The sequence below is a fragment of the Pantoea sp. SGAir0175 genome (assembly GCF_043547855.1).
Genome location: NZ_CP028081.1, coordinates 3,032,479 through 3,087,569, shown reverse-complemented (window position 1 = coordinate 3,087,569; position 55,091 = coordinate 3,032,479). Strand labels below are relative to the sequence as shown.

Genomic DNA, 55,091 nt, shown 5'->3' with positions numbered 1-55,091 from the left:
AGCCAGTTAAGTTGGTATTTTTTGCGCGAGTGGCGGCGCTATCTGGGCGCCATCAGCTTGCTGATTATCATTGCGCTGCTGCAGCTGCTGCCTCCGCATCTGGTCGGCGTGATTGTCGACGGCGTGACCCAGCACAGCCTGACGCGCGGCGAAATTTTTCTGTGGATCGGCGTGATGCTGGTGACCGCAGTGATTGTCTATTTGCTGCGCTACGTCTGGCGCGTGCTGTTGTTCGGCGCCTCTTACCAGCTGGCGGTGGAGCTGCGCGAAGACTTTTACCGCCAGCTTAGCCGCCAGCATCCGGCGTTTTACCTGCGCCACCGTACCGGCGATCTGATCGCGCGCGCGACTAACGATGTCGATCGCGTGGTGTTTGCCGCGGGTGAAGGGGTGCTGACGCTGGTGGATTCGCTGGTGATGGGGCTGGTCGTGCTGGCGGTAATGAGCGTGCAGATCAGCTGGGAGCTGACGCTGCTGGCGCTGATTCCTATGCCGATTATGGCGCTGGTGATCCAGAAAGACGGCGCGCGCCTGCATCAGCGCTTCAAAGTGGCGCAGGCGGCGTTCTCCAGCCTGAACGATCAAACGCAGGAGAGTCTGACCAGCATCCGCATGATCAAAGCCTTTGGCCTGGAAGATCATCAGTCGAGCCAGTTTGCGGATATCGCCAGCGACACCGGCCGCAAAAATCTGCACGTGGCGCGCGTCGATGCGCGCTTCGATCCCATCATTTATATCGCCGTGGGCTTTTCGAATCTGCTGGCGATTGGCGGTGGCGGCTGGATGGTGTGGCACGGTTCACTGACGCTCGGGCAGCTCACCAGCTTCGTCATGTACTTAGGGCTGATGATTTGGCCGATGCTGGCGCTGGCGTGGATGATTAACATCGTCGAGCGCGGCAGCGCGGCGTGGAGCCGTATTGGTGCGCTGCTGGCGGAAGCGCCTGCGGTTGAGGATGGTCAGCAGCCACTGCCGGCGGAAGCGGGCGTGCTGCAGGTGGCGATCCGCGCCTTCCACTATCCGGCGAGCAGCGCGCCGGTGCTGAGCGACGTGCATTTCCAGTTACAGCCCGGGCAGATGCTTGGGCTGTGCGGGCCTACCGGCTGCGGCAAAAGCACGCTGCTGAGCCTGATTCAGCGCCATTTTGATATCGATCAGGGCGAGATTTGCTATCACGCCATTCCGCTACCGCAACTGCGGCTGGACAGCTGGCGCAGCCGGCTGGCGGTGGTCAGTCAGACGCCGTTCCTGTTTTCCGATACCGTTGCGAATAACCTGGCGCTAGGCCGCCCGGAGGCAACGCAGGAAGAGATCGAGCGCGTGGCGCAGATGGCCTGCGTGCACGATGACATACTGCGTCTGCCGCAGGGGTACGCTACCGAAGTGGGCGAGCGCGGCGTCATGCTCTCTGGCGGGCAGAAACAGCGCATCGCCATTGCGCGTGCGCTGTTGCTCAACGCGGAGATTCTGATCCTCGACGATGCGCTGTCGGCGGTTGATGGCCGTACCGAACATGAAATCCTGCATAACCTGCGCCTTTGGGGCAAAGGGCGCACGCTGATCATCAGCGCGCATCGGCTGTCAGCGCTGACCGAAGCCAGCGAGATTCTGGTATTGCAGCAGGGCGCAGTGGCACAGCGCGGCGATCACGATACGCTGGCGGCGCAGCCGGGCTGGTATCGTGATATGTATCGCTATCAGCAGCTGGAAGCCGCGCTGGATGAGGACGAGGCAGAACAGGGAGCCGACCATGGCTAAATCGCAACGCTTATGGCCAACGCTGAAACGCCTGCTGGCCTACGGTAAACCGTGGCGCAAATCGCTGTGGCTGGCCGTCGGCATGCTGTGGATCGCTGCCGCTGCCGAAGTCACCGGTCCGGTGCTGGTCAGCTATTTTATCGATAACCTGGTGGCAAAACACCAGATGCCGTGGGGCATCGTGGCCGCGCTGCTGGTGGGCTTTGTGCTGCTGCAGCTGCTGGCAGCGGGTCTGCACTATTTCCAGGCGCTGCTGTTTAACCGCGCGGCGATTGGTGTCGTGCAGCAACTGCGCGTCGACGTGATGAATGCGGCGCTGCGTCAGCCGCTCAGTGCCTTCGATACCCAGCCGGTGGGGCAGATTATCTCGCGCGTCACCAACGACACCGAAGTGATCAAAGATCTTTACGTCACGGTAGTAGCCACTGTGCTGCGCAGCGCTGCGCTGATTGGCGCGATGCTGGTGGCGATGTTTGCACTCGACTGGCGTATGGCGCTGGTGGCGCTGGTGATTTTCCCGCTGGTGTTAACGGTGATGCTGATCTATCAGCGCTACAGCACGCCGATTGCGCGCCGCGTACGTAGCTATCTGGCCGAAATCAATAATGGCTTCAACGAAGTGATTAACGGCATGAGTGTGATCCAGCAGTTTCGCCAGCAGGCGCGCTTTGGCGAGCGCATGGGCGAAGCCAGCCGATCGCACTATCTGGCGCGGATGGAGACGCTGCGGCTGGACGGCTTTCTGCTGCGTCCGCTGCTCAGCCTGTTTTCTGCACTGATTTTGTGCGGTCTGCTAATGCTGTTCAGCTTTGCCACGCCGGGCGTGTTTGAGGTTGGCGTGCTCTACGCCTTTATCACTTATCTTGGCCGCCTTAACGAGCCACTGATCGAGCTCACCACGCAGCAGTCAATGCTGCAGCAGGCGGTGGTGTCGGGCGAGCGTATTTTTGAACTGATGGATGCGGCGCAGCAGGACTACGGCAGTGACGCTCAGCCGCTGACTTCCGGGCGTATCACCCTGCGCGATGTCAGCTTTGCCTACCGCGACAACCGCGACGTGCTCAGCCATATCAACCTCGAAGTGCCGGCGCGCGGCTTCGTGGCACTGGTCGGCCATACCGGCAGCGGCAAAAGCACCTTAGCCAATCTGCTGATGGGCTACTATCCGGTGACGCGCGGTGGCATTGAGCTGGATGGCCGCCCGCTGCGCCAGCTGACGCACGATGCGCTGCGCGGCAGCGTGGCGATGGTGCAACAGGATCCGGTAGTACTGGCCGATACGCTATTGGCCAACGTGCGCCTGGGACGCGATATCAGCGAAGAGGACGTGTGGCGCGCGCTGGAGAAGGTGCAGCTGGCACCGCTGGCCCGCGCGATGCGCGACGGCATTCATACCCGGCTCGGTGAGCAGGGGAACACGCTGTCGGTCGGGCAGAAGCAGCTGCTGGCGCTGGCGCGCGTGCTGGTGTCGCTGCCGCAGATTCTGATCCTCGATGAGGCCACTGCCAATATCGACTCAGGCACCGAGCAGGCGATTCAGCAGGCGCTGCGCACGCTGCGCCAGCACAGCACGCTGGTGGTGATTGCTCACCGTCTTTCCACCATCACCGAAGCGGATCAGATTCTGGTGCTGCACCGTGGTCAGGTGGTCGAACGCGGTACGCACACCGAACTGCTGGCGCAGCAGGGCCGTTACTGGCAGATGTACCAGCTGCAGCAGGCCGGCGATGAACTCGCGGCGGGCATACCCGCAACGGCAGAGGGGTGATTTGCACCTTTTTTGCGCAGATTTATCGGAATGTTCTGTATTGATGCACTCCTTTGAGGCCGCAAGCACCAAAGGAGTGCAGTAAAGTCCCACCTTTCTGTTTTTCCGCATGAAAACCTTGCCCGTTACGCCATACCGGAGCGCGATACTCTGCGCCCGGCAGCCTTAGCGCCCACTTTTGCCATTTGTGGCACAGCCTTTGCTTAACTCTCTGCGTGTCCGCGAAGACTCACCTATTTTTATATCCGGAGGGGAACGTATGAAGCTGGTTACCGTGGTAATCAAACCATTTAAGCTGGAGGACGTGCGTGAAGCCTTATCCTCCATTGGCATTCAGGGCCTGACCGTGACCGAAGTGAAAGGCTTCGGTCGTCAGAAAGGCCATGCAGAACTGTACCGCGGTGCCGAGTACAGCGTTAACTTCCTGCCAAAAGTAAAAATCGATATTGCGATTGCGGACGATCAGCTGGATGAAGTGGTGGATGTGATCAGCAAAGCCGCGTACACCGGCAAAATTGGCGACGGCAAAATTTTCGTCGCGGAACTGCAGCGCGTGATTCGTATTCGTACCGGCGAGACCGACGAAGCAGCACTGTAACTGGGGCTCTGAATTGTGATGGGATGGAAAGAAATGAATAAAGTAATGACTAAGTTGGGCCTCACCAGCCTGGCGCTGTTACCGTCTCTTGCGATGGCAGCTGCGCCTGCCGTAGCGGATAAAGCCGATAACGCGTTTATGATGATTTGTACCGCGCTGGTACTGTTCATGACAATTCCCGGCATTGCCCTGTTTTACGGCGGCCTGATTCGCGGCAAAAACGTGCTGTCGATGCTGACGCAGGTCGCGGTGACGTTCGCGTTAGTGTGCGTACTGTGGATCGTCTACGGCTACTCGCTGGCGTTCAGCGAAGGCAACGCCTTCTTCGGTAACTTCCAGTGGGCAATGCTGAAAAATATCGAGCTGAAAGCGGTGATGGGCAGCTTCTATCAGTACATTCACGTGGCGTTCCAGGCTTCCTTCGCCTGTATCACCGTGGGGCTGATTGTTGGTTCGCTGGCTGAACGTATTCGCTTCTCGGCGGTACTGATTTTCGTACTGGTGTGGCTGACGCTGGCCTATCTGCCTATCGCACATATGGTGTGGGCTGGCGGCTTCCTGGCACAGGATGGCGCGCTGGACTTCGCTGGCGGTACCGTGGTGCACATCAACGCCGCCGTTGCGGGTCTGGTTGGTGCTTACCTGGTAGGCAAGCGTGCTGGCTTCGGTAAAGAAGCGTTCAAACCGCATAACCTGCCGATGGTGTTTACCGGTACCGCGATTCTGTACGTTGGCTGGTTCGGCTTCAACGCCGGCTCTGCGTCTTCCGCTAACGAAATCGCGGCGCTGGCCTTCCTGAATACCGTAGTGGCCACTGCGGGTGCCGTGCTGTCGTGGGTGTTCGGTGAGTGGGCGCTGCGCGGTAAGCCTTCACTGCTGGGTGCGTCTTCTGGCTTCATCGCCGGTCTGGTTGCCATCACGCCAGCCTGTGGTTATGTCGGCGTCGGCGGCGCACTGATTATCGGTCTGGCCGGTGGCCTGGCAGGTATCTGGGGTGTGACCACGCTGAAGAAATGGCTGCGCGTGGATGACCCGTGCGATGTATTTGGTGTGCACGGCGTGTGCGGCATCCTCGGTTGTGTCCTGACCGGCGTGTTTGCCTCCTCGTCACTGGGCGGCGTGGGCTACGCAGAAGGCGTGACTATGGGCCATCAGGTTTGGGTTCAGCTGTTCAGCTGTGGCCTGACCATCGTCTGGTCTGGCGTGGTTGCCTTCATCGGCTTCAAGCTGGCAGATATGATTGTTGGCCTGCGCGTACCGGAAGAACAGGAACGTGAAGGTCTGGATGTGAACAGCCACGGCGAGAACGCTTACAACCAGTAAGTGCCGGCTGGCAGAAGAGCAGTGCGCTATAACTATAATGATGAGGAAGGGGCGAGATAATCGCCCCTTTTTTTATGCTTCGCGCTGACGCATCACCCCTTCCTGCACCGTCGTCGCCACCAGCGTGCCGTCCTGGCTGAAGAACTCACCGCGCACGAAGCCGCGCGCGCCGGACGCTGAGGTGCTTACCACGCTGTACAGGAGCCACTCCGAGAGATCGAATGGACGGTGGAACCACATGGAGTGGTCAATCGTCGCCACCTGCATATCCGGCTCAAGGAAGCCTTTGCCATGCGGCTGCAGCGCGACCGGCAGAAAGTTGAGATCGGAAGCGTAGCCCAGCAGATATTGATGAATGCGGCGATCGTCCGGCAACTGGCCATTGGCACGCACCCAGACCTGGCGCAGCGGCTCATCAACGTGGCCTTTCAGCGGATTGTGGATCTGCACCGGACGGATATCCAGCGGGCGCTCGGCGAGGAATTTTTCTTTCAGCTTGAGCGGCAGGTGCGCAGCCAGTCGGTGGGCGAGATCCTGCTCGGAGGGCAGGTTATCGGGTCCCGGCACCTGCGGCATGCTGTTCTGATGCTCGAAGCCATTTTCCGGTGCCTGAAAGGAGGCGGTCATGTAGAAGATCGGCTGACCGTTTTGTACGGCGCTGACGCGGCGGGCGCTGAAGCTTTTGCCGTCGCGCAGGGTTTCCACATCGTAAATAATGGCTTTCTGGCTGTCGCCCGGGCGCAGAAAGTAGCTGTGGAAGGAGTGAATGATACGGGCTTCCGGCACGGTTTGTTTTGCCGCATACAGCGCCTGTCCCACCACCTGGCCGCCAAACACCTGGCGCAGGCCGAGATCTTCACTCTGGCCGCGAAACAGGCCCTCTTCCAGTTTTTCCAGATTCAATAAATTAAGCAGGTTGTGCAGTGCCTGGCTCATAACGGATTCCTCAGTGATGCCAATGGCGTCAGTGTGAAAGATCCGACCAGTTTGCGCAACGCTTTTACCCGGTTTTCAGCAGCATGGCGGGGCTTCAGGCGCAAAGGGGATTTTTGTGCCAGAATTAACAGCAATCGGCGGTGGAAAACCCAGCCAATAAATTTACCGCCGACAATCATAGTGTTCATAAGGAGACGACATCGATGAAACTCTGGCATGTAATTAGCGGTATGACACTGGCGGTGGCAATCACAGGCTGTGCCGATCACAGTAAACCCGTGCCGACACCAACTTTAGGCGCCAGCGTGGCCGGGCAGCCGTCGGCGATTGCCCAGCCGAACGTAAGCGGTTCCGTCTATATTCGCCAGCGTATTGCGCTGCCGCCGGATGCGGTGCTGACCGTGACGCTGGCCGATGCGTCACTGGCGGACGCGCCGTCCAAAGTGCTGTCACAGCGTGTGGTTCGCACCGAGGGCAAACAGGCACCGTTCCAGTTTGTGCTGCCCTTTAACCCGGCCGATATCCAGCCGAATGCACGCATTTTGCTGAGCGCAGCGATCACCATCGACGGCAAGCTGGCGTTTATTACCGATACGGTGAAACCGGTGATTAATCAGGGTGGAACGAAAGCGGAACTGCTGCTGGTACCGGTGACCAATATGGCGATGCCAACCCAGCCGGGCGCTGCTACCACCGTGCCTTCGACGTCGCCAACCCAGGTTACGCCGTCAGCCTCCGTGCCGGCACCAACCAGTCTGTAACACACCCATCGCGGCAGACAGGCTCACGGGCCCGCTGCCGTGAAGTAAAGCGTCACACGCCAGGGATGGCGTGTGCCGAGCGATCAGGGACGAGACAGCGGCTTTACGTAACGGCTGCGGGCTCGGGGGCCACATTTTGCACCGCTTGCATTAATACTCCCAGCGATACTTCGCCAGTTCAATTTCTCCTGCATCACTCACTTCAATACCTTCGGCTTCCAGTGCATCGCGCTGACGAAAAAGATCATCGCCCTGCAGCGAAATACGACCATGACGATTAATCACGCGGAACCACGGCAGTTTGCTGCCTGGCGGCAGGCGCCGCAGCACGCCGCCCACCTGACGTGCGGCACGCGGTGAACCAGCCAGCAGCGCGACATCGCCGTAGGTCGTCACTTTACCGGCAGGAATAGCGGCAACAATTTGCCAGACGCGCTCGGAAAAATTGCTCTGTTCACTCACTGACGCACCTCGTCTGCGGGAAAAGCGCCACTTTAGCATGCGATTGCGGCTATCAGCAGGGTTTTGCCGCCGGCCTGTTCAAGAAACCAACGGTTGCCCGGCCTGCGCTTGCAATTGCCAGGGGCTTCCCCGATAATGCCAGCGCTCTCAACATGAGAGCTCGTCAATGGGGGCCCTGTTGGTTCTCCCGCAACGCTAACTTGTGAACTCGGTCAGGTCCGGAAGGAAGCAGCCGCAGCAGGCGACGCGTGTGCCGGGATGTAGCTGGCAGGGCCTCCACCATTTCTGCCCATGCAAAATCCCTGCGCGCAATGCGGCACAGCACCGTATCGGCACTCCTTTGCCTGCCTGTCATCCGTGGAAATAAAGGTGAGTAACGAAACGACCTGCGGGGAGAAAACTTAGCGGACGTACTTCCAGACAGATCCGGGCACTTTGTCATAGAGCTTGTTCATGGTCAGCTCGGCCAGACGGTGATCGGCTGCGGAGTAGAATACCGCTAACTCATCATCGGGTAATTCATACTTGTTCTTTTCAATCACCCGTTCAAGGGTGTCAATTGAGCGACAACGACGCAGTCGCATCAAATAGTCTGTTTTGGTTAAGGCTGGGTTGCTCATAAATAAACCGATCTCACTCTGATGCTAAAAGGAATGGCTGGGTTGCTGGAGATAAGCGCACTCTTCGGCAAACAGATTAAATAAGCGTTTTGCTGAACGTTGCCACCGTTGAAGATCCTGCGTATTGATTCCATAGCTGCTAAACAGCATAAAGGTATCATCAAGATATTCATCGATTTGCGTAATCAGCGCTTCATCTTCAACATGCTTAATTTTGTAATTCATCGTGAAAGAGGCGATATGCTCAATCAAATCGTTGAGCTGTAAATTGCCTGGCGAAGTGGGATCATTAACCCAGCCGTGATGGCTGTCGGTTAGCGTCGCCATACTTTCGTCAAACAGGTTCTCACACAGAAATTTAAGCTGGGCAATATCATGCCGTTTCGGTGAGTATTCGTCCATCTTTTTCCCCTCCATAGCGAGCACAGTTACCGCGACGCGGCGAGATTTGGAAAAGCTACCAGGGAGCGATCACGAATAAAAAGAATTCAGCGACCTTTTAAATATAATCCACAATCATTAGTTTTGCTCACCCAATTACTAAATATTACAATTCGTCGCACGGTGACGGGCGGGTATTGTCTATCACCTCAAACACCAGCGCACCGGGCGTTGTCTGGAACATAACTTCTTCACGTTGGGTAAAGGTTTCATTTAAATCAAGGCAGGGATTAAATAAATCCCACGTGAAATCGTAAAGCATTTTAAATCGTTTGTGGCCGACGGGCTGAATGGAAATAATGGTAAAACTGTCCGGAACTAATTGCGCGTTTTGAGAATACCACTGTAAATCGCCGGCAAGGTCCTGGGCTATTTTGAGAATATTCCCCTGGATAATCTGGCGTAACTTGCCGCAATCATCCTCATTCACGTCAATATCACTATGAATAATAGACTGCATTCTGCATCCCGTAAAAAGCAAGGAGTGTTCTATCATTGGCTTTCAGCTCTGACATTGCAAGCTATTGGTAAACAGAAAGGGCGATTGCTGCGATGGGCGCTGGCTTGATGGCACAAATCGCCCAGGCATTTCGCCGCTGATCAATTTTTGAAACACTTTCGTCCGCGCGTCGCGATGATGCAATCAGGTAGTATATTGTTATGTTATAACATTTTGGTTGCCTGTCATGAATCACAGTGGATTACTTCTCTCGCTCGGCGGGCGCCTGCTGGTAGCGCTACTGCTGAGTAGCCTGCTGGCTCTAGCCATCGTCTGGGGCCTGCACCAATGATGCGTTTTCATCGTCTGCAGGGCGGCTATCAGGGCAGGGCGGTGACGCCGGTGGTGAATGGCGAACTGGCGGCCGGCAGTATGACGGCACTGGTCGGGGCCAACGGAACGGGCAAATCAACCTTGCTCAAAACTATCGCCGGACTGCTGCCGCCGGTGGCGGGACGCTGTGAACTGCAGCTGCCGCGAAAAGCGCTGGGCTGGTTGCCGCAGCGCAGCGAGCTGGACACCCGCTTCCCGCTCACCGTCTATGAGCTGGTGGCAATGGGCTGCTGGCCGCGCTGCGGCTGGTTCGGTGGCATCACGCGTGCGCTGCGCCGGGAGATTGATGCCGCGCTGGAGGCGGTGCAGATGCGCGACTTCGCCACTGCGCAGCCCGCGATGCTCTCCGGCGGGCAGTTGCAGCGCGTGCTGTTTGCGCGCCTGATGCTCCAGCGCAGCCAGCTCTGGCTGCTGGACGAACCCTTTAACGGCATTGATACGCCGACAATAACCTTACTGATGTCGATTCTCGAACAGCAGCAGCGGGCGGGCACCACGCTGCTGGTGGTGCTGCACGACAAGCTGCTGGTGGCGCGCCATTTTCGTGACGTGCTGTCGCTGGATGAGCGCGACAGTGCGCAGCAACCGCGGCTGTGTCGGGTGGCGTCATGACGTTACTCCAGCCGTTTATTGAGTTTGGTTTTATGCGTCGGGCGCTGGTGGCCTGCATGGCGCTGGCGATCAGTGCAACGCCGCTCGGCGTCTTTCTCTCGCTGCGCCGTATGAGCCTGGTGGGCGATGCGCTGTCCCATGCGGTACTGCCGGGCGCGGCCATCGGCTATCTGGTGTCCGGCCTGTCGCTGGTGGCGATGGGCATTGGCGGCCTGATTGCCGGGCTGGCGGTGGCGCTGCTGTCCGGTGCGGTCAGCCGTTACACCCATCTGAAGGAGGATGCCAGCTTTTCCGGCTTCTATCTGGGTTCGCTGGCGCTCGGTGTCACGCTGGTATCACTGCGCGGGTCCAGTGTCGATCTGCTGCACGTGTTGTTCGGCTCGCTGCTGGCGGTGGACAACGGCGCGATTGTGCTGGTTGGCAGCATCGCCGCGTTCACCCTGCTGATGCTGGCCGTGATCTTCCGGCCGCTGGTCATTGATGCCTTTGATCCTGATTTTCTGCGTGCGCAGGGGAAATGGAGCGCACCGCTGGTGCACGGTATTTTCCTCACGCTGGTGGTGCTGAATCTGGTGGCGGGTTTTCAGGTGCTCGGCACGCTGATGTCTGTTGGGCTGATGATGCTGCCCGCCACCAGCGCGCGCTTCTGGAGCCGTCACCTTACGCGCATGCTGGCGATTGCCATGCTGCTGGCGCTGATCGCCGCCTTTATCGGCCTGTTGCTCTCCTGGCACTATGCCCTGCCTGCCGGACCGGCGGTGGTACTGAGTGCGGCCGTACTGTTTTTGCTGTCTGTGTTGACAGGACCATGTGGCGGCCTGCTGCGCCGTCGATAATAAGATGACAAGGGGATAGGTATGAAGAAGTTACCGTTGAGTCTGGCGATTGGCGCGATGCTGATTAGCCCGCTGACGCTGGCAAAAACCGTTGATGCCGTAGCCAGTTTTACCGTGCTGGCAGACATCGTTAAACAGGTCGGCGGCGATCACGTTAAGGTGAAATCGCTGGTGGGTCCGGATGGCGATCCGCACACCTTTGAGCCCACGCCGCAGGATAGCCAGGCGCTGGCGCAGGCCGATGTGGTGTTCGTCAGCGGACTGGGCATGGAAGGCTGGATGGACCGGCTGATTAGCGCGTCCGGCTACAAGGGCACGGTGGTGGTCGCCTCGAACGGCGTCAATACGCGCAAAATGGAGGAGGATGGCAAAACCATCACCGATCCACACGCGTGGAACAGCATGCACAACGGCGTGATCTACGCCACTAACGTGATGAACGCGCTGATCAAAGCCGATCCGGATGATGCTGCCGACATCCGTCACAGCGGTGAACGTTATATTCAGCAGTTGCAGAAGCTGGATAGTTGGGCCAAAAGTGAATTTTCCGGCGTGGCGCAAAGTAAACGCAAGGTGCTCACCAGCCATGATGCCTTTGGCTACTTCGGCCAGCGCTACGGCGTGACATTCCTCGCGCCGGTGGGCTTCTCAACCGAAGCGGAAGCCAGCGCCAGCGATGTCGTCGCTATCATCAAACAGCTCCGGGCCGAGCACATCACCACCTACTTTATGGAGAATCAGACCGATCCGCGTCTGGTGAAACAGATCGCCAGTGAAACCGGTGCGCAACCCGGTGGCGAGCTCTATCCGGAAGCGCTGTCAGCGGCCAGCGGGCCGGCGCCCACCTATGAGGCGGCGTTTAAGCACAACGTGGAAACTCTGCTGCACAGCATGAAGTAAAAAAAAGGCCGGGGAGCATCCCGGCCAATTATCACGACACTTTCCTAACGTTTTTTCTTTCTTCCCTGCACCGCCTTAAAGCGCGGGTTGGTTTTGCAAATCACATAAATACGACCTTTACGCCGCACGACTTTGCAATCTTTGTGACGGGTCTTGGCAGACCGCAATGAACTGACAACTTGCATGTGGCTGAACTCCGGTTATTTGCTGCGCGTCAGGAAGCTGCCAAAACGCTTGTTGAAGCGTGCGGCGCTGCCCTCTTTGGCAAACTCTTTCTGTTTACCGGTGTAGTAAACGTGCGACTTCGACGACACATCGAGCGTGACGTACGGCAGCTCTTCGCCCTCAAACTGGATGGTACGATCGGTCTGAATCGTTGAGCCGACTTTGAAGTATTCGTCGACGGTGGTGTCGTGGAACACCACAGGACGGTAGTGCGGATGAATGTTTGGTTTCATAATAGCGTTCTCGTGTAATGTTATAATATAACAATATTATGAACCTCGCGCCGCAGGATTGCAACCACGCTTCCGGTACGGATTTGTCATGGGACGAGCGGGCAGGGGAGTGCGCAATAAAAAAGGCCGCTTGCGCGGCCATTTAGCAGAGAGAAACTATCAGTGAGGGTGATCCACCGGATGGCCCTGTTCCAGCTCAGACTTGTTCTTGCTGAAACGGCGGCGCACCACTACGAAGAACACCGGCACGAAGAAGATCGCCAGCGCGGTGGCCGTCACCATCCCGCCCATCACGCCGGTACCGACGGCGTTCTGTGCGCCGGAGCCGGCACCGCTGCTGATCGCCAGCGGCAGTACGCCGAGGATGAACGCCAGCGACGTCATCAGAATCGGACGCAGACGCATACGTGAGGCTTCCAGCGTCGACTCGACCAGCCCTTTGCCTTCCTTCTCCATCAAATCCTTGGCGAATTCGACGATCAGGATGGCGTTCTTCGCCGAGAGACCAATAGTGGTCAACAGACCCACCACAAAGTACACGTCGTTACTCAGACCGCGCAGCGTGGTGAAGAGCAGGGCGCCAATCACACCCAGCGGCACCACCAGCATGACCGCGAACGGAATCGACCAGCTCTCATACAGCGCGGCCAGACACAGGAACACCACAATCAGCGAAATGGCGTACAGTGCAGGCGCCTGGTTGCCGGACAGGCGTTCCTGATAGGACATGCCGGTCCAGTCGTAGCCGATACCTGCAGGCAGCTTCGAGGCGAGGCTCTCCATCAGGTTCATGGCATCACCCGAGCTCTTGCCCGGTGCCGCCTGACCCAGGATCTCCATTGATGGCAGACCGTTGTAGCGCTCCAGACGCGGTGAACCATACTGCCACTTCGCCGAAGAGAAGGCAGAGAACGGCACCATGGTCCCGGCGCTGTTGCGCACGTACCATTTGCTGATGTCATCCGGCAGCATACGCGAGTCGGCCTGACCCATCACGTACACTTTCTTCACGCGACCACGGTCGATGAAGTCGTTGACATAAGAACCGCCCCAGGCCGCACCCAGCGTGGTGTTGATGTCGGACAGCGACACACCAAGCGCCTGCGCTTTTTCCTGATCGATAATCAGTTTGTACTGCGGCGTATCTTCCAGCCCGTTTGGACGCACGCCCACCAGCGTATCCGGATGCTGGGCAATCATGCCAAACAGCTGGTTACGCGCGGCGGTCAGCTTCTCATGGCCGAGGTTACCCTGATCGATCAGCTGGAAGTCGAAACCGGTGGCGTTACCCAGTTCGATAATGGCCGGCAGGTTGAACGGGAACACCATGGCATCTTTGATCTGACCCAGCGCCTGCATCGCACGTCCGGCAATCGCCGGCACTTTCAGGCTGGCATCACCACGCTCATCCCATGGCTTCAGGCTGACGAAGGCGATACCGGTGTTCTGTCCACGGCCGGCGAAGCCAAAGCCGTTAACGGTAAACACCGAATTCACGCTGTCTTTCTCTTTGGTCAGGAAGTAATCCGTAACCTGATCCAGCACCTTCTGCGTACGCTCCTGGGTCGCACCGGCAGGCAGCTGCGCCTGTGCCAGTAACAGCCCCTGATCCTCTTCCGGCAGGAACGAGGTAGGCAGTTTCAGGAACAGGTAAGCCATGCCGACCACAATCAACAGATAAATCAGCAGATAGCGGCCGGTACTGCGCACAATGTGGCCGACGCTGTCGACGTAATGGTTGGTGCTCTTATCAAACAGGCGGTTAAACCAGCCGAAGAAACCGGTGGTTTTGCCGTGTTCGCCTTTTTTGATGGGCTTCAGCATGGTGGCACACAGCGCTGGCGTCAGAATCAACGCCACCAGCACCGACAGTGCCATCGCCGAAACGATGGTGATCGAGAACTGACGATAAATCACCCCGGTTGAGCCGCCGAAGAACGCCATCGGGATAAATACCGCTGACAGCACCAGCGCGATGCCAACCAGCGCGCCCTGAATCTGTTCCATCGAGCGTTTGGTGGCTTCTTTCGGCGGTAATCCCTCTTCCGCCATGACGCGCTCAACGTTTTCCACCACCACGATGGCGTCATCCACCAGCAGGCCGATGGCGAGCACCATGCCGAACATCGTCAGGGTGTTTATCGAGTAGCCAAAGGCACTGATGATGGCAAAGGTGCCCAGCAGTACTACCGGCACGGCGATGGTAGGAATCAGCGTCGCGCGGAAGTTCTGCAGGAACAGATACATTACCAGGAACACCAGCACGATGGCTTCGAACAGCGTTTTCACCACTTCAAAAATGGAGATCTTAACGAATGGTGTGGTGTCGTACGGGTAAACGGTTTTCATGCCGGCCGGGAAGAACGGTTCCAGCTTGGCCAGTTCCGCTTTCACCGCGTCGGCGGTATCCAGCGCGTTGGCGCCGGTCGCCAGTTTGACACCGATACCGGACGCTGGTTTGCCGTTGTAGCGGGCAATGATCTCGTAGTTTTCACCGCCGAGTTCAATCTTCGCGACATCGCGCAGGCGCACCTGTGAGCCGTCCTGATTGACCTTCAGCATGATGTTACCGAACTCTTCGGTCGAGGTCAGACGCGTCTGGGCAATGATCGAGGCGTTAAGCTGCTGACCTGGCACCGGTGGGGTACCGCCCAGCTGACCGGCAGCCACCTGGGTGTTCTGGGTTTGCAGCGCGCTGATCACATCCACCGGCGTCAGCTGGTAGTTGTTAAGCTTGTGCGGATCTAGCCAGATACGCATCGCATACTGCGCACCAAACACCTGAGTATCACCGACGCCAGGCGTACGGCTGATCGGATCTTTGATGTTCGACGCTACGTAGTCTGAGATGTCGTTCTGCGTCATGCTGCCATCTTCGCTGACGAAACCGGCGACCATCAGGAAGCTGCTGGAGGATTTTTTCACCTGAATCCCCTGCTGCTGTACTTCCTGCGGCAGCAGTGGCATTGCCAGCTGCAGTTTGTTCTGCACCTGCACCTGAGCAATGTCGGCGTCAGTACCAGACTGGAAGGTCAGCGTCAGCGTCAGCGTACCAGAAGAGTCACTGCTCGAGGACATATACATCAGCCCGTCGATGCCGTTCATATTCTGTTCGATAACCTGCGTTACCGAATCCTGTAGCGTTTTCGCATCTGCACCCGGATAAGATGCCTGGATTTCAACTGCCGGCGGCGCAACGTTAGGATATTGCTCGATCGGCAGTTTGATAATCGATAGCGCACCCGCCAGCATAATAATGATGGCAAGCACCCAGGCAAAAATGGGGCGATCGATAAAGAACTTAGCCATGTATCAACGGCTCCTGTTTATGACGATGATTTAGCAGACTGAGATTCCGGTGCGGCTTTGGCATCATCTTTGACTTCCTGCGGCGTCACCTGAGCACCCGGTTTAGCACGCTGAATACCGACGGTAATCACGCGATCGCCCTCTTTCAGGCCATCGGTCACCAGCCATTTGTCGCCAAACGCCTGGTTCGCGGTAATCTTACGCACTTCGACTTTATTATCCGCGCCCACGACCATCGCGGTGGCTTCACCGGTTGGCGTGCGGGTTACGCCGGTCTGCGGTACCAGCAGCGCCGTCGGGTTAGTGCCCTCATCCAGACGTGCACGCACGAACATGCCCGGCAGCAAACGATGATCCGGATTCGGGAAAATCGCGCGCAGGGTAATCGAGCCAGTGGTTTCATCCACGGTAACATCAGAAAATTCCAGTGTGCCCGGCTGGCTGTATGCGCTACCGTTCTGCATAAGCAGGGTAACGTTAGCTTTGCCGTCGTTCTGCTTCAGCTGACCAGACTCCAGCTCGCCGCGCAGGCGCAGGAAATCATCGCTGGATTGGGTCACATCGACGTACATCGGGTCGAGTTGCTGCACGGTCGCCAGCGCGGTGGTCTGGCCGTTCGACACCAGTGCACCTTCCGTTACCGAGGATTTACCAATGCGACCGCTGATTGGCGAGGTCACTTTGGTGTACGCCAGGTTAATGCGGGCGGTTTCCACATTGGCCTGCGCCGCCTGTACGGCTGCGGCGGTCTGCGCGGCGGTGGCCGCGGCGTTATCGTAGTCCTGCTGGCTGATATATTTGGTACCCAGCAGCGGCTTGTAACGATTCACCGTCAGCTGGGCAACGCGCGCGTTGGCCTGAGCCTGGGCTAAATCGCCTTTTGCGCTGTCGTACGCGGCCTGATAGGTGGCGGGATCGATCTGGTACAGCGAATCGCCGGCTTTAACATCACTGCCTTCAACAAAATTACGCTTGAGAATGATACCTGACACCTGCGGACGCACTTCAGCCACGCGGAACGCCGAAGTACGGCCTGGCAGTTCGGTGGTGATTTTCAGGGGCTCGTTTTTTAACGTGACAACCCCCACTTCCGGGGGCTGCTGCTGGGCGGCTTGCTGGGATTTATTATCATCACATCCTGTTAACAAAAAGCTGCCTGTAAGCATCACGGCGGCCGCCAGAGGCGCTAATCCTCTGTTTTTATTCATAAATAAACCTCTAGTGTCCGATATCAAATGATCAATGGATCACAAACCGTTAAACCCATTGCTGCGTTAAAACACGGGTCGTGCTATGGTACATACATTCACAAATGTATGTAAACTTGCCAGTTTGTAAAAACAGTCCTCTATGGCACGAAAAACCAAAGCGCAAGCACTTGAAACGCGACATCAAATTCTGGATGCCGCTTTAGCTCACTTTTCTGAACACGGTGTGGCCGCCACCTCACTGGCGGATATCGCCGCGGCCGCTGGCGTCACGCGCGGCGCTATCTACTGGCATTTTAAAAATAAAGCCGATCTGTTACAGGAGATCTGGCTGCGCTGTGACGCCGGGCTCGACGATGTGGAACTTGAGTATCAGACAAAATACCCTGGCGATCCACTTTCTGTAATGCGTTCGATGCTGATCTATATCCTTGAAGCCACAGCAAAGGATCCACAAAGACGCGCATTAATGGAGATTATCTTCCATAAATGTGAGTTCGTTGGCGAAATGTCGACGTTAATGGCGATGCAGCAGGGGCTGCTGCAGGCGTGTTATGACCGCATCGAAGAGGTGCTGCGCAGCTGTATCGAGGCCGGGCAACTCCCGGCCAGCCTCAACACCCGTCAGGCGGCGCTGCTGATGCGCGGCTACATCAGCGGCATGATGGAGAGCTGGTTGTTCAATCCGCAAAGTTTTGATCTGGTGAGTGAAGCGCCGCAGGTGGTCGAGGCCTTTATAGATATGCTGCGCCTGAGCCCGACGCTCGCCGGCACGCGCTAAGCGCTGCGTTCGGCCGCCAGCTTCTGCTCGTAATCGCGCTGGACAATCGCCAGCGCAGCCAGCACCGTGGCCGTGGGTACCTGGTTTTCCTCCAGCAGCTGAATTAAATCGACCGCCAGCTTGATGTCGTCCGGCGCGGTATCCAGCGTCATAGTGTCTCCTAAATACGTAGTTTAGCGGCGACCAGCAGCATCAGCAGGGCACCGGCCAGCGCCACGGCAAAGCCCATCGGATGCAGCGTACCGAGGTCGCCCGTGGTGAAATACGTGGCGATGTAGCCGCCAATCAGCGCGCCGATCACCGCCAGCACCAGTGTCGGCACCAGTCCGCCGGGACGGCCGGGAAACACCCTCCGCTTCAGCCAGCCGGCAGCCAGGCCAATAATAATCCAGATGATAAGGGTCATGCTTCTCCTCCCGTCAGCGCTGTTTCCAGTATAGAGGAAAGCGAACGGCTTACGGCTGCGCCGCGATCTCCAGTTTATGCAGCGCGGCGCGGCAGCGCGCCAGCCGCTCCTGCAGAATCTCCACCTCGCGCATCAGCTGCTGCTGCACGCTCAGCGTTTCAGCTTGCGCCAGGTGCTGTTCGCGCTGCTGCAGCATGGCCAGCAATCGCGTTTCGTAGCCGCGGTACTCATCACGCTTCGGCTGCAGCGGATCGCGACGCGGCCGTTCACGCACCACGCGCAGTTGCTGGCTACTGCACTCGCGCTGCAGCGCGGCAATCTGGTCCAGCACCTTCTGCGCCAGCCACTGGCGGCGCGACGCATCACTGTCGGACGCCGCGAGCTGCGCCGCATTGTGCTGCAGCTCTTGCAGATAGTCAGCCAGCCGCGTGCCTTTACAGCGAAACAGCTGCGCGTCAAAGCGCGGCTGACGGCAGCTACCGTCCGGCTGCTGCGCAATCTGCTGGCGCAGCGTGTCAATCATAGCGTGCAGACGCTGTTGGGCGGGCAGTTGAGGCATCACTTCGATTCCGTCTGTGTTAACGTAGCGCTGTTGTGACATTTTTCAGGCATCTGGCATGCAGCGCATTTTACTGTTAAGCCTTGGCTGGCTGGCGATTGTGCTGGGCACGCTGGGCATTGTATTACCTTTACTACCGACCACGCCATTCGTGTTGCTGGCCGCCTGGTGTTTTGCCCGCTCGTCGCCACGCTTTCACCACTGGCTGCTGTGGCGCTCGCCGTTTGGCCGCTATCTGCGCCACTGGCAGCAGCATCGCGCCATGCCGCCCGGTGCCAAAAGCCGTGCCATGTTGCTGATTGTCATCACCTTTGCGGTTTCAATCTGGCTGGTGAAGCTGCTGTGGCTGCGCATCCTGCTCGGTGTGATGCTGGCGCTGCTGCTGCTCATGCTGTGGCGCATCCCGGTTGTAGCAGAAAGTGCGAACCCGCACGAACCGTAGCATCAGGGTTGCATTTAGCCGGCTGTTTGCTTAGATTTGGGCATCTTCGTGCGTGGCTTCCCTTTGAGAAACGACTTCGCTTAACCCGGTTTCCGGGTATTGGCGCTGTGGAAGCTGCGCGTTTTAGATATTTTTCCAGGCGTAACCTTTATGACCGCAACTGCGCAGCAGCTTGAACTGATCAAAAACAGCATCAAAAGCATCCCTGACTATCCGAAGCCGGGCATCCTGTTCCGTGACGTCACCAGTCTGATGGAAGATCCGCAGGCGTATGCCGCAGCGATCGCCATTCTGGTAGAGCGTTATCGTAATAAAGGCATCACCAAAGTGGTGGGCACTGAAGCGCGTGGCTTCCTGTTCGGGGCGCCGGTTGCGCTGGGTCTGGGCGTGGGATTTGTGCCGGTGCGCAAGCCGGGCAAACTGCCGCGTGAAACTTTCAGCGAAAGCTATGAACTGGAGTACGGTTCAGACGCGCTGGAACTGCACAAAGACGCCATCAAACCCGGCGATGTGGTGCTGGTGGTGGACGATCTGCTGGCTACCGGCGGCACCCTTGAAGCCACGGTGAAACTGATTCGTCGTGCGGGCGGTGAAGTTAAAGATGCCGCGTTTGTGATCAACCTGTTTGATTTAAGCGGCGAAGCGCGCCTGAACGCGCTGGGTATCGACTGCTACAGCCTGGTCAACTTCCCCGGCCACTAAGGCCATCGCGCCGCCAGCCTTGATGCCCGGCGGCGCCTCTCTTCGCACTCCCTGACAGGCGTATTCCGCCCTGAAGCGCAGCGCGCAACGTATCACGGGTATAGGCATATCCGGCTGTGGCTGTTACACTCCTGTCAAAATAAACAGGGTTTGCGTCACCGCATTTTTCCCCTAAGTCCCACGGCAGAATCGGCGCAACTGAGCGTGCTGCTGTGCCAGGTTAAACAACTCCAGTGATTGAATCCACATGAGCTATCAGGTACTTGCGCGAAAATGGCGTCCCCAGGCTTTCGCCGACGTAGTCGGTCAGGAACATGTGCTGACGGCGCTGGCCAACGGGTTGTCACTGGGACGCATCCATCATGCCTATCTGTTTTCCGGCACGCGCGGCGTGGGGAAAACCTCGATTGCGCGTCTGCTGGCCAAAGGCCTCAACTGCGAAACCGGTATTACGGCCACGCCCTGCGGACAGTGCGATAATTGTCGCGAGATTGAACAGGGGCGCTTTGTCGATCTGATTGAAATCGATGCTGCCTCGCGCACCAAAGTGGAAGACACGCGCGACCTGCTGGATAACGTGCAGTATGCACCCGCGCGCGGGCGCTTTAAGGTCTATCTGATCGATGAAGTGCACATGCTGTCGCGCCACAGCTTTAATGCGCTGCTGAAAACGCTGGAAGAGCCGCCGTCGCATGTGAAATTCCTGCTGGCGACCACCGATCCGCAGAAGCTGCCGGTAACCATTCTGTCGCGCTGCCTGCAGTTCCACCTGAAAGCCCTCGACGTCGAACAGATTCAGCAGCAGCTGGCGCACGTGCTGCAGCAGGAGCAGATTGACGCCGAGCCGCGCGCGCTGCATCTGCTGGCGCGCGCCGCCGACGGCAGTATGCGCGATGCGCTCAGCCTCACCGATCAGGCGATTGCCATGGGGCAGGGCAGCGTCACGCGCGACAGCGTGGCGCAAATGCTGGGCACGCTGGATGATGAACAGCCGCTGGCGCTGATTGAAGCGCTGGTGGAAGGCAACGGCGAACAGGTGATGGCGCTGCTGAATCAGGCCGCATCGCGCGGCGTGGAGTGGGAGGCGCTGCTGGTGGAGATGCTGCGTCTGCTGCACCGTATCGCGATGGTCCAGCTGCTGCCCAGCTCGCTTGGCGAAGATGATGCCAGCCAGGCGCAGCGCCTGCGCGAACTGGCGCGCGTGCTGCCGCCTGCTGACGTTCAGCTCTATTATCAGACGCTGCTGATGGGGCGCAAAGATTTGCCGCTGGCGCCGGATCGTCGGCTGGGCGTGGAAATGACGCTGCTGCGTGCACTGGCGTTTCATCCGCAGGCCACCATTGCTGAACCGGTGGCGCGCCCGTCGCTGACGCCGCAGGCCGCACCGGCCGTTGCCGCGCCAGCGCCTCAGACCAAAGCCGCACCCGCTGTGGCCGCGCAGCCGCAGATGGCACCGCCGATGGATGAGTCGCCGCCGCCGGCCGATGATTATCCCGATATGGCACCGGCCCCGGATAACTTGCCCGACGCCACCAGTCAGCTGTTACAGGCGCGGACGCAACTGCTGCGTCAGGGAGCCGGCAAAGCAAAAAAGAGTGAGCCGGCAGCGCGTTCCGCGCGGCCGGCAAACCCGGCGCTGGAACGTCTGGCAAGCGTCACCGAGCGCGTGCAACAGCGCGCGTCTGAACCGGCGGTAAAAGCGCCGGCGAAACCGGAAGCGTATCGCTGGAAAGCCCAGCAGCAGGAGGAGATCAAGCCGGAGCCGGTGGCGACGCCAAAAGCCTTGCGTTCTGCGCTGGAGCATGAGAAAACGCCAGAGCTGGCGCTCAAACTGGCGGAAGAGGCGCTGCAGCGCGACGCCTGGGCGGCGGAGATCGCCACGCTGACGCTGCCGAAGCTGGTCCAGCAGGTCGCGCTGAACGCGTGGAAAGAGGTGAATGAGCAGGGCGTGACGCTGCATTTGCGCAGCAGCCAGCGTCATCTCAACTCTGCCCCGGCGCGCCAGGCAATTCAGGACGCGCTGAGCCAGGCGGCCGGCCAGACGGTTGTACTGACCATCGTGGAAGACGATAATCCGGCGGTATTGACGCCGCTGGAGTGGCGTCAGGCCATTTATGAAGAGAAACTGGCGCAGGCGCGTCAGTCGATCGAAAGCGATACCCACATTCAGACGCTGCGTCGCTTCTTTGATGCGGACCTGGATGAAGAGAGTATCCGACCCGTATGATCACGCTGTCGCGCAGCGTTGCGCGCAGCCCCAGCAGAGAGAGAAAACTATGTTTGGTAAAGGCGGATTGGGCAACCTGATGAAACAGGCCCAGCAGATGCAGGATAAAATGGCCAAAGTTCAGGAAGAGATCGCCGCACTGGAAGTCACCGGCGAATCAGGGGCTGGCCTGGTCAAAGTGACCATCAACGGTGCGCACAACTGCCGCCGCGTGGAAGTCGATCCCAGCCTGCTGGAAGATGACAAAGAGATGCTGGAAGATCTGATCGCTGCGGCGTTCAACGATGCGGCGCGCCGTATTGATGAAACGCAGAAAGAGAAGATGGCGTCCGTCTCTGCCGGTATGCAGCTGCCGCCTGGCTTCAAGATGCCGTTCTGATGCAAACCAGTCCACTGCTTGAAGCTTTGATGGAGTCGCTGCGCTGTTTGCCGGGCGTTGGCCCGAAATCGGCGCAGCGCATGGCGTTTCATCTGTTGCAGCGCGATCGCAGCGGTGGCATGCGTCTGGCGCAGGCGCTGACCCGCGCCATGGCAGAGATCGGCCACTGTTCCGACTGCCGCACCTTCACCGAGCAGGAGATCTGCACCATCTGCGCCAATCCCCGCCGTCAGCAAAACGGCCAGATTTGCGTGGTGGAGAGCCCGGCGGATATCCACGCCATCGAGCAGACCGGCCAGTTTGGCGGTCGCTATTTTGTGCTGATGGGCCATCTGTCGCCGCTGGACGGCATCGGCCCGCATGACATTGGACTGGATCGGCTGGAGCAGCGCCTTGAACGTGAGACGCTGCAGGAGGTGATCCTCGCCACCAACCCCACGGTGGAAGGCGAAGCCACGGCTAACTATATCGCCGAGCTGTGCGGCCAGTATGGCGTTGACGCCAGCCGCATTGCGCACGGGGTTCCGGTCGGTGGTGAACTGGAAATGGTCGACGGCACAACGCTGTCGCACTCGCTTGCCGGACGGCACAAGATTAAATTCTGACCACTTGCCGGTATCCTGCTGCGATACCGGCTTGAAATTCTTCCCACCATCCCCATTTCACTCTCAACAATTGATCAACCCCGATTCTGTTGAGGTAGCAATGACCATGAAAGGACAAGAGACGCGTGGCTTCCAGTCAGAGGTAAAACAACTTCTGCACCTGATGATCCATTCCCTCTATTCAAACAAAGAGATTTTCCTGCGTGAACTGATCTCCAACGCCTCCGATGCGGCTGACAAGCTGCGCTTCCGCGCACTGTCGACGCCGGATCTGTACGAAGGCGATGGCGACCTGCGCGTGCGTATCTCGGTCGACAAGGAAAAACGCACGCTGACGCTGAGCGATAACGGCATCGGTATGCGCCGTGATGAGGTGATTGAAAACCTCGGCACCATCGCGAAATCCGGTACCAAAGCGTTTCTGGAATCGATGGGTTCCGATCAGGCAAAAGACAGCCAGCTGATCGGCCAGTTCGGCGTCGGTTTCTACTCGGCGTTTATCGTGGCTGACAAAGTGACGGTACGCACCCGTGCTGCGGGCGCCAAAGCTGACGAAGGCGTGTTCTGGGAATCCGCCGGTGAAGGCGAATATACGCTGGCGGAGATTGAGAAAGCCGATCGCGGCACCGAAATTACGCTGCACTTCCGTGAAGGCGAAGATGACTTCCTCGACGCGTGGCGCGTGCGCAACGTGATCAGCAAATATTCCGATCACATCGCGTTGCCGGTGGAGATCGAGACCAAAGACGAAGAGAACGATACCGTCACCTGGGAGAAGATCAACAAAGCCCAGGCGCTGTGGACGCGCAACAAAGGCGAAATCAGCGACGAAGAGTACAACGAGTTCTACAAACACATCGCCCATGATTTCAGCGATCCGGCCATCTGGAGCCACAACCGCGTCGAAGGTAAGCAGGAGTACACCAGTCTGCTGTACATCCCGTCGCGTGCGCCGTTCGACATGTGGAACCGCGACAGCAAGCACGGTCTGAAGCTGTACGTGCAGCGCGTCTTCATCATGGATGACGCGGAACAGTTCATGCCGAACTACCTGCGCTTTGTGCGTGGCCTGATAGATTCCAGCGATCTGCCGCTCAACGTCTCCCGTGAGATCCTGCAGGACAGCCGCGTCACGCAGAGCCTGCGCGCCGCGCTGACCAAACGCAGCCTGCAGATGCTGGAAAAACTGGCTAAAGACGACGCAGAGAAATATCAGCAGTTCTGGAAAGAGTTCGGTCTGGTGCTGAAAGAGGGCCCGGCGGAAGATCATGCCAACCAGGAGGCGATTGCTAAACTGCTGCGTTTCGCCACCACCCAGAGCGAAGGCGCGGCGCAGACCGTTTCACTGGAAGATTACGTTAGCCGCATGGTTGAAGGGCAGGAGAAGATTTACTACATCACTGCCGACAGCTATGCCGCCGCGAAAAGCAGCCCGCATCTGGAGCTGTTCCGTAAGAAAGGCATCGAGGTCCTGCTGCTGTCCGATCGTATCGACGAGTGGATGATGAGCTACCTGACGGAATTCGATGGCAAAGCGTTCCAGTCGGTGAGCAAAGCGGATGAGTCGCTGAGCAAGCTGGCGGACGAAGAGACGGAAGCGCAGAAGGAAGCGGAAAAAGCGCTGGAGCCGTTCGTCGATCGCGTGAAAACCCTGCTGGGCGAGCGCGTCAAAGAGGTGCGTCTGACCCATCGCCTCACCGACACGCCGGCGATTGTCACCACCGACGCCAACGAAATGACCACGCAGATGGCGAAGCTGTTCGCCGCAGCCGGTCAGGATGTGCCGGAAGTGAAGTACATCTTTGAGATCAACCCGGAGCATACACTGGTGAAACGCGTGGCTGATACGCAGGATGAAGCGCGCTTTGCGGAGTGGGTTGAACTGCTGCTGGATCAGGCGCTGCTGGCTGAGCGCGGCACGCTGGACGATCCTAACCAGTTTATCCGCCGCATGAATCAGTTGCTGACGGCGTAACGCGGTGCGGTAATCGGAACGGTCGGCATGAATGCCGACCCTACAGGTTACCTGGCACCGATTCGACAACTGTCCACTCTCTGTAGGGTCGTCATTAATGACGACCTTTTTTTATTTATGCCGCCCTTGCTTACTTCAGCGCTTCATCCCGCAGCCAATCCCGGAACAACGTAATCTCCGCATCGTGCTGGCGTGACCGCTTGGTCATCATCCAGGTGGCGCGGTCGGCGCGCACAAATCCCAGCGGCGCAATCAGCGTGCCGTCGTTCAGCTCCTGACGCACCAGCAGGCGCGGCGCCACAATCACGCCCAGCCCGTTTCTCGCGGCCTGAATCGCCAGCGTCAGATTATCGAAATGTTTGCCCAGCCAAAAATTACCGCGCACGCCGCTGATCTTCGCCCATTCGGCCCAGGCCTGCAGGCGGGTATCGGCGTGCAAAAGCGGCAGCGACGCCAGATCCTGCTCGCTGTGAAAACGCGCCGCGTACTGTGGGGCGCACAGCGGGCCAACGTAATCATCGCTGATGAGCGAGGCATCTATGTCGTCGTCCGGCGCCTGTTCATAACTGAGGATCAGCACATCGGTGTGTTCGCTGCGCAGCTGAGCAATATCGCCCTGCGGCTGAAATTGCACTTCAATATCGGGATAGCGCTGGTAAAAGCTGCTGATGCGCGGAATCAGCCACTGGGATAAAAAACTCGGGGTACAGGCGACGCTCAGATGATTGCGCATCCCGGTGCGAATACTTACGCAGGTGGTAGAGAGTTCGCTAAAGGCTTTCTGGCAGCTCACCAGCAGGCGTTCGCCGTGAGAGGTTAAGCGCACGCGCCCGTTGGTGCGGATGAACAGGGGTTTGCCCATCCAGCTCTCCAGCTGGCGAATCTGATGGCTGATGGCGCTGTGGGTGACATGGAGACATTCGGCCGCGACGCTAAAGCTGCAATGCAGCGCCGCCTGATGAAAATAGTGCAGTGCACGTAACGACGGAAGCGCGGTCATACTCATCCCCTGTGTAAAAACCTAACAGGGATTGTCAGTTTATATCATTTTAATGTCCAGCCGCATTAACCTAACCTTTCCTGCTTAATCTGGCGGGTTGACGGACCGGCTTCGCTGTGTAAAGCAGCGGCGATGTCCGCTGCCAGCGCCAGTTTCACACAGCACAATAATACAGAGAAATGTCACGTGATGACTTCACAACAGGCTACTGCCAGGGCGGCGGCGCGCGATCGGCTGCGCGGCTTGCTGTCCCGTCACTATCGGCTGGAAAATTACGATCTGTTTTTTGCCCCTTCACTGCACATCGCGCGCGTGCTGCTCTCGCAACTGTTTCTGCGCCAGGAGCAGGCGCGCAATCAGACGCGCTACGCCGCGCAATATCCGGTCAGCGAACTCAGCGTGCTGCCAGCCCTGCCGATGATGGCGGGCAATATCGCGCTGGTCGATCACGTCGATATGCAGCAGGGCCGGGTGCGCAATCTCAGTGCCTGCCAGAGCCAGGGCGTGACGCACGCGTCCGGCTCCTTCGCCAGCGTGTTGCATAAACGACTCATCAGCGAGGCGCGACTGTTTGTCACCCAGCTGAATCAGCATGCGATGCTGAGCGACGATCTGGTGCTGATTGCGCTGCGTACCCATGATTTTAGTACGCTGGTGCGCAGCGAACTGCGGCTGTTCGAACAGGGGCTGGCGCTTGGTGACGCGCCGGAACGCGCGCTGGAGTGCATGGCGCAGGACGACTGGCAACCCTTCAACGTTGCCAGTGTTGACAGCCTGACGCTGGATACGCCGTTCACGCTGCAGTCGATTCACCAGCCCGGCCTGCCGTTTGCGCTGCTGCCCTTGCCGCCCGGCAGTGCGCTGCCCGCGTTGCCCGCGGATATGCAGCTGCTGCCCGCGCCGCATCGCCTGTTTTTGCCGGTCAGCGTACGCGGCAACGGCAATAAGCCGCAGAACGTCACCGCTGCGCTAAAAAAACGGCTGCGCGAGGTGCTCAGAGACAGCTGAAATTCTTAAAAACGTGCGTGCTACTGGCGCACAGCGCTAAAGCAGGTCAAAGTAGGCCTTTCAGCGCCCGGGGGCCCGTTGCCTTGTGGTGTGCGGGTCATAATGGTATGTTCTTGGCCTTCTCAGATTGATCAATGCGATTCGCAAGGGGAATTACGCAATGCGTATTATTCTGCTCGGGGCACCGGGCGCAGGTAAGGGCACTCAGGCTCAATTCATCATGGAGAAATACGGTATTCCGCAGATCTCCACGGGCGACATGTTGCGTGCGGCTGTCAAAGCCGGCACCGAATTGGGCCAGCAGGCGAAAGCCATCATGGATGCCGGTAAACTGGTAACGGACGAGCTGGTGATTGCGCTGGTTAAAGAGCGTATCGCGCAGGAAGACTGCAAAAACGGCTTCCTGCTCGATGGTTTCCCACGCACCATCCCGCAGGCTGACGCCATGAAAGAGGCGGGCATCAAGGTGGATTACGTGCTCGAGTTCGCCGTACCGGACGAACTGATTGTCGATCGCATTGTCGGCCGCCGCGTGCATGCGCCGTCAGGCCGCGTTTACCACATCAAATACAATCCGCCAAAAGTGGAAGGTAAAGATGACGTGACCGGCGAAGAGCTGACCACGCGTAAAGATGACCAGGAAGAGACCGTGCGTAAGCGTCTGGTGGAATACCATCAGCTAACCGCGCCGCTGATTGCTTACTACAGCAAAGAAGCCGAAGCCGGTAACACCGAATACCACAAAATCGACGGCACCCGCCAGGTGACCGAAGTGAGTGCACAGCTGGCTGATATCCTCGGCTAAGTGGTGACCAGGGCCGGTTGTCCGGCCCTTTTGCAGCAATTGCTTTCCCCCTCCGCTTTTTCCGCTACAATTTCCCCCGATTCAGAACCATTGTCTGCGACATCAAGGAAATACAATGAGGCAAGATAAGCCTGGGGTTTTACTGGTTAACTTAGGTACACCAGACGCACCGACCACCGCGGCGGTGAAACGCTATCTGAAACAGTTCCTCGGCGATCCGCGCGTGGTGGATACGCCGCGCTGGCTGTGGTGGCCGATTCTCAATTTCATCATTCTGCCGTTCCGCTCGCCGCGCGTCTCGAAGCTGTACGCATCGGTGTGGATGGACGAAGGTTCCCCGCTGATGGTGTTCAGCAAGCGGCAGCGTGCCGCGCTGGCGCTGCGGCTGGATATGCCGGTAGAGCTGGGCATGAGTTACGGCCAGCCGAGCCTCAACGGTGCGGTGGAGCGTCTGCTGGCGCAGGGCGTCACCAAATTCATCGTGCTGCCGCTCTATCCGCAGTTCTCCTGCTCCACGGTGGCGGCAGTGTGGGATGGCCTGGCGGCCAGCTTTAAACCGCTGCGTTCCCTGCCGGAAGTGGCGTTTATTCGCGATTACGCCGAACATCCGGCCTATATCGCCGCGCTGAAGGCCTCGGTAGAGCGCTCGTTTGCCCAACACGGCGAGCCGGATCTGCTGGTGCTCTCTTACCATGGCATTCCGCAGCGCTTCGCCAATGAAGGCGACGATTATCCGCTGCGCTGTAAAGACACCACCGATGCCCTGGCCGCCGCGCTCGGCATTGCGCCGCATAAAATCATGATGACCTTCCAGTCGCGCTTTGGCCGCGAGCCCTGGCTGATGCCGTACACGGATGAGACCATGAAAAGCCTGCCGGCCAAAGGGATTAAACATGTGCAGGTGATGAGTCCGGGCTTTGCGGCGGACTGCCTCGAGACGCTGGAGGAGATCAGCGGCGAAAACTGCGAAATCTTCCTGCACGCTGGCGGCGAGAAATTCGAATACATTCCGGCGCTTAATGCGGATGATGAGCACATCGAGATGATGGTGCAGCTGGTACAAGCGCGCCGCTAAGGGTGCGGCAGAGAATGTGATATCATTCTCTGCCTGATTTTCCCTGACGGCAGCTTTCATGAAATTTCCCGGCAAACGCAAATCCAAACACTATTTTCCCGTCAACGCGCGCGATCCGCTGCTGCAGGCTTCCCAGCAGGAGCAGGAAGAGGGCAGCTGGGTGGTGGGTATCGACCAGACGCTGGTAGATATCGAAGCCAAAGTCGATGACGACTTCCTGCAGCGCTATGGCCTGAGCGCCGGTCATTCGCTGGTCATCGACGATGCGACCGCCGAAGCGCTGTATAACGAGCTGATGCGCGAGCAGCTGATCAGCCACCAGTTTGCCGGCGGTACCATCGGTAATACGCTGCACAACTACTCGGTGCTGGCTGATGACCGTTCGGTGCTGCTCGGCGTGATGTGTAACAACATCCAGATTGGCGGTTACGCCTATCGCTACCTGTGCAATACCTCCAGCCGCATGGACCTTAACTTCCTGCAGGGCGTCGATGGCGCCATTGGCCGCTGCTTTACCCTGATCGGCGAGCAGGGCGAGCGCACCTTTGCTATCAGCCCTGGCCTGATGAACCAGCTGCAGGCCGCCAGTATTCCGGAAGAGGTGATTGCCGGTGCGTCGGCACTGGTGCTGACATCCTACCTGGTGCGCTGTCAGCCGGGCGAACCGATGCCGGAAGCGACGCTGCGGGCCATCGAGTTCGCCAAAAAGCACAATGTACCGGTGGTGCTGACGCTCGGTACCAAATATGTGATTCAGGATAACCCGCAGTTCTGGCGCGATTTCCTGCGCGAACACGTCTCGATTGTGGCGATGAATGAAGAGGAAGCGTTCGCGCTGACCGGCGAAGCGGATCCGCTGCTGGCCTCCAACATGGCGCTGGACTGGGTCGATCTGGTGCTGTGCACCGCCGGACCGACCGGGCTGTATATGGCCGGGTTCACCGAAGAGGCGTTTAAGCGCAAAACCAATCATCCGCTGTTGCCGGGGGCGATTGCCGAGTTCAATCAGTTTGAGTTCAGCCGCGCCATGCGCTATCAGGATTGCCAGCAGCCGCTGCGGATCTTCTCGCACATTGCGCCTTACATGGGCGGTCCGGAGAAGATCATGAACACCAACGGTGCCGGTGATGGAGCCCTGGCGGCGCTGCTGCACGATATTACCGCCAACAATTTCCACCGTCAGAAAGTGCCAAACTCCAGCAAACACGCCCGCGAATACCTGACCTACTCGTCGCTGGCGCAGGTGTGTAAATATGCCAACCGCGTCAGTTATCAGGTGCTGAACCAGCACTCACCGCGTCTGACGCGCGGGCTGCCGGAGCGGGAAGACAGTTTAGAAGAGTCTTACTGGGACAGGTAATAACGAACCCGTAGCGGCGCAATTTATTGCGCATTCTTCAGCCGTGATATGGCTTTAGTATGCGCAATAAATTGCGCCGCTACGGTGTAATAACGTCTTTAAATCGGGCACTCGCGCACAATCGGGTTTTGCGCGATCTCTTCCTGCAATACATGCAACATACTGTTGGCAATCTCCCGCTCGCCCATCACCACGCGATTGGCGCCACGCTCCATGATATAGGCCACTTCGTCGTCATAATGCGCCCGGGCGATAATCTCAATATCTGCCCGCTTTTCGCGCGCGGCGGTAACAATTTCCCCGGCTTCATAGCCGTTGGGGATGGTCAGCAGCAGCCAGCGCGCGCAGTCAAGACGCGCTAAATCCATGGTATCGACTCGCGCCGCGTTACCCAGCACGGCTTTGATGCCCTGTTCGCGCAGCGCTTCGACGCGCGGGCGCGAATTCTCCACCACCACCAGCGGCACATCAGCTTCCATCAACTGCTGTCCCAGCAGGCTGCCGACGCGGCCATAACCCACAATCACCGCATGATTGCAGATATCCACCGGAATCTGCTTCTCTTCTTCAATTGCCTCTTCCAGCGTCTGCTCTTCCATGGTCTCGGTTTTGTCGAGATAACGCTCCAGCACGGTAAACAGAATCGGGTTAAGCATGATGGAGAGAATCGCCGCCGCCAGCACCAGGTTGCGGCCTTCGTCGCTCAGCATGCCGAGCGAAATTCCCAGTCCGGCGAGGATAAAAGCGAATTCGCCAATCTGCGCCAGGCTGACGGAGATGGTCAGCGCGGTGCGCCGCGAGTGGCCGAGCAGCGTGACCAGCAGCCAGGCGGCAATCGATTTACCCAGCACGATAATGGCCAGCGCACCCAGCACCGCCAGCGGCTGCTCCAGCAGGATCATCGGGTCGAACAGCATGCCGACCGAGACAAAAAACAGCACGGCAAACGCATCGCGCAGCGGCAGCGTGTCGTGTGCTGCCCGGTGGCTGAGCTCTGATTCATTCAGCACCATGCCGGCAAAAAAGGCGCCGAGGGCAAAGGAGACGTCAAAGAATTCCACCGCACCAAACGCGATACCCAGCGCCAGCGCCAGTACCGACAGCGTAAACAGCTCGCGTGAACCGGTGGCGGCGCTTTTGGCCAGAATCCACGGCACCACGCGGCGGCCGACCACCATCATCAGCACCATAAAGGCAGCGACTTTGCCGATGGTCAGTAACAGGTCCCACGCCAGCAGCGTCGGGCTGGCATTTCCCTGCTCCAGCATGCCGGCAATGGCTGGCAACAGCACCAGCGTCAGCACCATCACCAGGTCTTCGACGATCAGCCAGCCGATGGCGATTTGCCCGCGCTGGCTATCAATCAGTTGACGCTCTTCCAGCGCGCGCAGCAGCACCACGGTACTGGCGGTAGAGAGACACAGGCCAAACACCAGGCCGGTCATCCATGACCAGCCCATCGCCCATGACAGACCCATTCCCAGCAGCGTGGCGACCGCGATCTGCGCGATGGCACCGGGAATGGCGATCGACTTTACCGACATCAAATCCTTAAGCGAGAAGTGCAGACCGACGCCAAACATCAGCAGAATAACGCCGAGTTCAGCCAGTTCGGGGGCCAGATTGGTATCCGCGACGAAGCCCGGGGTAAAAGGACCCGCCAGCACGCCGGCCAGCAGATAGCCGACCAGCGGCGAGATGCGCAGGCGATTCGCCAGCATACCAAGGAGAAATGCGAGGACCAGACCTCCGACAATGGTGGTGATCAACGGGGTAGTGTGATGCATGCCTGTCTCCTTGTGTGCAAATGTATCCGCTTGTAACAACCTAGTGTAATGCACAATCGTTCGCCGCGTTTAAACATTTGAGCGGTGAAAGACGAAAAAATTGAAAAAATGAGACAAAAACGCAGCCGAAGCGCTATTTTCCTCAGTTATCTCAGCATATCGGCAGGATTTATGCAGAATGGAGGGGGGCAGAGAAAAATAGTTGCCCCCCGAAAGGGCTCAGCGCTGCTGCTGATCAGGTAAGAAAGCGGTCAACAGGCCAATAAGTGGCAGCCAGGCGCAGATTTGATACACCCATTCAATACTGGTGTGGTCGGCTACTACGCCCAGGACCGCCGCGCCGAGGCCGCCCATGCCAAAAGCAAAACCGAAAAACAGCCCGGAAACCATACCGATACGCCCGGGCAGCAGCTCCTGGGCATAGACCAGAATGGCGGAAAACGCCGAGGCCAGGATCAGACCAATAATTACGCTCAGCACGCTGGTCCACATCAGGCTGGCGTGCGGTAACAGTAGGGTAAACGGCGCCACGCCGAGAATCGATCCCCAGATGACATATTTCCGCCCGATTTTATCGCCTATCGGCCCACCGATAATGGTGCCAGCGGCGACCGCGCCGAGAAAGGCAAACAGATGGAACTGCGAGGCCTGCACGGACAGCCCGAATTTGTGCATCAGATAGAAGGTGTAATAGCTGCTCAGGCTGGTGAGATAAAAGTACTTGGAGAATATCAGCAGCAGCAGAATGCCGATGGCCAGCGCCACTTTATTGCGCGGCAGGGGGTTACGCGGCCTGCTGGCAGCGCTGGCCTGCGTGGCGCGCTGCTGGTGGCTGTACCAGCGGCTCACCTGCAGCAGCACAATGATGCCGAGCAGCGCGGCCAGCATGAACCAGCTGAGATGGCCTTTGCCATAGGGCGCGACGATGATGGCGGCCAGCAGCGGCCCGAGTGCGCTGCCAAAGTTACCACCGACCTGAAACAGCGACTGAGCCAGCCCGTGGCGGCCGCCGGATGCCATGCGCGCTACGCGCGACGATTCCGGATGGAACACCGAGGAGCCGCAGCCAACCAGCGCCGCGGCCAGCAGCACCTGCGGATAAGTGCTGGCAAAGGTCAGCAGCACCAGACCGAACAGGGTAAACCCCATCCCGACCGGCAGTGACCAGGGTTTCGGATATTTGTCGGTGTAATAGCCAATCAGCGGTTGTAATAATGAGGCCGTAACCTGATACGTCAGCGTAATCAAACCAATTTGCACAAAGCTGAGGCTGAAATCTTTTTGCAGCAGCGGATAGATCGCCAGTAACAGCGATTGCAGCATATCGTTCAGCAGATGCGCGAGACTGATGGCACCAAGAATGCCAAAAGCGGTACGCCCGGTGCGCCGCGTCGGGGTTAACGTCTGTTCACTTGCCATAAAGATCCTGAAGGGGTGGGAATTTCGTTATCAGATTGTTACGTCATGCATGACTGTATTCGCCTTTGGCCTTGAGTTAAAGGGCGAACTGTGCGACACAGAAGGGCGAAAAAGCACATCCGGCGCACCGCCCGGTAAAAAACGCAGAATAAGGAGATCGGCTTTGTTGTTATCACCGCACAGAGGGCGCTGGCTGGCGCTGTTTATGCTGCTGTTGCCGCTGCTGGCGCAGGCGTGGCAGCCGGACCGCAGCTATCGCTTCAGCATTTTGCACACCAACGATCATCACGGCCACTTCTGGGCCAATGCGCAGGGCGAATATGGTCTGGCCGCGCAAAAAACGCTGATGGATCAGCAGCGGTATGATGTACAGGCCAAAGGCGGCGGCGCGCTGATTCTGTCGGCGGGCGACGTTAACACCGGCGTGCCGGAATCGGATGTGCTGAACGCCGAGCCGGACATTCGCGGCATGAACCTCATCGGCTATGACGCGATGGCACTCGGTAACCACGAATTCGACAAACCGCTCAGCGTGCTGCAGAAGCAGCAGAAATGGGCGAAGTTTCCTTTTCTTGCCGCCAACATTTATGCCAAAGGCAGCGATAAGCGCCTGTTTAAGCCATGGGCGATATTCAATCGTATGGGGCTGAAAATTGCGGTGATCGGCCTGACCACCACTGATACGCTGCGCATCGCCAATCCGCAAAACGTGGCGCAGATAGAGATTCGCGATCCGGTGAAAGAGACGGAAAAAGCGGTGGCGGAACTGCGCGCCAGCGACAAGCCGGATGTGATTATCGCGCTGACGCACATGGGCCACTACGACGATGGGCAGCATGGCAGCAACGCACCGGGTGATGTGGAACTGGCGCGCAGCCTGCCGCCGGGCACGGTTAATGTGATCGTCGGCGGGCATTCGCACGATGCGGTGTGCATGGCAAAAGAGAACGTCAGCGTGGCGGATTATCAGCCCGGACAGCCGTGCCAGCCGGATCGCCAGAACGGCGTGTGGATCGTGCAGGCAAAAGAGTGGGGGAAATTTGTCGGTCGCGGCGATTTCACCTTCCGCAACGGTGAGCTGACGCTGGATAACTATCAGCTGATTCCGGTCAACCTTAAGCACAAGGTAAAGAACCTTGATGGCAGCGAAACCTGGCTGCCGTATCAGGAAGCGATAGCGCAGAACGGCGCAATGATGAAGCTGCTGACGCCGTATCAGCTGCGCGCCGGCAAACAGCTGGCGGTCAACGTGGGTCGCAGCGACAGCGTGTTTGATGGCGACCGCAGCAAGGTGCGCTTTGAACAAATGCCACTGGCTCAGCTGATCCTGCGCGCGCAGATGGCGGCTACTCAGGCCGACTTTGCCGTTATCAGCGGCGGCGGTATTCGCACCTCGCTGGCGCAAGGAGAGATCAGCTGGCGCGATCTGTTGCAGATCCAGCCATTTGGCAATCAGGTGGTGTCCGTGACGCTGACGGGCAAAGAGCTGCTGAACTACCTGGCGACGGTGGCGAATATCAAAGCCGATTCCGGCGGTTTCGCGCAGTTCAGCAACATCAGCCTGGTGGCCGATGGCAAAAGCGTCAGCGCAGTGAAAATCAATGGCGAGCCGCTGCAACTGGATAAAACCTATCGCATGGCCACCAACAGCTTTAACGCCAGCGGCGGCGACGGCTACCCGGTGATTGATGGCCATGCTGGTTTCCGCAACAGCGGCCTGCGTGATGCGGAGGTGCTGCGCAGCTATGTCAGTCAGCACTCACCGCTGCGCGTCGCCGATTATGCGCCACCGCAGATTGTGCACCTGACACCACAGCAGGTTGAGGAGCGCGACAAAGCGCTGGAGAAGCAAAAGAAGCGCAGCTATCCGCAGATGATCCTGGCGTGGATCTGGCCGCGCGCGGCGCACGAGTGACAACACGGGCGGCACTTCAGCCGCCCGTGGTTTTTCAGGCGCGGCAGGATTTCTGGCTCACCCAGCGCTGGCGCAGCTTATCCCATGCCCAGTTGTAAGCCATGGTATAGGGCAGAAAGAACAGAAAGAACGCCACTTCCAGCAGGAAAGCCTCCAGCAGCGAAATGTGCAACATCCACGCGGCAATCGGCAGGCCAATAAGGATAAAGCCGCCTTCAAAGCCGAGCGCATGCAGCGCGCGCAGGCCGAGACCGCGCTGGCGCTGCGGCGGACAGAGGCGGTCAAAACCGCTGTTATAAATGATGTTCCACAGCATGGCGACGGTCGACAGCATAATCGCCAGCGCGCCCATCTGAAACAGCGGTTTATCCATGACCCAGGCGGCCAGCGGCGCAACCGTGACGATCGCTAACCCTTCAAAGCCTGCGGCATGACAAAAACGTTCTTTCAGTGAACGGGTACGCATATAAACCTCCTTTTGAGTAACGCCACGCATTTTCTCACTGCACAATGCTAAGATAAAATGATTACCTATCGATAAAAGCGATGGTTCAGCATGAAGTACTCACCAGAATCCCTTGAGGCATTTGTCCAGACCGTCGCCAGCGGCTCGTTTTCCGCAGCGGCGCGTGCGCTGGCAAAAAGTCAGTCCACCATCAGTAGCGCGGTGGCCAATCTCGAAGATGACTTAGGCTTTGCGCTGTTTGATCGCAGCGGTCGCCAGCCGGTGCTGACCGCTCAGGGCCAGCGCGCGCTGGCGCAGGTGCAGCAAATTCTTGCTGCCAGCCAGCGGCTGGATGAACTGGCGGTGCGGCTGTCGCAGGGCGTTGAGCCGCGCCTCAGCCTGGCCATTTCCGACTTCTGGCAGGCCGATCACCATGAAAATCTGCTGACGCGCTTTGAGGCACGCTATCCGGATATCGAGTTTGAATGCATGATTGCGGAAGATGAGGATGTGCTGGATTTACTGCAGGCCGGGCGCGTGCATCTCGGCGTGGTGCGCGCCCAGCCGCGTTTGCCGCCGGATCTGGCGGTGGCGCGACTGCAGGTTGAAGCGCAAATGGCGATTTTCCTGCATCAGGATCACCCGCTGGCAGCCCGTTCGCAGGTGAGCGAGGCGCAGCTGGGCGAATTGCGTCAGCTGCGGCTCAATACCTGGGTGGAAACCCGCCAGCCGCTGCCGGCGGGCCGCACCTGGTCGGCCCCAACCTATCTTTTATTGCTGGAGATGGCGGAGCAGGGGTTTGGCTGGAGCGTACTGCCGCGCTGGCTGGTGCAGCAGTTTGGTCATCAGGTCTTGCGCGAGCTGCCGGTGCCGGGCTGGCCGCAGCATATTGCGGTGGATGTCATCTGGTCGCGGCGCAATCCGCCGGGCCCGGCCGGCCGCTGGATGATCGACCAGCTGTGCGCGCAGCAGCCTGATTAATCGCGGCGCGCCACGTCAGCCAGCGTGGCATCCAGCAGCCTTGCCAGATCCTGCGCGGCCAGTTCGATATCCAGCCCGCGCTTGCCGCCGGAAATAAAGATGGTCGGGAATTCGCTGGCCTGCTGATCGATCACCGTCGGCAGCCGCTTTTTCTGCCCCAGCGGACTGATGCCACCCACCAGATAGCCGGTGACGCGCTGCGCCAGTTGCGGATCGGCCATGTCGGCTTTTTTTGCCCCCAGCGCTTTGGCGACTTTTTTCAAATCCAGCTGTGAAGAGACCGGCGTCACCGCCACTGCCAGCGCTTTGCCATCACCGTTAAGCGCCACCAGCAGGGTTTTAAACACTTGGCGCGCATCCAGGTTGAGCTTGCGCACCGCCTCGTCACCGAAGTGGGTTTCATGGCTGTCATGCTCGTAGGGATGCAGGGTAAAAGCGACCTGTTGTTTTTCCAGCAGTTTTACGGCGGGTGTCATAATCAATCCTTGCTACGAAAATTCTTATCTCGGTTTGCGTGAAAGTACTGGCGAAAATCTGAACTTTGCGCGAAAATTGGCCGGCGCCAGTCACCCTGGCGATAACCAAAATCATAAACAAATTCCTCTTTGACGGGCCGATAGCAATATTGGCCTTCTTTTTTTATGCCTTCAGCAGCTGCGGCAAATTGTCTTCGCCGTAGAGATGCAGTGCACCGACCGCCACCACATAGCGCCCGCGCGGCAACGCCAGCAGCAGCTCGCGCCAGTGCTGATTACGGTTGCGCATCAGAGTATCGTTCAGTTCACTGCTGAACGTAGTCGGCAGCGCCACCGGCTGACTGGCGGGCGGCGCATCCAGCCACCAGCTGATCATGGTTTGCAGCAGTCGCGCGTTGGTGTGCCAGTGTTCCAGCGTATCCAGCAGCAGCGCCAGGCCATCCTGCGGTAGTGATTTCAGCAACGCGATCTGCGTTTCCGGCCCTTCCAGCTCAATAATGCGTTTTCCTGCCGCCTGCGCTGCCTGCAGCAGCTGATAGTCAATACCGTACTGCGGTCGCAGCCCCAGCCGCTGCGCCTGCTGCGCCTGCAGCATCAGCGCAATTTGCCAGAACGGCAGGCTATCAAACAGCGCGATGTTCAGTGACAGCTCATCGCACAGCGCCGTCAGCTGCTGCAGCGTCTCTGGCGTCAGCCGCGTTGCCAGCGGCGGATATGCTTCACCCTCACTAAACGGTGAACTGCCGCGGGTAATATCCGCCTCTACCACCAGCGCATCGGCTTTCTGCAGCTGGCGCAGCAAGCCGGCCGGCAGCGGTTGCATATCGCGCGTGCCCATATGAATACTGCCAGCCAGATGCAGACGGCGGTCTCCGAGTCTGATATCCATGGCGGGCCAGCTGTAGCTGGCGGGGAACAGGCTGCTGGCCAGCTGTTGCAGGCGGTGCCACACACTGCGTCTCATGCCTTGTCCTTTTTAAGTCAAAAATCCATGCTAGCGATTTCGCTCAGCGAAAGACAGGGCAGAGGTTGCTATTGCCGCTGCGCCGGTTTAAAGCGCAGCAAACGGTTAGCATTGCTCACCACGGTGATCGACGACAGCGCCATGGCGGCACCGGCGACGATGGGGCTGAGCAGCACGCCGGTAAACGGATAGAGTACGCCGGCAGCAATCGGAATGCCCAGGCTGTTATAGACAAAGGCACCCAGCAGATTCTGCCGCATATTGCGCAGCGTGGCGTTGGCCATCGCCAGCGCGTCGGCCACGCAGTGCAGATCGTTGCGCATCAGCGCCATCGCCGCGGTTTCAACCGCCACATCGCTGCCGCCGCCCATGGCGATCCCCACATCCGCCTGCGCCAGCGCCGGGGCGTCGTTGATGCCATCGCCCACCATCACCACGCTGCACCCCTGCTGTTGCAGCTGCGCAATCGCCTGCGCTTTACCGTCCGGCAGCACGCCGGCGATCACCTCATCGATACCCGCTTCGGCAGCGATGGCTTCGGCAGTGGTCTGATGGTCACCGGTCAGCATGATCAGACGATAGCCCAACTGATGCAGCCGCTGTAGCGCCGCACGGCTCTCCGGACGCAGCTGGTCACGCAGGGCGATCAGGCCCAGCAGCTGCTGTTGATCCGCCAGCAGCACCGGCGTGGCGCCCTGCGCGGCGAGCCGCGCGATATCCTGCTGTGCGGCGCGCAGGTCGATGTGCTGCTCTTCCAGCAGCGCCGCATTGCCCAGCAGCAGCGTTCTGTCAGCGACAGTAGCACTCACGCCTTTGCCACGTATTGTACGAAATTGCGCAACGCGGGCATCACTGACGGTCGGTGCGGCGGCGACGATCGCCTTCGCCAGCGGATGCCCCGATCCCAGCTCCAGCTGGGCGGCCGCCTGCAATACCTGCTGACGATCCCAGTCGCTGTACAGCAGCACCTCGCTGACCTGCGGCGTACCCTGGGTCAGGGTGCCGGTTTTATCAAACACAATGGTGTCGACTTCACTGGCCCGCTGCAGCGCATCGGCATCGCGCACCAGCACGCCCAGCTCGGCAGCGCGGCCGACGCCCGCAATCACCGACATCGGCGTGGCTAAGCCCAGCGCACAAGGACAGGCGATAATCAACACCGTGGTGACAATCACCAGCGTATAGGCCAACTGCGGCTGCGGCCCGATAAAATACCAGACCGCTCCGCTGAGCAGGGCAATCGCCACCACCACCGGCACAAACACCGCCGAGATGCGATCGGCCAGCCGGCCCATTTCCGGCTTGCTGCTCTGCGCCTGACGCACCAGATTGATGATACGGGCCAGCGTGGTATGGCTGCCGGTGGCGCGGGCGGTGAACTGTAGCGATCCGTCCTGCACCAGCGTCCCGGCATAAATCTTATCGCCAGGACGGCGCGACTGCGGCAGCGCTTCGCCGGTGAGCATTGCTTCGTCAAGCCAGGCTTCGCCGCGGCTGACTTCGCCGTCCACCGGTACGCGATCGCCGGTGACCAGTTTGAGCGTCATGCCCGGTGTGATTTCGCTCAGCGGCAGCGGCTTTTCCCCTTCGGCAGTGATCACGCAGGCCTGCGCCGGGGTTAAATCCAGCAGCCGCTCCAGCGCCTGTGAGGCGCGCTGGCGCGCGCGCTGTTCCAGCGCATGGCCGAGGTTAATCAGGCCGATGATCATCACGCTGGCTTCAAAATAAAGGTGGCGCGCCTGCGGCGGGAAAAATGCCGGCCACAGCGCGACGCTCATTGAGTAGATCCAGGCCGCACCAGTACCGAGCGCCACCAGCGTGTCCATGGTGGCGGTAGCATGACGCAGGCTGCGCCACGCGCTGCGATAGAAGTGGCCGCCGGCAAGCGCCATCACCGCCAGCGTGACGGCACCGAGCACGCGCCAGAGCGTCTGATTGCTGTCGTTTAGCATCATGTGATCACCGAGCATGCCCCAGACCATCATCGGCACGCCGACGATCAGCGCCAGCGCCGCCTGCCAGCTAAAGCGGCGCATCGCCTGCTGTGCGCTGACCTGCTGGCGCTCGCGCCGGGTTTGTTCATCTTCGATCACTTCCGCAGAATAACCTGCCTCGTCTACGGCGCTGACCAGCGCTGAGGGTACGGCATCGCCCAGCACCAGCGCGCTGCGCTCACCCAGATTGACGCGCGCCTGGTTCACGCCGGGCACTTTCTGTAACGCCTGCTCGACGCGGCTGACGCAGCTGGCGCAGCTCATCCCGCCTATCAGCAGATGGTGCACCGCAAGATTCTCTTCTGCCGGCTGCGACTCCGTTGTCAGCGCCTCCGGCTGCGGCTCCTGAGCTGGCAACGGATCAGGCTTTGGGCTGGACGCCTCATTTTTCAGCGTGGCGTGATAACCAGCCTGCTCAACGGTGGCAATCAGATCGCTGGCGCTGGCTGCGCCGGTGACGCGCGCTTCCTGCTGCGTTACCTCGGCCTGTTCCACATCGCTGCGCTGCTCCAGCGCCTCTTTAACGCGTTTAACACAGTGGCCACAGGACAAACCGTCCAGAGCCAGTAATTGTGTGTGTGACATCATCAACTCCTCGTTTATCAGGTTTGACTCGCTGCAAGGTTTGCATTAGTTATAAAGCCTAAACCTTCCATTCAGGGGAAGGTCAAGGGGCAGAGATGAACATCAGCGATGTAGCAAAAAAAACCGGGCTGACCAGCAAAGCGATTCGTTTTTACGAACAGAAAGGGGTGGTTACGCCGCCGTTACGCAGTGACAACGGCTATCGCAGTTATGGCGCGCACCACCTGGATGAGCTCAATTTTCTGCGCCAGGCGCGGCAGGTGGGCTTCACGCTCGAGGAGTGTCGCGAACTGGTCGCGCTGTTTAATAACCCGGCGCGCCACAGTGCCGATGTTAAAGCGCGCACCCTGCAGAAGGCGGATGAGATCGCGGCGCACATTGAAGAGCTGCACGCGATGCGCGCGCGTCTGCTGGAACTGGCTGCAGCCTGCCCGGGCGATGACGGTGCCGAATGTCCCATCATCAATCACCTGGCGGGCTGCGGTCATCAGGAGGGTGGCAAACGCGGCTGAATCAGCAGCGTGATGCCTGACACGCCGGTCACGATCACCGGTGTGCCCGCCGGCAAATCTTCCTGCGCCTGCACGCGCCAGCTGCTGTCACCAATGCGCACATGACCGACGCCGTCTTTTAGCGCACTGTCTAACGTCAGGTGCTGGCCAATCAGCTGGCTGCCGCGCTGATTGAGCGTATTGGGCTGCTGCGCACTTTCGCGAAAGCGCATCCAGCGATACCAAAGAAATACGCACAGCAGCGTCAGAGTGGCGAACAGCATGCCCTGGCTGGTCCACGAGAACGGAAACAGCCACTCAATGATCCCGACCAGCACCGCCGCCACGCCGCTCCACAGCAGGTAACCGCTGGTGCCGAGCATCTCCGCAGCCAGCAGTAAACCGCCCAGCGTGAGCCAGAACCAGTGCGGATGCGCAATCAGCTCCATCAGCATCACGGTTTGCGCTCCTGACGGCTCTCTTTCAGCAGCTCGCTGATACCGGCCACCGAGCCGAGCAGGCTGCTGGCGTCGAGTGGCATCATCACCACTTTGCTGTTATTCGCTTCGCCAATTTTTTGCAGCGCATCGGTGTATTTCTGCGCCACAAAGTAGTTAATCGCCTGGATATCTCCGGCAGAGATAGCTTCTGACACCATTCGCGTGGCGTTGGCCTCGGCTTCGGCCTGACGCTCGCGCGCTTCCGCCTGCAAAAAGGCGGAGGTACGTTCGCCTTCCGCTTTAAGGATTTGCGACTGCTTATCGCCCTCGGCGCGCAGGATGGCCGCCTGGCGTACGCCTTCGGCGGCAAGAATATCGGCGCGTTTGGTACGCTCGGCTTTCATCTGCGCGTTCATGGCCGCTATCAGTTCCTGCGGCGGGCGCACGTCGCGGATTTCAATACGGGTGATTTTTACCCCCCACGGATTGGTCGCTTCATCAACAATGTGCAGCAGACGGGTATTAATGTTATCGCGCTGCGACAGCATCTCATCCAGCTCCATGCCGCCGAGCACGGTGCGGATATTGGTCATGGTGAGGTTGATGATGGCCAGCTCAAGATTGCTGACTTCATAAGCGGCGCGCGCCGAATCCACCACCTGAATAAAGCACACTGCATCGATGGTGACGTTGGCGTTATCTTTGGAGATTATCTCCTGCGAGGGGATATCGAGGACCTGCTCCATCATATTGATCCGGCGACCAATACGATCCATGAACGGCACGACTAAATTCAGGCCGGGCGGCAACGTTTTGGTGTAGCGGCCAAAGCGCTCCACCGTCCACTGGTAGCCCTGTGGCACAATTTTGACACCGGCCCACACGGTAACCAGCGCGAGCACGATGATGACGGGAATCACTGTTAACATATAACCTCCTGGCTGTCAGATTGTCGGGCCGAGTCGCTTCGGCCCGTTTACCGCGCGGTACCGGTCAGTACAGCAGCGAGTAGAGCTGGCGACGATAGCGCGAGGCGAGGGCATCGCCGGTGCCGAGGGCCGCCAGAATCTCCTGGAACATTTTGCGCACTTCGCCGTCACCGGCGCTGAGATCGCGCTTCAGAAAACCTAACAACAGCTCCAGCGCTTCTTCATTGCGGCCCACCTGATGCAGCTGTAACGCAAGTTTAGCAGCCAGACCGGCATTGTCCGGTTCGCTTGCCATCTGCTCCTGCAGCTGCTGGATCTCCGGCGTGTCGGCGGCCTGTTTCAGCAGGTCGATTTGCGAAATCAGGCTCTGATAGCGCGTATCCTGATCCTGCAATGGCACCACAGCCAGCACCGCTTCGGCTTCTTCGCTGCGGTTCAGTGTAATCAGGACTTCTGCCAGCAGAAAACCGATTTCACTGTTCTGATTGCTCAGCTGCCAGGCGTCTTTCAGCAGCGGTAGCGCATCCAGCGGCTTGCCTTCCTGCATCAGCTGCATCGCCTGCTGCGCCTTTAACTCCTCTTCACGCGGCAGGACTTTCTCCAGCAGCGCGCGAATTGCCTCTTCCGGCTGCGGGCCCTGGAAGCCATCGACCGGCTGGCCGTTCTGGAACAGGTAGACGGTCGGCAGAGAGCGCAGACCAAACTGCGATGCCACCAGCTGCTCTTTATCGCAATCCAGCTTCGCCAGAATAAACTGGCCGGCGTACTCCTGTGCCAGACGTTCCAGCACCGGCGTCAGCTGCTGGCAGTGCTGGCTGCGCTCCGACCAGAAGTAGAACAGTACCGGCAGCTGCATTGATTGCTCCAGCGTCTGCTGCAGGTTGGATTCGTTGATGTCGATAATCAAAGCGTGTGACATGAATACGTCTCTTGGCAGAAAGTGTGTTGAGGATATGGGGGCAAACGCCCCGGCTTCAAGTTCAATTCTGGCTTGCAGTTTAGTTACTGCGTAAAATGCGATCCAGCATCCAGCCCGGCAGCAGTCGCTTGAGCAGACTCATCGCCCAGGCGACCAGCGTCACCGGATAGCGCAGGCGCGGATGTTTACTCTCCAGCGCATGCCGCAGTTTCGGCAGAATCGCTTCCGGCGGCAGGCTAAAGCGTGCGGCGATACCGGGGTTGCGCACGGGCTTATCGCGTTCGCCCTGCTGCACGTTTTCGGTAAACCGGGTGGTAATCGGGCCCGGCTCAATCAGGCTGACGCGCACGCCGCTGGGGCGTACTTCCATGCGCAGCGCATCGCTCCACGCCTCCAGCGCCCATTTACTGGCGGCATAAGCGCCGCGGCCCGGCGTGGAAATCAGGCCGAGCACCGAGCTGGTGTTGATAATCCGCCCGTCGCCGCTATTTTGCAGCGCCGGCAACAGGCGCAGCGTCAGCTGGTGGGTGCCGAAAAAGTTGGTGGAGAATTGCTGCTCCAGCTGCTGACGCGACACGCTGGTCAGCGGACCGTACTGGCCGAAGCCGCCGTTATTGAACAGCCCGTGCAGGCAGTGATCGGTGAGGGCCAGCACGCGATCGGCGGCGGCATCCACACTGGCCGGATCGTCAAGATCCAGCAGGATGCCGGTGAAGCCGAGCTCATCCATGCGCGCCACATCGTCAGCACGGCGACAGGCGGCCAGCACGCGATAGCCGCGCGCCAGCAGATCGTTGGCCGCCACCAGACCGATGCCGCTGGAGCAGCCGGTAATTAATACAGACTTTTGCATATCTTTACCTGTCATTGGGCTCGTCGCGGCGTTAATCATGCTTAACTAGCGGAGCCAGTTGTTCAGCCATCAGGTTGGCGATAAACGGCTGCGCATCCGGATTGGGGTGAATACCGTCCTGCTGCATCCACTCCGGCTTCAGATAAACCTGCTCCATAAAGAACGGTACCAGCGGAATATGATACTGCTGCGCGAGGCGCGGATAGAGCGCGCTGAACGCGTCGGTGTAGCGTCGGCCATAATTAGCCGGCAGACGAATTTGCATCAGCAGCGGCTGGGCGTTAGCGGCTTTGACCTGATCGATAATTTTACTCAGATCCTGCGCGATGTTTTGCGGCGGGAAGCCGCGCAGCCCATCGTTACCGCCCAATTCGATTAACACCCACTGCGGCTGATGCTGTTTTAATAGGCCCGGCAACCGCGCCAGCCCCTGACCGGCGGTATCACCGCTGATGCTGGCGTTAACCACTTTGGGCTGCTGTTGCCAGGTTTTGTCGAGCAGGCTCGGCCAGGCGGCGGTGGCGGACATGCGATAGCCGGCACTCAGGCTATCGCCGAGAATCAGCAGGGTATCGGCGGCGGCGATGCGCGACACCAGCAGCAGCAATAACAACAGGAAGGAATAATGCCAGCGGAAAACATTGTTGCAGTTCATCATCTTACTAAGTCCGTCGGTCAGGGAGAGCATCAACTGACCATCCTTACCGGAGTTGAGCTGGTTGTCAAACCAGCCGAGACGCTGGCGCTGATCGGCGAGTCGGGATCCGGGAAATCCACCCTGCTGGGTATTCTCGCCGGACTGGATGATGGCAGCAGCGGCGAAGTGCATCTGCTGGGCCAGCCGCTGCACCAGATGAACGAAGAGCAGCGCGCCGCGTTACGTGCGCTTGAGGTCGGCTTTGTGTTTCAGTCCTTTATGCTGGTGCCCACGCTCAACGCGCTGGAGAACGTGCAGCTTCCGGCACTGCTGCGCGGAGACAGCGATCGCGACAGTCGCGCGCAGGCCACTGAATTACTGACGCAGCTCGGACTGAAAGATCGTCTGCACCATCTGCCGGCCCAGCTCTCCGGCGGCGAACAGCAGCGCGTGGCGCTGGCACGCGCCTTCAGCGGCCGTCCCGGCCTGCTGTTTGCCGATGAGCCGACCGGTAACCTCGATCGCAAAACCGGCGATCGCATCGCCGATCTGCTGTTTTCGCTCAACCGCGATTTCGCCACCACGCTGATTCTGGTGACGCACGATGAGCAGCTGGCGGCACGCTGCGATCGTCGCCTGCGGCTGCGCGACGGCAAGCTGTGGGAGGAAGCATGATCTGGCGCTGGTTCTGGCGCGAGTGGCGTTCGCCCTCGCTGCTGATTGTCTGGCTGGCGCTGACGCTGGCGGTGGCCTGCGTGCTGGCTCTGGGCTCCATTAGCGATCGCATGGAGAAAGGGCTGAGCCAGCAGAGCCGTGACTTTATGGCCGGCGACCGCACGCTGCGCAGCAGTAAACCGGCACCGGATGCGTGGCTGGACAAAGCGCGCGAAGAGGGGCTGGCGGTCAGCCGGCAGCTCAGCTTTATGACCATGACCTTTGCGCAGGAGACGCCGCAGCTGGCCGATGTCAAAGCGGTCGATGATGCGTACCCGATGTTCGGCACCCTGCAGACGGATCCGCCCGGCCTGCGTCCGGTGGCCGGAACGGTGCTGGCCGCACCGCGTCTGCTGGCGCTGCTTAACCTTAAGGTCGGTGACCACATTGACGTGGGCGATACCACGCTGCGCATTGCCGGCGAAGTGATTCAGGAGCCGGACGGCGGATTTAATCCGTTTCAGACGGCGCCACGTTTGCTGATGAACCTTGCTGACGTGGAGAAAACCGGCGCCATCCAGCCCGGTAGCCGGCTGAGCTGGCGCTATAAGTTCTCCGGCGAGGCGGCACCGCTGGCGCGCTATGATCGCTGGATTCAGCCGCAATTGCAGGCCGGCGAGCGCTGGATCAGCGTGGAGAATTCCGAGGATGCGCTGGGCCGCTCAATGCAGCGTGCGCAGCAGTTCCTGTTGCTCTCGGCGCTGTTAACCCTGCTGCTGGCGATTGCCGCAGTGGCGGTCGCCATGAGTCATTACTGCCGCAGCCGTTACGATCTGGTGGCGGTGCTGAAAACGCTGGGCGCCACGCGTAAATCGCTGCAGCGGCTGATTATCGGTCAGTGGCTGGCCGTGCTGCTGCTGGCGGCCATCGCCGGCAGTGCGCTGGGGCAGGGCATTGAAGTCGCGCTGCTGATAATGCTTAAACCGGTGCTGCCCGCCGCTTTACCGGCTGCCAGCGTCTGGCCGTGGCTGTGGGCGATTGGCGCGCTGGTGGTGATCTCGCTGCTGGTCGGGTTGCGTCCGTACCGTCTGCTGATGGCCACACAGCCGCTGCGCGTGCTGCGTCGTGATGCAGTAGCCACGCTATGGCCGCTGCGTATTTATCTGCCGGTGATGGCGCTGGTGGTGGTGGCACTCCTTGCGCTGCTGATGGGCGGCAGCAAAATGCTGTGGGCGCTGCTGGCTGGCGTGGTGATGCTGGCACTGCTGCTGGCGCTGCTCGGCTGGGGCACGCTCCTGCTGCTGCGCAGACTGGTGGTGCGTAATCTGGCGCTGCGCCTGGCGATCAACCGTCTGTTGCGTCAGCCCGCCATGACGCTCAGCCAGCTGGCGGCGTTTTCGCTCTCCTTTATGCTGCTGGCGTTATTGCTGGTGATGCGCGGCGATCTGCTCGATCGCTGGCAGCAGCAATTACCGGCGGATGCGCCCAACTATTTTCTGCTCAATCTGACCCAGCAGCAGGTGCCGCAGGTAGACGAGTTCCTGCGGCAGCATCAGGTTAACGCCGGAACCTTCTATCCGATCGTAAGGGCGCGACTCACGGAACTGAACGGCAAGCCGGCCGATCCCAGGCTGGATAACGCGCTGAATCGCGAGCTCAATCTGACGTGGCAGGCGGAGCGTCCGGACCATAATCCGCTGGTGGCCGGCAGCTGGCCACCGAAAGCCGGTGAAGTCTCGATGGAGGTCGAGCTGGCTGACCGTCTGGGCGTCAGGCTCGGCGACAGGCTGACTTTTAGCGGCGATACCCAGCAGTTCAGCGCGACGATCACCAGTCTGCGCAAGGTCGACTGGGAGAGCCTGCGGCCAAACTTCTTCTTTATCTTCCCGCCGGGCGCGCTCGATCAGCAGCCGCAAACCTGGCTGACCAGCTTCCGCATGGCGAACGATCCCGCGCTGCTGGCGCAGCTCAACCGCGCGTTCCCGACGCTGAGCCTGCTGGATGTCGGCAGCATGCTGAAGCAGATTGGACAGGTGCTGGCGCAGGTGAGCCAGGCGCTGGAGATCATGGTGATCCTGGTGACGGTTTGCGGTGTGTTGCTGCTGCTGGCGCAGATCCAGGTCGGCATGCGCCAGCGCCGGCAGGAGCTGGTGGTGTATCGCACGCTCGGTGCCAGCCAGCGCCTGCTGCGCGGCACGCTATGGTGTGAGTTTGCGCTGCTTGGCGTGGTCGCCGGAATCGCGGCGGCGCTGGGGGCGGAAGCGGCACTGTGGGGACTTCAGCGTAAGATTTTTGATTTCCCGTGGCAGCCGGACTGGACGCTGTGGCTGGCGCTGCCGCTGTGCGGCGCGGTGCTGCTGTCGCTGTGCGGCGGCTGGCTGGGTGTCCGCTTATTGAAGGGGAAAGCGCTGTTCAGACGGTTTGATGCTGCCTGATGCCCTCACCCCAGCCCTCTCCCACGGGAGAGGGAGCTGATCGAGCCCGTATGCGTGATTCTGCACTTCAGGACGTTCAGGTGAGTGTCAAACGGAAAAATCGCAGCGCATGATTCCCTCTCCCACGGGAGAGGGAGCCGATCGAGCCCGTATGCGTGATTCTGCACTTCAGAACGTTCAGGTAAGCGTCAAACGGAAAAATCGCACCGCATAATTCCCTCTCCCTGTGGGAGAGGGCAGGGTGAGGGGAATACCGCAGAACTACAGCTTCGCCACGGCCCATGCAATGCCGCTCGCATAGGCATCAGGCAGCAGCGGTACCAGCGCATTGAGTGCGGCGGTGAGGCGTGCCGGATCGCTGTCGGTCAGATTCAGGTGGCCGACCTTACGTCCGGCGCGGACTTCTTTGTCGTACCAGTGCAGATGCACCAGCGGCTGCTGCAGCCAGTCGGTATTGAGGTCGGCGCCAATCAGGTTGACCATCACCGACGGCGCAAACATCACCGGCTGCGGCAGCGGCAGACCGAGCACGGCACGCAGGTGCAGTTCAAACTGGCTGATTGAGGCGCCATTCTGCGTCCAGTGGCCGCTGTTGTGCACGCGCGGTGCCAGCTCATTGATCAGCAAGCCCTGCGGTGTGACGAAACACTCCATCGCCATCACGCCCACATACTTCAGCTCATGCATGATCGCGCTCAGCATCGCTTCTGCCTGCTGCTGTTGCGCGGCATCAGCCTGCGGGAAGGCAACGCTGGTACGCAGAATGCCGTCCTGATGCAGGTTGTGCGTCAGCGGATAAAACACCGTGCGGCCATCGTGCCCGCGCGCGCCCACCAGCGAGACTTCACCGCTGAAGTTAATACCCTGCTCAACGATGCACTCGCCGTAGCACTCATCCGGCAGCGTTGCGGTTTCGTCGGCGCGCAGGCGCCACTGGCCGCGGCCGTCATAGCCGCCGGTGCGGCGCTTGACGATCGCCAGCTCGCCCAGCGTGCTGAATACCGCCGGCCACTCGCTTTTATCAGCCAGTAACTGCCATGGCGCGGTTGCCAGGTTGAGCTGATCGAGCAGCTGCTTTTGCGTCAGGCGATCGGCGAGGCGCGGAAAAATATCACGGTTGACGAACGCCGGATGGTTAGCCAGCTCGCGCGTCAGCGCGGTTTCCGGCCAGCGCTCGATTTCCGCGGTGATCACGCTTTGCGCGATCGGCAGTGCCGACGGCTCCGCGTCCAGTCCGACCGGATACACGGCGATGCCCAGCGGCTCGCCCGCCTGGCGCAGCATGCGGCCCAGCTGACCGTTGCCGAGTACGCAAACTGGCTTCATGCGTCCTCCCGCGGATCCGGATTATTCAGCACTTCATCGGTCTGGCTCTGACGCCAGGCGGCCAGGCGTGCAGCCAGCTCGCGATCGTGAATCGCCAGGATCTGCGCCGCCAGCAGTGCGGCGTTGGCGGCACCGGCTTTACCGATGGCCAGCGTACCGACTGGAATGCCGCGCGGCATCTGTACGATGGAGTAGAGGCTATCCACGCCGCTCAGTGCTGCGCTCTGTACCGGTACGCCCAGCACCGGCAGAAGGGTTTTCGCCGCCAGCATGCCTGGCAGGTGCGCCGCACCGCCGGCACCGGCGATGATCACCTGAAAACCGTTGTCGGCTGCGCGCTCTGCGAAGCTGAACAGCTTATCTGGCGTTCGGTGCGCAGAGACCACTTCAACGTGGAACGGGACATCCAGGCTGTTAAGGATTTCCTCGGCGAACTGCATGGTAGCCCAGTCACTTTTGGAACCCATGACGATGGCGATACGGGCCGGGGCGGCGTTGGATGACATGCGGTCAACTCCTGTGAATAATCAAACGAACCTGGCCGGGCGGGCAGGTAAAGAAGGGCACAGAGAATAGCACGAGACAGCGGCAAGGAAAACGGTTGCGTGGGCGGAAAACCGGCATTTCCGCCGCAAACAATCAGAAAGGAAATTCGATCAACTGCACGCCCTGTGCGTCCAGCTGAATCATCGATCCGCGCTCATGCCACGCGCCCAGCACCGCGCGTTGCGCTGGCGTGCCGGCGAGCTCGAACTGATGAATCGCCGGGCGATGGGTGTGGCCGTGAACCAGGATCGACACCTGCTGGCGCGTCATCGCCGCGGCTACTGCCTGCGGGTTGACGTCCATGATGCTCAGTGACTTGTGCTGGTTGGCCTGCTTGCTGTCGGCCCGCATCCGCGCAGCAATGCGCATGCGCAGACGCAACGGCAGCGCGAGAAACAGCCGCTGCAGCCAGCGCTGATGGACTTTGGCGCGAAAACGCTGATAACCTTGATCGTCCGTACACAGCGTGTCGCCATGCATCATCAGCACGCGCTGACCATAGCGCTCCAGCACCTGCTCTTCGGGCAGCAGCGTCATGCCGCTGGCGCGGGCGAACTGTTGACCTAACAGGAAGTCGCGATTGCCGTGAATAAAGAATTTTGGCACCGGCAGGGCACGCAGGGCGTCGGCGATCTGCTGATGCAGCGGATTAGGATCGTCATCGCCAATCCAGGCTTCAAACAGATCGCCAAGGATGTAAAGCGCATCACACTGCTGCGCTTCCCCCTGCAAAAAATGCAGAAAACCGGCAGTGATTGCCGGTTCTTCCTGACACAGATGTAAATCTGCGATAAACAGCGTGCGCGACATTACTCGCTGACGGTCACTTTCTGGATGATCACGTCATCAACCGGCACGTCCTGGTGCATGCCGCTGCGGCCGGTTTTCACTGCTTTGATTTTTTCGACCACGTCCATGCCTTCAACCACTTCAGCAAACACGCAGTAACCCCAGCCCTGCAGGCTTTCGTCACGGAAGTTCAGGAAGTCGTTATCGGCAACGTTGATGAAGAACTGTGCGGTAGCCGAGTGAGGTGCCTGGGTACGCGCCATCGCCAGCGTGCCTTTGGTGTTTTTCAGGCCGTTATTGGCTTCGTTGCGGATGTCTGCTTTGGTGGCTTTCTGCTTCATGCCCGGCTCGAAACCGCCGCCCTGAATCATGAAACCGTTGATCACGCGGTGAAAAATGGTGTTGTCGTAGAAACCTTCACGGCAGTAGTCCAGGAAGTTCTGTACGGTAGCCGGCGCTTTGTCATCGAAGGTTTTGATTACGATATCGCCATGGTTCGTCTGGAAAGTGACCATTATATTCGTCCTGTGGAGGTTGTCGTCAGTATCAACTGCCGCACCGGCAAGGCGGCGGGGCATTTTTGTAGACGCCTCTTATATCACAATTTCCAATAACGCGTCAGTAAGGCAACGGCAGTTGCGAAGCGAGCGATGCACAAGTCGGAAAAATACGGCACAATAACCGGCTACATCAAGAAGGCGTATCCCGCACACGTAAACAACGGAATCGTTCAATGCTAAAGATCTATAACACCCTGAGTCGCCAGAAAGAGGAATTTAAACCCATTCATGCCGGTGAAATCGGTATGTACGTGTGTGGAATCACGGTTTACGACCTCTGTCATATCGGCCATGGGCGTACCTTTGTGGCATTCGACGTGGTCGCGCGTTACCTGCGTTACGTGGGCTATAAGCTGAAATACGTGCGTAATATCACTGACATCGATGACAAGATCATTAAACGTGCCAACGAAAACGGGGAAAGCATCGAAACGCTGACCAACCGGATGATCGCCGAAATGCACAAAGATTTTGCCGCGCTGGGTATTCTGCCGCCGGATCTCGAGCCACGCGCCACGCGCCACATCGCGGAGATCATCGAACTGGTCGGCAAGCTGATCGATCGCGGCCATGCCTACGTGGCGGATAATGGCGACGTGATGTTTGATGTGCTGAGCGATAAAGATTACGGCGCACTGTCGCGTCAGGATCTCGAACAGCTGCAGGCCGGCGCGCGCGTGGAAGTGGCGGAAGTGAAGCGCAACCCGATGGACTTTGTGCTGTGGAAAATGTCCAAGGCTGATGAGCCGGCGTGGAACTCACCGTGGGGCAACGGCCGCCCGGGCTGGCACATTGAGTGCTCGGCGATGAACTGCAAACAGCTTGGCACCCATTTCGACATCCACGGCGGCGGTTCAGACCTGATGTTCCCGCACCATGAAAATGAAGTGGCGCAGTCGACCTGTGCACACGATGGCCCATACGTGAACTACTGGATGCACTCCGGCATGGTGATGGTTGACCGGGAAAAGATGTCGAAATCGCTCGGCAACTTCTTCACCGTGCGCGATGTGCTGCAGCACTACGATGCGGAAACCGTGCGCTACTTCCTGATGTCCGGCCACTATCGCAGCCAGCTCAACTACGGCGAAGATAACCTGAATCAGGCACGCGCGGCGCTGGAGCGCCTTTACACCGCGCTGCGCCATACCGATGCCAGCGCGACGCCGGCCGGCGGTGAGGCGTTTGAAGCCCGCTTCCGTACCGCCATGGACGATGATTTCAACACGCCGGAAGCTTACTCGGTGCTCTTCGATATGGCGCGTGAAGTCAATCGCCTGAAGGGTGAAGATAAAGCCGCCGCCGATGCGCTGGCCGCAAAACTGCGTCAGCTGGCCGATGTACTGGGCATTCTGCAGCAGGATCCGGAGCAGTTCCTGCAGAGTGGCGCACAGGTGAATGCCGATGAAGTGGCGGAGATTGAACACTGGGTGAAAACCCGCGCCGATGCGCGTGCTGCAAAAGACTGGGCGCAGGCGGACATCGCACGTGACAAGCTGAACGAGCTGGGCGTCATCGTGGAAGATGGCCCGCAGGGGTCAAGCTGGCGCCGTAAATAACAAAAAGGGCGAACTGCGGTTCGCCCTTTTTATCACCAGCGATCAACGGGTGTAGGGTGCGCATTCATGCGCACCTGGCTAATCAGGCCACAACCGTTACGCGCTGACCGGCAAACTCAACCGTCTGACCGGGAAAAATCTTGCAGCGCTTACGCGTCTCGATGGCACCATCAACGCGCACTTCGCCTTCGTCGATCACCGCTTTGGCCTGCGCGCCGCTCTCCACCCAGCCTTCCAGCTTCAGCAGATCGCACAAATCAACGTGCGCATGTTTACCCAGTGAAAAACTCGCCATTATGCCTGCTCCATGTCGTGATACTGTTCGCACGCCAGCAGCGTGTTCTCGATCAGCGTGGCGACCGTCATCGGGCCAACGCCACCCGGTACAGGCGTGATGTAAGCCGCGCGCTCAGAGGCTGACGCAAAATCCACATCACCAACCACTTTGCCGCTTTCCAGCCGGTTAATACCGACATCAATCACAATCGCACCCGGTTTGATCCAGTCGCCCGGGATAAAGCCCGGCTTACCGACTGCCACTACCAGCAGGTCGGCATGCTCAACGTGATGGCGCAGATCTTTAGTGAAACGGTGCGTGACAGTGGTGGTGCAGCCGGCCAGCAGCAGCTCCATGCTCATCGGGCGACCAACGATATTTGATGCGCCAACCACCACGGCGTTCAGGCCGTAGGTATCGATGTTATAGCGCTCCAGCAGCGTCACGATGCCGCGTGGCGTACACGGACGCAGCTTAGGGGCGCGCTGGCACAAACGACCGACGTTATAAGGATGGAAGCCATCGACGTCTTTATCCGGCGTGATGCGCTCTAGCACTTTGACATTATCGATCCCGGCCGGCAGCGGCAGCTGCACCAGAATGCCATCGATAGCGTCGTCATTGTTCAGCTCATCGATCACATCCAGCAGTTCAGCTTCACTGGTGCTGGCGGGCAGGTTATAAGCGCGCGAGACAAAACCGACCTCTTCGCAGGCGCGGCGTTTGTTAGCGACATAGATCTGCGATGCCGGGTTTTCACCGACCAGCACTACGGCCAGGCCAGGGGCGCGTTTACCGGCAGCGAGACGCTGCTGCACTTTTTCGGCAACCTCAAGGCGCACCTGCTGCGCAATCGTTTTACCGTCAATAATTTTTGCTGCCATCAGAGAGGAAATCCATCTGTAGAGAGTTAAATCGGGGATGGCGCCTATTCTGTCAGAAGCGCGTGCGGCTGTCAGTCACAGATTCGTTTACGCGACCGGTTTCCCAATTTTTCGCCGTGGCGCGCGCCAGGCTTAGCGCGTATTATGCCCGCCAGGCAATGATGTGGAACACGTGATGATTTGGTTGATGCTCGCCACGCTGGCGATAGTGTTTGTTGTGGGATTTCAGCTGCTGACCGCCGGTTCGCGCCACGCCGCGCAGGCGCTCAGCAAGCGGCTGCAACTGCCGCCGGTGCATGTTGAATCGCTGCTTGCACAGATGGGCAAAGAGGCGGCAAATGAGTTCACCGATTACATTCGCGGCGACAACGAAGTGCACCTCAATAATGGCGCGGCAGTGCTGCTGATCTGGCAGGTGCTGATTGTCGATGGCAGCGATGAGAACGCGCAGCGCTGGCATCACATTCTGACGAAGGCGGGGTTCTCCGCTCTGATTTCACGTCAGCAGCTGTTGCTGGCGCTGGGATTCCTGCGCCAGCTGGAGCCGGACAGCCAGGAGCTGAATGCGTTACGCGAGCAGTATAATGCGCGCTTCACGCCGCAGGGGATTGAACTGGAAGGGGAATCCGCGGAGGTGAGTAATCTGGTCTCACTGAGCGAGTAGCGTCAGCGTCATTAAGGCGAATTGTTCATTCCCTCGACACTCTGCCGTCCGTTGGCGGCAAAAACGTTGACGCGCCAGCGTGCCGACGTATAATCCGACGCATCTTCTATGCGCCCTTAGCTCAGCTGGATAGAGCACCGGCCTTCTAAGCCGTAGGTCACAGGTTCGAATCCTGTAGGGCGTGCCATTCTCTCTTCTTCTAGCATCTCCTGAAGTCTACAAAATCCCTTAAAAACAAGCATTTTATCTAAATCAGCGTCTGCTGAGGCATAGCCTTATCTGCTGGAATCTACATCATTCTGGGGGTACATTTGGGGGTATCTCCCGTTCAATGAAATGAGATACCCCCAAAATGAAGCTAAACGCCCGTCAGGTCAGCGCTGCCAGACCCAAAGATAAACCCTACAAACTGTCCG

Annotated in this window: 58 protein-coding genes, 1 tRNA gene, 1 other RNA gene and 1 other annotated feature (2 of these 61 only partly in view); of the genes, 29 read left to right on the top strand and 31 right to left on the bottom strand. The window is 59.1% G+C overall.

The features are described 5' to 3' along the window. The 4 genes from C1N56_RS14550 to amtB all read left to right on the top strand — a co-directional run. Positions 1-1,758, top strand: the 3' portion of a protein-coding gene (locus tag C1N56_RS14550; protein WP_166719926.1) for a SmdA family multidrug ABC transporter permease/ATP-binding protein. 12 nt of this gene lie to the left of the window's left edge; 1,758 of the gene's 1,770 nt are visible here — the last part of the coding sequence; its start codon lies beyond the left edge, outside the window; it ends in the stop codon at positions 1,756-1,758. Then, on the top strand, positions 1,751-3,526 hold the full coding sequence (locus C1N56_RS14545; protein ID WP_394516804.1) for a SmdB family multidrug efflux ABC transporter permease/ATP-binding protein: 1,776 nt from the start codon (positions 1,751-1,753) through the stop codon (positions 3,524-3,526). Before C1N56_RS14550 ends, C1N56_RS14545 begins: the two co-directional genes overlap by 8 nt. A gap of 259 nt (positions 3,527-3,785) precedes the next feature. Continuing rightward, the gene (gene glnK, locus C1N56_RS14540; protein ID WP_007886947.1) at positions 3,786-4,124 is read left to right on the top strand and encodes a P-II family nitrogen regulator; all 339 of its coding nucleotides are present in this window, start codon (positions 3,786-3,788) and stop codon (positions 4,122-4,124) included. Positions 4,125-4,157: 33 nt separating this feature from the next. Then, positions 4,158-5,447 (top strand): ammonium transporter AmtB, encoded by a 1,290-nt coding sequence (gene amtB, locus C1N56_RS14535; protein WP_058757951.1) that lies wholly within the window; start codon positions 4,158-4,160, stop codon positions 5,445-5,447. Between the two features lie 72 nt (positions 5,448-5,519). On the opposite strand, the gene tesB is transcribed toward amtB, so the two are convergent. Together tesB and C1N56_RS14525 are read right to left on the bottom strand one after the other, a co-directional pair. Further along, positions 5,520-6,383, bottom strand: coding sequence for an acyl-CoA thioesterase II (gene tesB / locus C1N56_RS14530; RefSeq protein ID WP_058757950.1), 864 nt, complete (start codon positions 6,381-6,383; stop codon positions 5,520-5,522). Further along, positions 6,380-6,571: a hypothetical protein gene (locus C1N56_RS14525; RefSeq protein ID WP_136547754.1), complete on the bottom strand. Its 192-nt coding sequence runs from the start codon at positions 6,569-6,571 to the stop codon at positions 6,380-6,382. Before C1N56_RS14525 ends, tesB begins: the two co-directional genes overlap by 4 nt. A gap of 15 nt (positions 6,572-6,586) precedes the next feature. Here C1N56_RS14525 and C1N56_RS14520 point away from each other — a divergent pair, with 15 nt between their 5' ends. Then, positions 6,587-7,144 carry a YbaY family lipoprotein gene (locus C1N56_RS14520; protein ID WP_021507201.1) on the top strand — a complete coding sequence of 186 codons (558 nt, stop codon included), beginning with the start codon at positions 6,587-6,589 and terminating at the stop codon, positions 7,142-7,144. Between the two features lie 150 nt (positions 7,145-7,294). On the opposite strand, the gene C1N56_RS14515 is transcribed toward C1N56_RS14520, so the two are convergent. Continuing rightward, positions 7,295-7,606, bottom strand: coding sequence for an MGMT family protein (locus C1N56_RS14515; protein ID WP_021507202.1), 312 nt, complete (start codon positions 7,604-7,606; stop codon positions 7,295-7,297). A 176-nt stretch (positions 7,607-7,782) separates the two neighbouring features. Between C1N56_RS14515 and ffs the strand changes: the two genes are divergently transcribed. Next, positions 7,783-7,879, top strand: an RNA gene (gene ffs, locus C1N56_RS14510) — signal recognition particle sRNA small type. Positions 7,880-8,007: 128 nt separating this feature from the next. Here the strand turns inward: ffs and C1N56_RS14505 are convergent. From C1N56_RS14505 to C1N56_RS14495, 3 genes are all read right to left on the bottom strand, one after another. Further along, on the bottom strand, positions 8,008-8,226 hold the full coding sequence (locus C1N56_RS14505) for an HHA domain-containing protein (protein ID WP_021507203.1): 219 nt from the start codon (positions 8,224-8,226) through the stop codon (positions 8,008-8,010). A gap of 24 nt (positions 8,227-8,250) precedes the next feature. Continuing rightward, positions 8,251-8,628, bottom strand: coding sequence for an Hha toxicity modulator TomB (gene tomB / locus C1N56_RS14500; RefSeq protein ID WP_021313568.1), 378 nt, complete (start codon positions 8,626-8,628; stop codon positions 8,251-8,253). Positions 8,629-8,773: 145 nt separating this feature from the next. Beyond that, positions 8,774-9,127: a hypothetical protein gene (locus tag C1N56_RS14495; RefSeq protein WP_031279656.1), complete on the bottom strand. Its 354-nt coding sequence runs from the start codon at positions 9,125-9,127 to the stop codon at positions 8,774-8,776. A 327-nt stretch (positions 9,128-9,454) separates the two neighbouring features. Here C1N56_RS14495 and C1N56_RS14490 point away from each other — a divergent pair, with 327 nt between their 5' ends. From C1N56_RS14490 to C1N56_RS14480, 3 genes are read left to right on the top strand one after another with little or no spacing between them, the layout of a single operon-like run. Beyond that, positions 9,455-10,111: a metal ABC transporter ATP-binding protein gene (locus C1N56_RS14490; protein WP_059012360.1), complete on the top strand. Its 657-nt coding sequence runs from the start codon at positions 9,455-9,457 to the stop codon at positions 10,109-10,111. Beyond that, positions 10,108-10,947: a metal ABC transporter permease gene (locus C1N56_RS14485; protein WP_021507206.1), complete on the top strand. Its 840-nt coding sequence runs from the start codon at positions 10,108-10,110 to the stop codon at positions 10,945-10,947. The genes C1N56_RS14490 and C1N56_RS14485 overlap by 4 nt, the downstream gene beginning before the upstream one ends. A gap of 21 nt (positions 10,948-10,968) precedes the next feature. Next, entirely contained in the window at positions 10,969-11,847 is an 879-nt protein-coding gene (locus C1N56_RS14480; protein ID WP_394516803.1) for a metal ABC transporter substrate-binding protein, read from the top strand. A gap of 44 nt (positions 11,848-11,891) precedes the next feature. On the opposite strand, the gene ykgO is transcribed toward C1N56_RS14480, so the two are convergent. From ykgO to C1N56_RS14460, 4 genes are all read right to left on the bottom strand, one after another. Next, a complete protein-coding gene (ykgO, locus tag C1N56_RS14475) occupies positions 11,892-12,032 on the bottom strand; it encodes a type B 50S ribosomal protein L36 (RefSeq protein WP_010616859.1) in 141 nt (46 codons plus the stop codon). A gap of 15 nt (positions 12,033-12,047) precedes the next feature. Further along, positions 12,048-12,305, bottom strand: coding sequence for a type B 50S ribosomal protein L31 (locus C1N56_RS14470; protein ID WP_021507208.1), 258 nt, complete (start codon positions 12,303-12,305; stop codon positions 12,048-12,050). A gap of 159 nt (positions 12,306-12,464) precedes the next feature. Next, entirely contained in the window at positions 12,465-15,614 is a 3,150-nt protein-coding gene (locus tag C1N56_RS14465) for a multidrug efflux RND transporter permease subunit AcrB (protein WP_021507209.1), read from the bottom strand. Between the two features lie 17 nt (positions 15,615-15,631). Continuing rightward, a complete protein-coding gene (locus C1N56_RS14460) occupies positions 15,632-16,822 on the bottom strand; it encodes an efflux RND transporter periplasmic adaptor subunit (RefSeq protein ID WP_058757947.1) in 1,191 nt (396 codons plus the stop codon). A gap of 142 nt (positions 16,823-16,964) precedes the next feature. Between C1N56_RS14460 and acrR the strand changes: the two genes are divergently transcribed. After that, positions 16,965-17,603 carry a multidrug efflux transporter transcriptional repressor AcrR gene (acrR, locus tag C1N56_RS14455; protein WP_031279658.1) on the top strand — a complete coding sequence of 213 codons (639 nt, stop codon included), beginning with the start codon at positions 16,965-16,967 and terminating at the stop codon, positions 17,601-17,603. On the opposite strand, the gene rsmS is transcribed toward acrR, so the two are convergent. The 3 genes from rsmS to priC are packed head-to-tail and all read right to left on the bottom strand — an operon-like array spanning position 17,600 to position 18,568. Continuing rightward, complete coding sequence (rsmS, locus tag C1N56_RS14450; protein ID WP_150058475.1) at positions 17,600-17,755, bottom strand: pleiotropic regulatory protein RsmS; 156 nt, start codon at positions 17,753-17,755, stop codon at positions 17,600-17,602. The genes acrR and rsmS overlap by 4 nt on opposite strands. Before the next feature lie 8 nt (positions 17,756-17,763). Beyond that, positions 17,764-18,009, bottom strand: coding sequence for a GlsB/YeaQ/YmgE family stress response membrane protein (locus C1N56_RS14445; RefSeq protein ID WP_021507213.1), 246 nt, complete (start codon positions 18,007-18,009; stop codon positions 17,764-17,766). 49 nt (positions 18,010-18,058) lie between these two features. Beyond that, the gene (gene priC, locus C1N56_RS14440; RefSeq protein WP_058757945.1) at positions 18,059-18,568 is read right to left on the bottom strand and encodes a primosomal replication protein PriC; all 510 of its coding nucleotides are present in this window, start codon (positions 18,566-18,568) and stop codon (positions 18,059-18,061) included. 58 nt (positions 18,569-18,626) lie between these two features. On the opposite strand from priC, the gene C1N56_RS14435 reads away from it, so the two are divergent. The 6 genes from C1N56_RS14435 (at position 18,627) to htpG (ending at position 24,898) form a co-directional block, all read left to right on the top strand. Continuing rightward, positions 18,627-19,010: a DUF454 family protein gene (locus C1N56_RS14435; RefSeq protein ID WP_058775241.1), complete on the top strand. Its 384-nt coding sequence runs from the start codon at positions 18,627-18,629 to the stop codon at positions 19,008-19,010. Positions 19,011-19,160: 150 nt separating this feature from the next. Next, complete coding sequence (gene apt, locus C1N56_RS14430; RefSeq protein WP_031279659.1) at positions 19,161-19,712, top strand: adenine phosphoribosyltransferase; 552 nt, start codon at positions 19,161-19,163, stop codon at positions 19,710-19,712. 247 nt (positions 19,713-19,959) lie between these two features. Further along, positions 19,960-21,939: a DNA polymerase III subunit gamma/tau gene (gene dnaX, locus C1N56_RS14425; protein WP_394516802.1), complete on the top strand. Its 1,980-nt coding sequence runs from the start codon at positions 19,960-19,962 to the stop codon at positions 21,937-21,939. Next, positions 21,281-21,342 (top strand) — a sequence feature (DnaX frameshifting element). It overlaps the preceding gene by 62 nt. Positions 21,940-21,988: 49 nt before the next feature. Next, on the top strand, positions 21,989-22,318 hold the full coding sequence (locus C1N56_RS14420; protein ID WP_010616869.1) for a YbaB/EbfC family nucleoid-associated protein: 330 nt from the start codon (positions 21,989-21,991) through the stop codon (positions 22,316-22,318). Beyond that, positions 22,318-22,923: a recombination mediator RecR gene (gene recR / locus C1N56_RS14415; protein WP_394516801.1), complete on the top strand. Its 606-nt coding sequence runs from the start codon at positions 22,318-22,320 to the stop codon at positions 22,921-22,923. Before C1N56_RS14420 ends, recR begins: the two co-directional genes overlap by 1 nt. Positions 22,924-23,029: 106 nt before the next feature. Beyond that, a complete protein-coding gene (gene htpG, locus C1N56_RS14410) occupies positions 23,030-24,898 on the top strand; it encodes a molecular chaperone HtpG (RefSeq protein ID WP_185749251.1) in 1,869 nt (622 codons plus the stop codon). A gap of 130 nt (positions 24,899-25,028) precedes the next feature. Here htpG and C1N56_RS14405 read toward each other — a convergent pair whose 3' ends face one another. Next, entirely contained in the window at positions 25,029-25,898 is an 870-nt protein-coding gene (locus C1N56_RS14405) for a LysR substrate-binding domain-containing protein (RefSeq protein WP_021507220.1), read from the bottom strand. A gap of 189 nt (positions 25,899-26,087) precedes the next feature. Between C1N56_RS14405 and C1N56_RS14400 the strand changes: the two genes are divergently transcribed. The 4 genes from C1N56_RS14400 (at position 26,088) to C1N56_RS14385 (ending at position 30,146) form a co-directional block, all read left to right on the top strand. Further along, a complete protein-coding gene (locus tag C1N56_RS14400) occupies positions 26,088-26,906 on the top strand; it encodes a DUF6024 family protein (protein WP_058781292.1) in 819 nt (272 codons plus the stop codon). A gap of 160 nt (positions 26,907-27,066) precedes the next feature. After that, the gene (gene adk, locus C1N56_RS14395) at positions 27,067-27,711 is read left to right on the top strand and encodes an adenylate kinase (protein WP_021507222.1); all 645 of its coding nucleotides are present in this window, start codon (positions 27,067-27,069) and stop codon (positions 27,709-27,711) included. A 115-nt stretch (positions 27,712-27,826) separates the two neighbouring features. Then, complete coding sequence (gene hemH, locus C1N56_RS14390; RefSeq protein WP_058781226.1) at positions 27,827-28,786, top strand: ferrochelatase; 960 nt, start codon at positions 27,827-27,829, stop codon at positions 28,784-28,786. A 58-nt stretch (positions 28,787-28,844) separates the two neighbouring features. Next, positions 28,845-30,146: an inosine/guanosine kinase gene (locus C1N56_RS14385; RefSeq protein ID WP_394516800.1), complete on the top strand. Its 1,302-nt coding sequence runs from the start codon at positions 28,845-28,847 to the stop codon at positions 30,144-30,146. Positions 30,147-30,244: 98 nt separating this feature from the next. On the opposite strand, the gene ybaL is transcribed toward C1N56_RS14385, so the two are convergent. Together ybaL and C1N56_RS14375 are read right to left on the bottom strand one after the other, a co-directional pair. Beyond that, positions 30,245-31,933, bottom strand: a complete 1,689-nt coding sequence (gene ybaL, locus C1N56_RS14380) for a YbaL family putative K(+) efflux transporter (protein WP_021508650.1) — start codon at positions 31,931-31,933, stop codon at positions 30,245-30,247. A 219-nt stretch (positions 31,934-32,152) separates the two neighbouring features. Continuing rightward, entirely contained in the window at positions 32,153-33,352 is a 1,200-nt protein-coding gene (locus C1N56_RS14375; protein ID WP_058769404.1) for an MFS transporter, read from the bottom strand. Positions 33,353-33,515: 163 nt separating this feature from the next. On the opposite strand from C1N56_RS14375, the gene ushA reads away from it, so the two are divergent. Continuing rightward, on the top strand, positions 33,516-35,267 hold the full coding sequence (gene ushA / locus C1N56_RS14370; RefSeq protein ID WP_166709699.1) for a bifunctional UDP-sugar hydrolase/5'-nucleotidase UshA: 1,752 nt from the start codon (positions 33,516-33,518) through the stop codon (positions 35,265-35,267). Positions 35,268-35,301: 34 nt separating this feature from the next. Here the strand turns inward: ushA and C1N56_RS14365 are convergent, their stop codons facing one another. Continuing rightward, positions 35,302-35,733, bottom strand: coding sequence for a multidrug/biocide efflux PACE transporter (locus C1N56_RS14365; protein ID WP_058781228.1), 432 nt, complete (start codon positions 35,731-35,733; stop codon positions 35,302-35,304). 90 nt (positions 35,734-35,823) lie between these two features. Between C1N56_RS14365 and C1N56_RS14360 the strand changes: the two genes are divergently transcribed. Further along, positions 35,824-36,693, top strand: coding sequence for a LysR family transcriptional regulator (locus tag C1N56_RS14360; RefSeq protein WP_021508646.1), 870 nt, complete (start codon positions 35,824-35,826; stop codon positions 36,691-36,693). Here the strand turns inward: C1N56_RS14360 and ybaK are convergent. From ybaK to copA, 3 genes are all read right to left on the bottom strand, one after another. Further along, the gene (gene ybaK, locus C1N56_RS14355; RefSeq protein WP_021508645.1) at positions 36,690-37,169 is read right to left on the bottom strand and encodes a Cys-tRNA(Pro)/Cys-tRNA(Cys) deacylase YbaK; all 480 of its coding nucleotides are present in this window, start codon (positions 37,167-37,169) and stop codon (positions 36,690-36,692) included. The two genes, C1N56_RS14360 and ybaK, sit on opposite strands and share 4 nt — an antisense overlap. Positions 37,170-37,332: 163 nt before the next feature. Continuing rightward, positions 37,333-38,133: a TraB/GumN family protein gene (locus C1N56_RS14350; RefSeq protein WP_021508644.1), complete on the bottom strand. Its 801-nt coding sequence runs from the start codon at positions 38,131-38,133 to the stop codon at positions 37,333-37,335. A gap of 68 nt (positions 38,134-38,201) precedes the next feature. Continuing rightward, on the bottom strand, positions 38,202-40,712 hold the full coding sequence (gene copA, locus C1N56_RS14345) for a copper-exporting P-type ATPase CopA (protein WP_394517483.1): 2,511 nt from the start codon (positions 40,710-40,712) through the stop codon (positions 38,202-38,204). Between the two features lie 95 nt (positions 40,713-40,807). Between copA and cueR the strand changes: the two genes are divergently transcribed. Next, on the top strand, positions 40,808-41,224 hold the full coding sequence (cueR, locus tag C1N56_RS14340) for a Cu(I)-responsive transcriptional regulator (protein WP_021508642.1): 417 nt from the start codon (positions 40,808-40,810) through the stop codon (positions 41,222-41,224). Here cueR and C1N56_RS14335 read toward each other — a convergent pair. From C1N56_RS14335 to tesA, 5 genes are all read right to left on the bottom strand, one after another. After that, positions 41,200-41,658 carry an NfeD family protein gene (locus C1N56_RS14335; RefSeq protein WP_058775251.1) on the bottom strand — a complete coding sequence of 153 codons (459 nt, stop codon included), beginning with the start codon at positions 41,656-41,658 and terminating at the stop codon, positions 41,200-41,202. The genes cueR and C1N56_RS14335 overlap by 25 nt on opposite strands. Then, complete coding sequence (locus C1N56_RS14330) at positions 41,658-42,572, bottom strand: SPFH domain-containing protein (RefSeq protein ID WP_021508640.1); 915 nt, start codon at positions 42,570-42,572, stop codon at positions 41,658-41,660. Before C1N56_RS14330 ends, C1N56_RS14335 begins: the two co-directional genes overlap by 1 nt. 64 nt (positions 42,573-42,636) lie before the next feature. Beyond that, the gene (locus C1N56_RS14325; RefSeq protein ID WP_021508639.1) at positions 42,637-43,491 is read right to left on the bottom strand and encodes a thioredoxin family protein; all 855 of its coding nucleotides are present in this window, start codon (positions 43,489-43,491) and stop codon (positions 42,637-42,639) included. Between the two features lie 79 nt (positions 43,492-43,570). Next, on the bottom strand, positions 43,571-44,344 hold the full coding sequence (locus C1N56_RS14320) for an SDR family oxidoreductase (RefSeq protein ID WP_058781232.1): 774 nt from the start codon (positions 44,342-44,344) through the stop codon (positions 43,571-43,573). 31 nt (positions 44,345-44,375) lie between these two features. Beyond that, complete coding sequence (gene tesA, locus C1N56_RS14315; protein WP_021508637.1) at positions 44,376-45,002, bottom strand: multifunctional acyl-CoA thioesterase I/protease I/lysophospholipase L1; 627 nt, start codon at positions 45,000-45,002, stop codon at positions 44,376-44,378. Here tesA and ybbA point away from each other — a divergent pair. Continuing rightward, positions 44,970-45,656, top strand: a complete 687-nt coding sequence (gene ybbA, locus C1N56_RS14310; protein ID WP_059012033.1) for a putative ABC transporter ATP-binding protein YbbA — start codon at positions 44,970-44,972, stop codon at positions 45,654-45,656. The genes tesA and ybbA overlap by 33 nt on opposite strands. Next, on the top strand, positions 45,653-48,070 hold the full coding sequence (ybbP, locus tag C1N56_RS14305; protein WP_394516799.1) for a putative ABC transporter permease subunit YbbP: 2,418 nt from the start codon (positions 45,653-45,655) through the stop codon (positions 48,068-48,070). The genes ybbA and ybbP overlap by 4 nt, the downstream gene beginning before the upstream one ends. Positions 48,071-48,331: 261 nt before the next feature. Here the strand turns inward: ybbP and purK are convergent, their stop codons facing one another. From purK to ppiB, 4 genes are all read right to left on the bottom strand, one after another. Next, positions 48,332-49,396: a 5-(carboxyamino)imidazole ribonucleotide synthase gene (gene purK, locus C1N56_RS14300; protein ID WP_394516798.1), complete on the bottom strand. Its 1,065-nt coding sequence runs from the start codon at positions 49,394-49,396 to the stop codon at positions 48,332-48,334. Continuing rightward, positions 49,393-49,902: a 5-(carboxyamino)imidazole ribonucleotide mutase gene (purE, locus tag C1N56_RS14295; protein WP_058769411.1), complete on the bottom strand. Its 510-nt coding sequence runs from the start codon at positions 49,900-49,902 to the stop codon at positions 49,393-49,395. The genes purK and purE overlap by 4 nt, the downstream gene beginning before the upstream one ends. Positions 49,903-50,035: 133 nt before the next feature. Further along, complete coding sequence (locus C1N56_RS14290; protein ID WP_394516797.1) at positions 50,036-50,752, bottom strand: UDP-2,3-diacylglucosamine diphosphatase; 717 nt, start codon at positions 50,750-50,752, stop codon at positions 50,036-50,038. Then, positions 50,752-51,246 (bottom strand): peptidylprolyl isomerase B, encoded by a 495-nt coding sequence (gene ppiB / locus C1N56_RS14285; protein WP_021508631.1) that lies wholly within the window; start codon positions 51,244-51,246, stop codon positions 50,752-50,754. The genes C1N56_RS14290 and ppiB overlap by 1 nt, the downstream gene beginning before the upstream one ends. 218 nt (positions 51,247-51,464) lie before the next feature. On the opposite strand from ppiB, the gene cysS reads away from it, so the two are divergent. Further along, entirely contained in the window at positions 51,465-52,850 is a 1,386-nt protein-coding gene (cysS, locus tag C1N56_RS14280) for a cysteine--tRNA ligase (RefSeq protein ID WP_021508630.1), read from the top strand. Positions 52,851-52,932: 82 nt separating this feature from the next. On the opposite strand, the gene ybcJ is transcribed toward cysS, so the two are convergent. Together ybcJ and folD are read right to left on the bottom strand one after the other, a co-directional pair. Continuing rightward, positions 52,933-53,145: a ribosome-associated protein YbcJ gene (gene ybcJ, locus C1N56_RS14275; RefSeq protein ID WP_010618497.1), complete on the bottom strand. Its 213-nt coding sequence runs from the start codon at positions 53,143-53,145 to the stop codon at positions 52,933-52,935. Beyond that, positions 53,145-54,011 (bottom strand): bifunctional methylenetetrahydrofolate dehydrogenase/methenyltetrahydrofolate cyclohydrolase FolD, encoded by an 867-nt coding sequence (gene folD, locus C1N56_RS14270; RefSeq protein ID WP_394516796.1) that lies wholly within the window; start codon positions 54,009-54,011, stop codon positions 53,145-53,147. The genes ybcJ and folD overlap by 1 nt, the downstream gene beginning before the upstream one ends. A 175-nt stretch (positions 54,012-54,186) precedes the next feature. Here folD and C1N56_RS14265 point away from each other — a divergent pair, with 175 nt between their 5' ends. The 3 genes from C1N56_RS14265 to C1N56_RS14255 all read left to right on the top strand — a co-directional run. Then, positions 54,187-54,675: a DUF1198 family protein gene (locus C1N56_RS14265; protein WP_394516795.1), complete on the top strand. Its 489-nt coding sequence runs from the start codon at positions 54,187-54,189 to the stop codon at positions 54,673-54,675. Between the two features lie 110 nt (positions 54,676-54,785). Then, a tRNA-Arg gene (locus tag C1N56_RS14260) sits at positions 54,786-54,862 on the top strand. Positions 54,863-55,027: 165 nt separating this feature from the next. Beyond that, on the top strand, positions 55,028-55,091 hold the beginning of the coding sequence (locus C1N56_RS14255; RefSeq protein ID WP_394516794.1) for a tyrosine-type recombinase/integrase. The gene runs 1,163 nt beyond the window's last position; the window shows 64 of its 1,227 coding nt (coding positions 1-64); its start codon is at positions 55,028-55,030; its stop codon lies beyond the right edge, outside the window.

Bases quoted from the DNA above. Each gene is read 5' to 3' on its own strand.
- C1N56_RS14545 (WP_394516804.1), top strand. From the start codon at position 1,751: ATGGCTAAATCGCAACGCTTATGGCCAACGCTGAAACGCCTGCTGGCC.
- glnK (WP_007886947.1), top strand. From the start codon at position 3,786: ATGAAGCTGGTTACCGTGGTAATCAAACCATTTAAGCTGGAGGACGTG.
- amtB (WP_058757951.1), top strand. From the start codon at position 4,158: ATGAATAAAGTAATGACTAAGTTGGGCCTCACCAGCCTGGCGCTGTTA.
- tesB (WP_058757950.1), bottom strand. From the start codon at position 6,383: ATGAGCCAGGCACTGCACAACCTGCTTAATTTATTGAATCTGGAAAAA.
- C1N56_RS14525 (WP_136547754.1), bottom strand. From the start codon at position 6,571: ATGAACACTATGATTGTCGGCGGTAAATTTATTGGCTGGGTTTTCCAC.
- C1N56_RS14520 (WP_021507201.1), top strand. From the start codon at position 6,587: ATGAAACTCTGGCATGTAATTAGCGGTATGACACTGGCGGTGGCAATC.
- C1N56_RS14505 (WP_021507203.1), bottom strand. From the start codon at position 8,226: ATGAGCAACCCAGCCTTAACCAAAACAGACTATTTGATGCGACTGCGT.
- tomB (WP_021313568.1), bottom strand. From the start codon at position 8,628: ATGGACGAATACTCACCGAAACGGCATGATATTGCCCAGCTTAAATTT.
- C1N56_RS14495 (WP_031279656.1), bottom strand. From the start codon at position 9,127: ATGCAGTCTATTATTCATAGTGATATTGACGTGAATGAGGATGATTGC.
- C1N56_RS14490 (WP_059012360.1), top strand. From the start codon at position 9,455: ATGATGCGTTTTCATCGTCTGCAGGGCGGCTATCAGGGCAGGGCGGTG.
- C1N56_RS14485 (WP_021507206.1), top strand. From the start codon at position 10,108: ATGACGTTACTCCAGCCGTTTATTGAGTTTGGTTTTATGCGTCGGGCG.
- C1N56_RS14480 (WP_394516803.1), top strand. From the start codon at position 10,969: ATGAAGAAGTTACCGTTGAGTCTGGCGATTGGCGCGATGCTGATTAGC.
- ykgO (WP_010616859.1), bottom strand. From the start codon at position 12,032: ATGCAAGTTGTCAGTTCATTGCGGTCTGCCAAGACCCGTCACAAAGAT.
- C1N56_RS14470 (WP_021507208.1), bottom strand. From the start codon at position 12,305: ATGAAACCAAACATTCATCCGCACTACCGTCCTGTGGTGTTCCACGAC.
- C1N56_RS14465 (WP_021507209.1), bottom strand. From the start codon at position 15,614: ATGGCTAAGTTCTTTATCGATCGCCCCATTTTTGCCTGGGTGCTTGCC.
- C1N56_RS14460 (WP_058757947.1), bottom strand. From the start codon at position 16,822: ATGAATAAAAACAGAGGATTAGCGCCTCTGGCGGCCGCCGTGATGCTT.
- acrR (WP_031279658.1), top strand. From the start codon at position 16,965: ATGGCACGAAAAACCAAAGCGCAAGCACTTGAAACGCGACATCAAATT.
- rsmS (WP_150058475.1), bottom strand. From the start codon at position 17,755: ATGACGCTGGATACCGCGCCGGACGACATCAAGCTGGCGGTCGATTTA.
- C1N56_RS14445 (WP_021507213.1), bottom strand. From the start codon at position 18,009: ATGACCCTTATCATCTGGATTATTATTGGCCTGGCTGCCGGCTGGCTG.
- priC (WP_058757945.1), bottom strand. From the start codon at position 18,568: ATGCCTCAACTGCCCGCCCAACAGCGTCTGCACGCTATGATTGACACG.
- C1N56_RS14435 (WP_058775241.1), top strand. From the start codon at position 18,627: ATGCAGCGCATTTTACTGTTAAGCCTTGGCTGGCTGGCGATTGTGCTG.
- apt (WP_031279659.1), top strand. From the start codon at position 19,161: ATGACCGCAACTGCGCAGCAGCTTGAACTGATCAAAAACAGCATCAAA.
- dnaX (WP_394516802.1), top strand. From the start codon at position 19,960: ATGAGCTATCAGGTACTTGCGCGAAAATGGCGTCCCCAGGCTTTCGCC.
- C1N56_RS14420 (WP_010616869.1), top strand. From the start codon at position 21,989: ATGTTTGGTAAAGGCGGATTGGGCAACCTGATGAAACAGGCCCAGCAG.
- recR (WP_394516801.1), top strand. From the start codon at position 22,318: ATGCAAACCAGTCCACTGCTTGAAGCTTTGATGGAGTCGCTGCGCTGT.
- htpG (WP_185749251.1), top strand. From the start codon at position 23,030: ATGAAAGGACAAGAGACGCGTGGCTTCCAGTCAGAGGTAAAACAACTT.
- C1N56_RS14405 (WP_021507220.1), bottom strand. From the start codon at position 25,898: ATGACCGCGCTTCCGTCGTTACGTGCACTGCACTATTTTCATCAGGCG.
- C1N56_RS14400 (WP_058781292.1), top strand. From the start codon at position 26,088: ATGACTTCACAACAGGCTACTGCCAGGGCGGCGGCGCGCGATCGGCTG.
- adk (WP_021507222.1), top strand. From the start codon at position 27,067: ATGCGTATTATTCTGCTCGGGGCACCGGGCGCAGGTAAGGGCACTCAG.
- hemH (WP_058781226.1), top strand. From the start codon at position 27,827: ATGAGGCAAGATAAGCCTGGGGTTTTACTGGTTAACTTAGGTACACCA.
- C1N56_RS14385 (WP_394516800.1), top strand. From the start codon at position 28,845: ATGAAATTTCCCGGCAAACGCAAATCCAAACACTATTTTCCCGTCAAC.
- ybaL (WP_021508650.1), bottom strand. From the start codon at position 31,933: ATGCATCACACTACCCCGTTGATCACCACCATTGTCGGAGGTCTGGTC.
- C1N56_RS14375 (WP_058769404.1), bottom strand. From the start codon at position 33,352: ATGGCAAGTGAACAGACGTTAACCCCGACGCGGCGCACCGGGCGTACC.
- C1N56_RS14365 (WP_058781228.1), bottom strand. From the start codon at position 35,733: ATGCGTACCCGTTCACTGAAAGAACGTTTTTGTCATGCCGCAGGCTTT.
- C1N56_RS14360 (WP_021508646.1), top strand. From the start codon at position 35,824: ATGAAGTACTCACCAGAATCCCTTGAGGCATTTGTCCAGACCGTCGCC.
- ybaK (WP_021508645.1), bottom strand. From the start codon at position 37,169: ATGACACCCGCCGTAAAACTGCTGGAAAAACAACAGGTCGCTTTTACC.
- C1N56_RS14350 (WP_021508644.1), bottom strand. From the start codon at position 38,133: ATGAGACGCAGTGTGTGGCACCGCCTGCAACAGCTGGCCAGCAGCCTG.
- copA (WP_394517483.1), bottom strand. From the start codon at position 40,712: ATGTCACACACACAATTACTGGCTCTGGACGGTTTGTCCTGTGGCCAC.
- cueR (WP_021508642.1), top strand. From the start codon at position 40,808: ATGAACATCAGCGATGTAGCAAAAAAAACCGGGCTGACCAGCAAAGCG.
- C1N56_RS14335 (WP_058775251.1), bottom strand. From the start codon at position 41,658: ATGCTGATGGAGCTGATTGCGCATCCGCACTGGTTCTGGCTCACGCTG.
- C1N56_RS14330 (WP_021508640.1), bottom strand. From the start codon at position 42,572: ATGTTAACAGTGATTCCCGTCATCATCGTGCTCGCGCTGGTTACCGTG.
- C1N56_RS14325 (WP_021508639.1), bottom strand. From the start codon at position 43,491: ATGTCACACGCTTTGATTATCGACATCAACGAATCCAACCTGCAGCAG.
- C1N56_RS14320 (WP_058781232.1), bottom strand. From the start codon at position 44,344: ATGCAAAAGTCTGTATTAATTACCGGCTGCTCCAGCGGCATCGGTCTG.
- ybbA (WP_059012033.1), top strand. From the start codon at position 44,970: ATGCCAGCGGAAAACATTGTTGCAGTTCATCATCTTACTAAGTCCGTC.
- tesA (WP_021508637.1), bottom strand. From the start codon at position 45,002: ATGATGAACTGCAACAATGTTTTCCGCTGGCATTATTCCTTCCTGTTG.
- ybbP (WP_394516799.1), top strand. From the start codon at position 45,653: ATGATCTGGCGCTGGTTCTGGCGCGAGTGGCGTTCGCCCTCGCTGCTG.
- purK (WP_394516798.1), bottom strand. From the start codon at position 49,396: ATGAAGCCAGTTTGCGTACTCGGCAACGGTCAGCTGGGCCGCATGCTG.
- purE (WP_058769411.1), bottom strand. From the start codon at position 49,902: ATGTCATCCAACGCCGCCCCGGCCCGTATCGCCATCGTCATGGGTTCC.
- C1N56_RS14290 (WP_394516797.1), bottom strand. From the start codon at position 50,752: ATGTCGCGCACGCTGTTTATCGCAGATTTACATCTGTGTCAGGAAGAA.
- ppiB (WP_021508631.1), bottom strand. From the start codon at position 51,246: ATGGTCACTTTCCAGACGAACCATGGCGATATCGTAATCAAAACCTTC.
- cysS (WP_021508630.1), top strand. From the start codon at position 51,465: ATGCTAAAGATCTATAACACCCTGAGTCGCCAGAAAGAGGAATTTAAA.
- ybcJ (WP_010618497.1), bottom strand. From the start codon at position 53,145: ATGGCGAGTTTTTCACTGGGTAAACATGCGCACGTTGATTTGTGCGAT.
- folD (WP_394516796.1), bottom strand. From the start codon at position 54,011: ATGGCAGCAAAAATTATTGACGGTAAAACGATTGCGCAGCAGGTGCGC.
- C1N56_RS14265 (WP_394516795.1), top strand. From the start codon at position 54,187: ATGATTTGGTTGATGCTCGCCACGCTGGCGATAGTGTTTGTTGTGGGA.